Below are 56887 nucleotides of genomic sequence, written 5' to 3' on the forward strand. Positions count from 1 at the left end.
TGTTACCCATGTGTCCGGTACAATCTGTCACCCATGTCTCGAGCCGCTCAATATATCCGACATCCTGTGGCCAAATATCCTAATGCCTGCGGCAAAGTATTGCGCTGGGGCCATGTTGCCTGTGTAGTCGTCGCTCTGACGCGGGAGAGGTGAGAAGCGTGAGCGAACCGGATGGCATAATAATGACCGAACGGATGGACTGGGATAATATGCGTGTGTTCCGCATCGTTGCGGAACTTGGCAGCATGAATGCAGCAGCGCATCGCCTCCAGGAATCCGCGCCAACGATCGGCCGCAAAATCGACCAGCTGGAAAAGGACCTGAACACGGTCCTGCTCGTGCGCACGACGCGCGGGGTCGAACTGACAGATGCTGGCCGGATCGCGCTCAGCCATATTCACGCCATGGCGGAATCGGTCGGCGAGGTCTTCGAAAACGCAGGGAATCGCGACCGGGACGTGGAGGGCCGCATCGTGCTGGCCACAGGCGACGGCCTCGGGCCGTACTGGATTGCGCCGCGCCTGCCGGAGTTCCAGGCCGCCAATCCGCGTGTCCAGCTACGTCTGAGAGTCGTCGATACCGTGCCGGACCTTCTGGAAGGCGAAGCGGACATCGCAATCCAGTTTACAGAACCGAAATCTCCGGAAATCATCGGCCGGAAGCTGGGCGTTCTTCATTATATGAGTTTCGCGTCCGAGGCGTATCTGGCCGAGTATGATGAACTGCCCAACAGCCTGTTCGAATACTACCGCTACAAGACCATCCTTCATGAAGGCTATGTGCACCAGATCGAGCGCTGGGCGCCGCGCGTCGCTGAACTCAAAAAGATGATCGACTACTCGCTGGTCACCAATTCTGCCGCTGCCATGATTGAGGTTTGCGCGCATGGCGGGGGCATTGCGGTGCTGCCGTCCTATATCGGCGAGATCGACAAACGGGTGAAGCCGCTGAACCTGCCGGAAATCGCACCCATCCAGTTCTGGCTGACCTATACCGAACGGGTGCGCCGCCTGCCTCATGGCCAGGCTGTGCTCGATTGGCTGTGGACCATTTTCGATGAGCGGCGGGTCGCCTGGTTCCGGGATGCCTTCGTGCATCCGGATCAGGTGAAGTATGGCGCAGAATCGCAAATCGCCCGGACTTTCTAGGCGGACCTGAAAGCCGGACGACCGGATATTCGCGAGCGGGCAGGGATCAGTCTGCCGACAGGGCCTTCAGCACGCGGGCCATGGCGCCGAGCTTTTCGACGGAATTCGCCCGGTTGATCCAGGAGTGGCACTCGTTGCGGGCCTTCTCCAGCGGATCGGGCGCATTGCCCTTGTTGGCATTGGTATCTTCGAACAGGTCTGTGATCTCGACGCGCAGCACATCAGCGACGTTCGACAGCATGCCGGCGCTCAGGCGATTGGTGCCGGTTTCGTATTTCTGCAGCTGCTGATGAGAGATGCCGAGTTCGGATCCGAGTTCGGCAAGTGTCATGTTTCTGTCGAGGCGAAGTTTGCGGATTTTTTCGCCCACCATCTGGTCGATTGCGGTGGGGGCGCGGGATGTAGTCTGTCGGCGAGATGGCACGTCCAATATCCTCAGAAGTTTACGGATTATGGGTTAGCAAACTCTTCTCTCCTAGGGTGTAGAAGCAAATCGAGTGCTTATAACAAATTTGAAACACCACCCTGCCGACGCTATTCGATAGCGAATATTACATTCTTTTGGTTGGTATGCATAGGGACCCTAATCGCCTATAAATTCAGGGATTATTCCTAAGGATATCGATGCGCTACTTTCTGTAGCGATTCTTATAGAAGTTGCTGTCTTGCCGGGGCATTTGGAGGACAATCAATAGTCTCTTTTCCACCGGATAGAGACTTTGCTGTCGCCCGTCGCATTTGTCTCTGACGTAACGGAAATCTGGGGTCTGGGCTTCCACTCGACCTCGACTGAGCTACCTTCGGCCCCTGCAGATTTCAGCTCCAGATAAACGTCATCACTCAGATATTGGCCAACACCAATTTCCGCGCCGCCAGTTTCAGAGGTGCCGATAGAGAATCGGTCGATCCCGAGCGCCGCCTGGAATTCGCTTGCCGGGTCGAATCCGGTGGAGTTTCCCGACAGCCGCGCAATGGTGTTGGCAAGCTGGGCAGCCTCCAGCGCGGACAGGTCCATCGAGGAACGGCCGAACAGCAGCCGGGAGAGGATTTCATCCTGGGGAAGGTCAGGGGAGCTTGAGAGCTCGATCACAGGCTTCACTGGCGAGCCCGTCACATTCACCTGTACATCAAAGTCGTTCACCGACCGTTCGGCGGAGAGATTGATCTGGGCCCTGTTCACAGGGCCATCGAATGTGATGGTTCCAGTGTCGAAGACGAAGGGCCGGCCGGCGAGATCCAGATCGCCTCGGACCAGGGTCGTTGTGCCGTTAAGGCGAGGCGCGGCCGGTGTGCCGGTCAGCTTCAGGTCCGCCCGCCATTCGCTGTCGAGACCCCGGCCGGTGACATAGACCCGGCGGTCGGCATTGATGTCGATATCCAGCGACAGGGTCCGGCGCAGCCGGCTGGCGTCCGGCTCGGCCGGCGGGTCATCGGTCCAGCGCACATCGAGTGCGTGCGGGCGCGAGGAAGGCAGGTTGTCCAGCGAATAGCGGGCCTGTGTGATCGTTACTTCGCCCGTCAGGCTGCGCGTGACTGCGCTGTCGGCCAGCACAAGCTTGCCGCTGCCCCTTGCGTGATCGCCATCGCGATTGAACAGGAGCAGGTTGCGGAATTCGGCCTCAAGGTCTGTGCCCTCGCCGGCGAGACGGCCATCCAGAGAGAAAGTGCCGCCGCCCGGCGCACCTGCCTTGCCCGTGACGGTGAGCGCTTCGCCGTCATAAGCGGCATCAGCGGTAATGTCTGACAGCTGGAAGCCCATGCTACCCAGTTCATAGGTGCCGTTCCGGAGGCTGGCCTGCGCGTCATAGGCAGGGGCCTCCAGCGTACCGCTGAGGTTTGCGGAAGCGTCGATCTTGCCGCTGACGTCATGGCCATAGGCGAGGGCGGCGGTGCGCAGCACGGCGAGATCGCCGGTCAGGCTGGCCTGGCCTTTCAGGGGAGCCGTCCGGTCCGGCGCAACCAGTTTCCCGGCCTTGGCTGAAACTGGCACGATCGAGCTGCCGCTCAGGACCAGGCGGCCACCATAATCGCTCCTCAGGTCGATGGTGAGGCCGCTGCGGGTCAGCGTCCCGTCGAGGTTCATCATGAAGGAGGAATCGAGTCCCGGCACGTCGCTGGCCGCGACGACATGGATAGTGCCGGACGGGTCCGCGCCGAAGACGCGCAGGTCGCCATGGCCTTCCATGCGGGTGCGATTGGTCGTGGTCTCGAAGAGCGCGAGCACCGGGCTGAGGTCGATGCCGGTTGCGTCAAAGATGAGGCGGGTGTCGTCGCCGCCACCCGTCAGGCCGGCCTTGATGCGGCCGCTGAGCAGGGAAACGTCGGCATCGAGTTCCGGGGTATCGCCAAGCCGCCAATGCGCCGGAGCTGCCGTGTTTATGGGCTCTCCCAGTGCGGTGCCGGAAAGTTCGAACATGCCGGTCGCGGCAGGCGCGCCGAAACTGGCGGATGCGATGAAGGTCAGGTCGGTCGGGTAGGACGGCACGTCGGAGATGAACCGGGCGCGGATGTCATAGCCTTCCGGCGCATTGCGCAGGGTAGCGCTGGCCTTGTCGAAGACCAGTGCGCGGCCGGGGCCGAGGGCGAGGTCCGTGACATTCAGGTCCGCCATCAGCGCGAACGGGTCGGCGCCCTTGCGCTCGAAATGGATGGTGCCCTTGGCCTCGCGGGCGGCGCCGCTGCTCCAGGAAAGGGCCGTGCCGTCGACATTGATATCGCCCGTCAGGTCGCCGGAATCTGCAAGGGATACAGCGCCGGTGAACCTCCCGGGGCCAAGGCTGCCGGTGATGTCTGCGAGCTGCGTGACGCCCTCCGCCCGGAGGAGGTTTGCATTGGCGGACACCGGTTCCCCATCGGCAATGGCACTGAGTGTGAGCGGGCCGGAAATACGGCCACGGGCGCCCGCCAACTTTGCCGTCAGGGCCAGGTCGTCGACCTGCCGCCCGGCGCCATTTGCGGTGCCGCCGGAGGTGTCGATGTCATAACGAAGGGCGCCTGAGCGGCCACCAAGCCGGACTTGTGCATGACCAAGGGAGACTTCCCAGCCACCTGCGGTGACCGGTGCGGACTGTATCAGTTCGGCCCGCACGTCGCTGTTGCCAGACCATGCCCAATCGCCGGCCGCGGTGACCACGGCCCGCTGGCCGGAGAGCCGCGCAGACGAAATGCCGAGCGAGCCGGACTTCACCTGAAGTGAGACGTCCAGGGTCGGCGCCGTGCCGGTCAGCTGCAGGAGCGGGTCCGGCAGATCGGCAAGGTCCTTTGCGGCGAGACTGAATTCAATGGCCGGGCGGGCGAGGGCACCGCTCAGCGAGAAGGGACCGCTCAGCTGGCCGCTTGCGCCGCCGGGCAGCGGGTCAAGCGCGGTTGTGAGCGTGCCGGAGAGGTCCAGCCTGCTTTCCGCGAGATCGATCGTGCCAGTGGCGCCGACGCGGCCCTTCGAGAGGGCGGCATCGGTCTGCTCCAGCATGAAACGCTGGGTGGCGCGGTCGTAGCGGCCTTCGGCACGAAGGGCGGTGGTTTCGCCGAACAGCGGTGCTGCAGCACTGATGCGGCCGAGCAAATTTGTGATCTTCAGGTCACCGGTGAAGGCGATGTCCGGTCGGCCGATGGACACTTTCACCGGACCTTCGGCCTGTTCGAACGGGATGGCGTTCTCGCCGCTGACTTTCAGTCCGGCCTTGCCTTGCAGCAGCCAGTCTTTCCGGTCCTTTGCCGCTGTGCCGATGAAGGAGAACTTGCCCGGCTCGCCCAGAATGGGCTGCAGGTCTGTGACCTCGACATCGAGATCCGCCGCCCCGGTCAGCGCCCAGCTGCGTGTATCAACCTTGCCACGAACGGACAGGGTGCCTGCGCGCAAGGAGGTCTCTATGCCGAACGGCGCTTCCCGCAGCCCGGTCGTGCTTTCGAGACGGACGGTGGTGGCATCGCCGACAAGCGAAACGATCTGGCTGCCCAGCATGGGCAAGCGTGTCGCGTCGAGCGTGGCATCGGCGGTGAGGCGCTTGTCCTTGATCTTCAGCGTCGCGGTCGCGGCCGGCTGGTCGCCGATCGTCAGTGTTGCATCGCCTGTGGCGGTGTCAGGCGTGCCAGAGGCCGAAGCTTTCAGCGTCACGCCGGTGGCGTTCTCAAGGCCGATCAGGTTTGCAATCACGCCGCCGGGGGCGCCATTGATGTCTGCGTCCAGGCTGAACGGGCCGGTGGCCTCGCGGCGCAGGTCGATCAGGAACCGGTCTGTGCCTGCGTCGCGCGGGGACGCGTCGAGCTTTGCCGCCAGGGTCCGCCCGGCCTGGTCGTAGCGGCCACTCACGTCGAAGTGCGCCTCCGGCCCGGCGAAACCTTCCTGGAAGGCAAGGTCCGGAATAGTCAGGCTACGGAGCTTGATGCGGATGTCGCTGCCACCGCTACTCGATGGCGGCTGCTTCTCCGTCACCGGGCGGCGGATGAAGTTGAGTTTGCCTGCCGACAGCGCTTTCACATCGACGAGGCCGGAGACGAGCGCCATGGGCGCCCAGTCGACCGAAATGTTCTGCGCGACGACCCAGTCTCCGTTTGCATCGCGTACGGCCAGCCGCCGCAGGTACATCTTGCCGAGCGGGTCGCCCGACAGGCCTTCGGCGTCAATCGTGCCATAGGCGCCCGCCTTGCGGCCATCGATCTGTGAGAGCAGCCAGGCCCGCCCGCCATCGCTGGCGATCCACACGCGTGCCGAGATGACCACGATCACAATGGTCAACAGCAAGGCTGCAGCCGCTGAGAGCCATGGGTGTTTCCGGACCGGGTCGATGAGCGTCTTCAGGGCTGGCATCAGAATGCCTGCCCGATCGAAATGTAGATCTGTACCGGATCGTCGCCGTCGCGCGGACTGATCGGCGTCGCGATGTCGAGCCGGATCGGACCGAAGCCCGGATAGTAGCGCACGCCGACACCGAAGGCGCTGCGCAGGTCACCGAAGACTTCGCCGAAATCGGCTGCGGCAGCGCCGGAGTCGACAAAGGCGACATAACCCCAGCGTTTCGATTTGCGCCAGCGCAGCTCAAGGGACGCATCGAACAGTGCTTCGCCGCCGACATAGTCGCCGTCAGCGTTGGTCGGTGACAGCGACTGGTAGGCATAGCCGCGCACGGTGCCGCCGCCGCCCGCGAAGAACAGGCGGTCTGCCGGTACGTCCGTGTCGCCAAGGAAGCCGCCGGCTTCCACGCGTGCGGCAGCGATCAGGCTATCCGTGAACGAATGGTAGGTCGTCGCGTTGGTGAGGTAGCGGGTATAGACCGCATTCACCGTGCCGGTGGAGATACTGGGCTCAAGCGTCAGGAACAGGCGGTTGCCATCCTGCGGGTCCAGCGCGTTCCTGACGGTATTGTAGGTGCCGCTCAGCGGGGTGGAGAAGGTGACCTGGTCGATCGGGTCGGAGGGGCCAGACCGCGTCAGCTCGTATTCGACCGTGCGGGTTACATCGACATAGGCACCGGCCGAGATGGTGAAATTCTTGTTGAACGGCTGGGACAGGGTCGCGCCGGTTTTCAGGCCGGTCAGGTCGTAGGCGTCGGTTTCTTCCTGACGGGCGCCGATTTCCGCATCCAGCGTCCGGCCGTAGCGGCCGATGTTCGGCAGTTCGTAACTGGCGGTCAGGTGGCGGCTGATATTGGCGACGGCGCCTTCCACGCGCACCGTGTCACCCCGGGCGGTGATATTGCGCTTTTCCCAGAAGGCATCGACCCCGGCGCCCTCGGTCGTGGACAGGGATGCGCCGATACCGATGGAGCGCGGTTTCGCGTCTGCCAGCAAAAGCTCGACGGCGTGGGTGCCATCTGCGTCTGGCGTCTCGGATACTTCAATCCCGATCCCGTCATAGAGGCCGGACGAGCGGAGACGTGTCCTCAGCGTCCGGATTTTCTCCGGCGTGTAATAGTCGCCTGTCTTCCAGGTCTGCATCACGCGGACCGAGGGCGGCCGGGTCGTGATATCGTCCGGCAGGATGAGTTCGCCGAGCTTCACCCGAGGCCCGGGGATCAGCGTATAGGTGATCTCGACACTCGCATCGGTGCGGGAGGCAAGCACGTCGATATCTTCGCTCGCCGCGAAGGCATAGCCGGCCTCTTTCAGGTGGTTCACCAGAACCGTGTCCATCCGCTCGATGGAACTCGTGTGTGCGGGCCCGCCGATCAGCAGGCCCTTCTTCGCGCGTTCGATTTCCGCACCGGTGTCCGAGTCTATCTCGCCGTCGATGGAGACGGTGACCGAGGCGATGCGGAACCGTTTGCCAGGCGTGATCTCGACCTTTGGCGTTGTGGCAGCGGTGTCGATGGGCTGGGGCACCGCGCTGGCGGCAAGGTAGCCTTCGGAGGAGAGGAATTCCTCAATCGTTTCGGCGGCCCGGTCGGCGCGGCGGCGTGCTTCGAGAATGGAGGCGGGCGGCGCCTTGTAGGTTTGCAGAACCGAGTTCGCGCGAGAGGCGAGATTGTCAGGCACACCGTCAAGCGACGCGGGAGCGTAAACCGTGCCGGAGATGCCACCATCCGCGCCGTTTCCGCCCAGCAGCGTGCATGCCGAAAGGGTTCCGGCCAGCGCAAGGCTGGCGGCTCCACGGGCAAGGCCCGCACCCTTCTGACGCGGGCGGGAAGGCATATCACGGCCGGGCATCGATTTAACCATGCGAGTTCTGGACCAAATTCATCGGTATTTCATGAATATGGGAGCTCAGATTGCCTGAATCCTGCATGAACTGCGGTAACTTCCTGTTAGGCCGCTGATGAGTGATACGGAACCATTGTGCGGGACCGCCCGTAAACTATGTTTGTCCGGTTTTCCGAAAGGCCCTTTGATGGACTATCTTCTGGTGCTGGCGGGCCTCGGCCTCCTGATCTTTGGCGGTGAGGGACTTGTCCGCGGATCGGTCGCGGTCGCGCGCAAGCTCAACATCTCGGAACTGGTGATCGGGCTGACCCTGGTTGGCTGCGGCACCTCCATGCCGGAACTGGTGACCAGCCTTCGCGCCATCGATACCGGCGCGGTCGGTATCTCCATCGGCAATGTCATGGGGTCCAACGTCGCGAACATCCTGCTGGTGCTGGGTGCGGCGGCGCTGGTGAAGCCGATCATGACCAATCCCGGCGCGCTGAAGCGGGATGCGGCGGTGGTGATTGTTGCCACGGCGGCGCTGTGCGGGCTGATCTGGCTGGACGCGTTTACCCGGCTCAGCGGGTTCCTGCTGGTCACCGCACTCGTCCTCTACATCATCCTGTCGCTGGTGGCGGACCAGAAGGGCGACACGCCAGAGGCCGAGATGCATGCCGGCGAGGGTGAGATCGTCGAGGCACCCTACGGCATCGTGAAAGGCCTGCTGATCGCGCTGGCGGGGCTGGCGGGCATCGTGTTCGGCGCGCGCTTCATGGTCGACGGCGCTGTGGGCATTGCCCGTGATATTGGGGTCAGCGAAGCGGTGATCGGCATGTCCATCGTCGCCGTCGGCACCAGCCTGCCGGAACTCGCGACCTCGCTGGCGGCGGCCCGCAGCGGCAAGGCGGATGTCGCGCTCGGCAACATCATCGGCTCCAACATCTTCAACATCCTCGGCATCCTGGGCGTGACGGCGCTGATCCACCCGTTCAGCGTGATGCAGAACCATGCCGGGGACATCGCAGGCGAGGCCTTGCAGGCGGGCGGCCAGAGCATCGTCAGCTCCACCGATATCGGCGCGCTGGTCCTGTCGCTGTTCTTCCTGTTCCTTTTCGGGATAACCGGGAAGAAGATCGCGCGCTGGGAAGGGGGGCTTCTTCTGGCGGGCTATGCGCTTTACATGGGGCTCCTGTTCAACATCATTCCTGTCCCGGCGCTGCTTCCCAATGTCTGATAATCCGATCTACCAAAACCTCGGCCAGCTCGGCCAACAGACCGCCCAGCCGCAAAGCCCGGAAGAGGCGCAGTTGGAGCGTGTGCAGAACCCGCACACCGGCACACTGTACCTAACGCGCTTCGTGGCGCCGGAATTCACCTCCATCTGCCCGGTCACCGGCCAGCCGGACTTTGCCCATCTCGTGATCGACTATGCGCCAGGCGAGTGGCTGGTGGAGTCCAAGAGCCTGAAGCTCTACCTCACCAGCTTCCGCAATCATGGCGCCTTCCATGAGGACTGCACGGTCTCCATCGGCAAGCGCATCTTCGAGTTTACCGACGCCAAATGGCTGCGCATCAGCGGCTACTGGTATCCGCGCGGCGGTATCCCGATCGACGTGTTCTGGCAGTCGGGTGAAGTGCCGAAGGGGCTATACGTGCCCGACACCGGCGTCGCGCCATATCGCGGGCGGGGATAGCCCTCTGCTTCAGGAAATCGGGCAGCTCAGGTCGCTCTTCATTTCAAACGGCTGAACAACATTTTTCCGTCCCCGATGGGACGGATAGGACATTGTTCCGATCAGGCAGATCGCTTCGCGTTCATATTCGGCCTGGGCAGGGCCGGGCTGGCATGCTGCTGACAACCCTTCCGGGCGCCCATTGTCGTCGATGTCGAAGCGGACGTCGCACATAACGGCCTCACCACAGGGAATGGGGCCTGCTTTGCGGAGAATGTCCGGCGCATACTGGCCCATGCAGCGGGTCTGCTCGACAATCGCACCGCCTTCCCGGCAGCTGGCCAGCCGGGCGGCACGTTCGATCTCGTAAACATCGCCCGATGCGAAATAGCGTTCGCGATTTTCAGGGCTTTGGGACAGCCAGTCGTTCAGCTTGCTTTCCATGCATTTGTTCCGGCACGTCACAGTCAGTGGTTCGTGCGGATCAGCAGCTACGGCTTCACGAGACCGGCTGGGTTCGCAGTTCTCGATGAATTCATAGATCTCATCTTTCTGGGTCAGAACGCCCTGCGCTGTGGCTTCCAGTGAGATGGCGAAGGTGCCGATCAGAAGGAGCAGGATGCCACAACGCACCATTCTTCAGCCTTCCCAGCGGGTGATCTTTTCGGCCATGTCGGCGCGGGGGCGTTCCGGCGGGGCCATCGTGGCGGTGCCGAGATAGATGAAGCCGGCGACGCGTTCGCCGTCTTCGAGGCCCAGCAGCTTGCCGGCGTCCGCGTCGAAGGCTGGCCATTCCGACAACCAGTTGCCCGCCCAGCCGCTCGCATTGGCGGCCAACAGGAGATTGTAGCAAACCGCCCCGGCGGAGAGTTCCTGCTCCCAGACCGGCGTCCGTCCGTCATTCACCGGCGAAGATATCACGCACACCACGACCGGCGCGCGCAGCAGCAGTTTGCGGGAATTTTCGACTTCCGGCTCCGGATCGCCGCGGCCGGCGCGGATATCCGCCAGGCCTGCGCCAAAGCGGGCGCGGGCCTCGCCTTCGAACACAACAAAGCGCCACGGGGCGAGCTTGCGGTGGTCCGGCACGCGGGCTGCGATCTGCAACAATTCATCCAGATCTGCGGGCGAGGGGCCGGGCGCACCCATGAACTGCTTGTTGGCCGACCGGCGCAGCGCGAGCATCGCGCGAGCCTCGGCGCTGGGCCTGACAGAAAGCATCGGTTCACCGAGCGGCGGGGCGGGAGGAAACCTTTTCGTCATACGCCGTCCCTACAGTGAACCGATCCGGGCGAAAAGCGGGCTTTCAGACTCTGTGCTTGCCGGGAGGGCGATGGCAGTCTATTTTAGTGAACACTGTTCACTTTTCGAACGTTGATCGTGGCCGCGGCATGGATTCGGACTACACTCTCGAGCAGACCCCCGCGACGCGGCGGCGCAACAAGGTGCGCGAGGCAATCCTCGCCGCTGCCGAGCGCATGTTTGCGAAAGAGGGCGAGAGCGGCCTGTCCATCCGGCGGCTGGCCGAAGAGATCGATTACTCCCCCTCGGCCATCTACAAATATTTCGGTTCCAAGGAAGAGCTGCTGGAGGAGCTGAAGGACAGTTTCTTCGAGCGCCTGCTGGACCAGGTGGACCGCGTGTCTGCCGCCAACATGAATTTCCATGACCGCGCCCGCGCCTGCGTGACGACCTATGTCTCCACGGCGACGGCCCGCCCGCACCATTATGCCGCCGCCTTCTCGTCGATCCCGACGCGGGAGGAGCTGGCGGCGCGCCGGCAGCTCAGCTGGGACGATTTCATCGCCACGCCGAAGGGGCAGGCCTTCAAGATCCTGGTCGATCTGGTGGAAGAGGGGCAGGCGCTTGGCGTGTTTGATCCGGCGCTGGAACCGATCAAGTCAGCCAAGTCGATCTGGGCCTCGTCCCATGGCCTCGCGCTGCTGATGATCCACATGCCCATCCTGCCGGACGTCCAGCCCTGTCCGACCCAAACCGACGGCGACTTCGTCGCGTATCATGCAGACATCGTCATGCGCGGCCTGGCCGTGCCCGCTGACCCTCCGCACAAGAACGGAACACGCTGATGACTCACTCGCACCCTTATGAGGGCAATGAGATCAGGGAGAAAAAGCCAACTGCGCTGAAGGGGCTGGTCTTCCTGCTCCTGTTGATCGGGTTCGGCGCCGGCATGTTCTACGCCGCGACCCGCCTGCGCAGCGCCGAAGGGCCGAAAGTGGCGCATGAGGCCCCGGCACCGCTGACGGTGGCCGTGGTCACCGTGGAGCCGACCAGCGCGTTCGACCTGAAGGAAAGCTATACTGGTCTTGCCGAAGCGCGCCGCACCAGCATGCTGGGTTTTGCGTCCAGCGGGCGAATTGCCGAGATCCGTGCCGATGTCGGCGACAAGGTGAAGACAGGCGCTCTGCTGGCAAAGCTCGACACGCGCAGCCTACAGGCGCAGCTCGCCTCGGCGAATGCGCAGGTCGAGGAAGCCCGCGCGGCACATGACCTGGCGCTCAGCACCGTGCAACGCCAGCGCCAGTTGAAACTGCAGGGCCATATCTCGCAACAGAGTGTCGATGAGGCCGAAGCGCAGGCGAACACCGCGCTGGCCCGTGTCGAGGCCGCCAAGGCGCAGGCCGATACGCTCCGTGTCCAGATCGACCTTGCCGCCATCACGGCGCCATTCGATGGCGTCGTGACACAGCGCCTGACCGATGAAGGCGCTATCGCAGCAGCTGGCCAGCCAATCCTTGAGCTAGTCGAGAAGAGCCATCTCGAAGCCCGCCTCGGCCTGCCGGCCGCCAGCGCGGCACTGCTGGAGCCGGGCAAGGAATACACGCTGGTGGCCGACACCGGCGAAGTGACGGCCCGCCTGCGCAATGTGACCGGTGTGATCGATGCCAATCAGCGCACCGTGGGTGCCGTGTTCGATATCGAAAATCCGGACGCTATCGCTGCGGGCGCTGTCGTGCGCTTCGCGCTTGACCGGAGTGTCGGCGAAGCGGGCTTCTGGGTGCCGGTGAAGGCGCTCTCCGCCGCGTCCCGCGGACTATGGACGGTCTATGTGGCAGACCCGTCAGACTCTGGCTGGACGGCGGTGCCGCGCCCGGTCGAAATGGTACACAGCGATGGCGACCGCGCCTATGTGCGCGGGCCTATCCAGCCGGGCGCACGGGTGATCGTCGACGGCCTGCAACGCATCACGCCCGGCATGCCGGTGACACCCCGCGAGTCCCAGCGGGCCAATCTCGCAGACGACTGACGAGCCATGGTGAAGGCGCTCAGTCTCTTCTATCGCCTGCCGCGCCTGACGGCGCTGTCGATGCTGATCATGCTGATCGGCGGGCTCGGCGCGATGTTCACGCTGGGGCGGCAGGAAGACCCGACGCTGATCGAACGCTACGGGACTGTTGTGGCGTTCCTGCCCGGCGCAGATGCCGAGCGGATGGAAGCGCTCGTGACCGAGCCGCTGGAGTCGGCGCTGATGGAATTGCCGGAGTTGGAAGAGGTGAACTCTACCTCGCGCGCCGGTGTCTCCCAAATCACCCTGAATGTACGCGAGGATCTGAACGGCACGGAAGTGGACAATGCCTGGACACTGGTCCGCCAGAAGGTAAGCCAGGCGCAGGCACAATTTCCAGCCGGGGTCTCCCAGCCGGAAGTCACGCAGCAATATGTCGGCGCGGCGACGATGGTGATCGGCATAAGATGGGACAGCGAGGAAGACCCGCCCATCGCGGTGATGCGGCGTCTGGCGCTGGACCTGCAGGACCGGTTTGAACGTCTTCCGGGCACGGAACTAACGCAGACTTACGGCCTGCCGTCTGAAGAAGTGCGCGTAGTCATGGATCCCGACGCGCTGGCGGCGACAGGGCTGTCCTTCCGGCAGGCGGCTGCGGCGCTGGCAGCAGGGGACTCCAAGGCCCCGGCCGGGCGCTTGCGGGCGGAAGGCGGCAATGTAGGCTTCCAGATCAGCGGCGAGTTCGACTCGATTTCCCGGGTGCGGTCCGTGCCCATCATTCAAAGAGGCGACGGCACAGCGGTGCGCCTTGGCGACATTGCGGACGTGCGCAAGGGCCTCGCCGACCCGCCGGTGAATATGGCCTTCGAGAACGGGCACCGGGCCATCCTGATTGGCGTCTATATCTCGCCGGGCCAGCGTGTCGACCAGTGGGCGGATACGGCCCACGCGGTCGTTGAGGACTTCGCGCGGAACACGCCGCCGGGTATGACCATCGCCACGATATTCGACCAGAGCACCTACACAAATGCGCGCCTCACCGGCCTTGCGCAGAACCTGCTGATCTCAGCCGGGATCGTGTTTTGCGTCCTGTTCCTGACGATGGGCTGGCGGTCTGCTTTCGTGGTGGGCATGGCCCTGCCGTTGACCGTGGCGCTGGTACTGATCCTGTTCAAGGTGTTTGGGCATCCGCTGCACCAGATGTCGGTGACGGGCCTCGTGATTTCGCTCGGCCTGCTGATCGATAATGCCATCGTCGTGGTGGATGATTTCGACCAGTGGCGCGTGCGTGGCTTGAACCGGCTGGACGCCATCGAGCGCAGCCTGAAGCATCTGGTTGCGCCGCTTGGCGCCTCGACCCTGACGACGGCGCTGGCCTTTGCGCCGATCGCCATGCTGCCCGGCCCGGCAGGGGAATTCATCGGCATGATCGGTCTGTCGGTCGTCTTCGCCATATGCTCCTCCTTCCTCATTTCGATGACGGTGATCCCGGCCATGGCGGGCTGGTTCGACCGGACGCGCGGCTGGGAACGCGGCGAGGCAACCCGCCCGCGCCGCTGGTGGCGGGACGGCATCACGTTCGACTTCATCTCCGACGGTTACCGCGCGACGGTGGAGGCCGTGCTGCGCTTCCCGCCGCTCGGCATTGTGCTGGGCATCGCCCCGGCGATCCTCGGCTTCTGGCTGGCCGGCCAGTTGCCAAACCAGTTCTTCCCCCAGACCGAGCGCGACCAGTTCCAGCTGACCCTGGAGCTGCCGCCCGAAGCGAGCCTGGCCGATACCGAAGCGGCGACCCGTCGGGCGACCGAACTGATCCAGTCCATCGAAGGTGTGAAGGATGTGACCTGGGTGCTCGGGGAACCCGCGCCGCGGGTCTATTACAATGCCATCAACAATACGCGCGGGGTTGAGGGGCTGGCCTCCGGGTGGGTGCAGCTGGACAACAATCTCCGTACACGCCAGATCGTGGCCGATGTGCAGCAGCTGGTGCGCGCTGAATTCCCGTCCGCGCGTTTCCTGGCGCTGCCCTACGAGCAGGGCCCGCCTGCCGATGCGCCTGTGGAGTTCCGGATTCTCGGCGACGACTTCGAAACGCTGAACCGGCTTGGAAATGAGACGCGCGCTGTTCTCGCGCAGACACCGGGTGTGACCTACACGGTCGCCTCCCTGCAGCTTGGCGCGCCGACCATGAAGCTCGATGCGGACGAGACGGCTGCGGCTCTGACGGGTGAGCGTCTGACAGACCTCGCGGCAGACCTGAATGCCGAACTGGAAGGCGTGCGGGCGGGCTCCGTTCTGGAAGGTACGGAGGAGCTGCCCGTCGTGGTGATTGCGCCGGACAGCCGGCGGCGGGAATTGTCGAACCTGCGCTCGGCAACGGTCGGGTCGGGCTCCAGCGGTACGCCGCTGTCTGCCCTCGGGCAGTTGTCGCTCGATCCGGAGACGGCGGTCATCACCCGCTGGGATGGCCAGCGGATGAACCAGATCCTCGCTTATCTCGAACCCTACACGATCCCGGCGCCCGTGCTGGCCGACTACCAGGCGCGCCTTGAGGCGACTGGCTTCACTGTTCCGGCGGGCTACAGCGTCGTCATCGGCGGCGAGGCGGAGAATTCGGCCGAGGCCGTGACGGACCTTGCCAGCGTGGGCGTGCCGCTGATCCTGGTCATGGCCGGGGCGATCATGCTGGTGTTCAATTCCTTCCGGATGATGGTGTTGATCCTGTCGACGGGGTTCCTGTCCATCGGGCTCGCTTTCTTCGGCGTCTGGCTGTTCAACCTGCCTATGGGCTTCAACGCCATTGTCGGCAGCCTTGGCCTGCTCGGCATTTCCATCAACGCGTCGATCGTGGTGCTCAGCTTGCTGCGGGCCGATCCATGGGCGATGGCCGATGATGTCGTCCGCCAGCGGGAGATCGTCGTGGACGCCACCCGTCACATCGTGGCGACGACGCTGACGACAATGGGCGGTTTCATTCCGATCCTCTTGTCGGGGGACAATTTCTGGCTGCCGCTGGCGGCGGGAATCTCCGGCGGCGTGGCCGGATCGGCACTGCTGTCGCTTTATTTCACGCCGGCCATCTTCCGGATCATGACCTACAAGCCCGTGCGCCGCCTGTTTGGCTATCGTCCTGCCATTCCGGAGACATCCGGCGAATAACCCAATTGTGAGCGCGCCGGGGCTTGATGCCTGCGGCAAGCTGCCCCATGTGAGCTTCACACCCTGAGCAAGAGGGAACGAGAATGCCAGAAAATCCCGACATCGGCGCACCGCCGCCCGCATGGAAGCGCCTGCGCTTTGAAGCTGCTGCTGCCGCTGCAGATGAGCCGTCGCTGGCCGGCTATATCAATGCCGCGATCCTGGCCCACGATTCCCTCTGCGATGCGCTGGCCTATCACCTGGCTGAGAAGATCGGCGACTCGACCATCGGCACCCAACAGGTGCGGGATATCCTGTCGGATGCCTGCGAGTCCCACGACGAACTCGTCGAAAAGGCGGAGGCCGACATGATGGCCGTTCTGGAGCGCGACCCGGCCTGCCGCGGCCTGCTTCAGCCCTTCCTGTTTTTCAAAGGCTTCCAGGCCCTTCAGACCCACCGCATTGCCAATGTGCTGTGGCGCGAAGGCCGCGAGACGCTGGCCTTCCATTTCCAGTCCCGGGCGTCCGAACTGTTCGGCGTCGACATCCACCCGGCCGCACGGATCGGCAAGGGTGTCATGCTGGACCATGCGACAGATATCACCATCGGTGAAACGACCGTCGTCGGCGATGGCTGCTCGATCCTGCAGGGCGTGACCCTGGGCGGTACCGGTAAGGAAGTCGGCGACCGTCACCCGAAGATCGGGCGCGGCGTGCTGGTGTCCGTTGGCGCGAAAGTGCTGGGCAATATCCATGTTGGCGACGAGGCCAAGGTCGCCGCCGGTTCGGTCGTCCTGAAGGATGTGCCGGCGCACTGCACGGTTGCGGGTGTCCCGGCGAAGATCGTTTCCGGTCCTTCCTGCTGCCAGCCGGCCAAGACGATGGACCAGTCGCTGCCCGATTCTGCAGAGAACTAATCCGTTCTGACCGGACATCCGTTCCCGGAAGTCTGGTCGTGACTCTCCCTCGGCGGTCCGCTGATTCCGCCTCTGCGGCGGGACCATAACCAATTCGCAGGTCGGCCGTTGCTTTCACCGGTCATTTCCCGCCCGGCGAGACTGCCGGAGCGGGAATTCGTGCGCCGCACGAACCCGGCGCCCCTGAAGCCGCTTTTCTACACGGCTGACGCGTCCGCTATGGATGCACAATGTTGTTGCCCCGAAACGTTTCGACTAAACTTCGGCGGCTAATGCGTTCGCATTCCATGAGAATTTTCCGCGTCAGAAGGAGGCGGCCGGGTGAGCTTTGAGACCGTCGACGGGGAAGAGGGCGAGCGCGTTGTGCGCATGCGCCGGCTTGTCCGCCGGGAGGGTCACCTGCCGTTTGTACCGTTCGGGTTGATCCCGCTGGCCGGACTGGGCCTGTTGTTCCTGATCGCGCTGGTGCCGTTTGCCTTGGGCGTACAGGGCGCGACCAAGCGCGCCGTGACCGAGGCGCTGGCCGCGAATGGCGTGGACTGGGCGCAGACGTCCGTCAGCGGACAGTCTGTCACCATTACCGGAGCGGCGGCATCCGGCGCCGAAGCGCACAAGGCCCGGATGATCGCGAAGCGCGCCGTCTCGGCGACGCCGTTTGGCCTGGCCCGCCCGGCGACGCGCGTGACCGTTCCGCAGGGGCCCTACACCAACCAGCCAAGTGCAGAAGATGTTGAGGCGCCGCATCCCGCTGCACCGCTTCAGGATGTGACCGACGAAGCCATCGCGGCGCCTTCCTGGACCTTCACCCTGACCCACGGCGTCCTCACCCTGAACGGCACGATGCCGGACCAGGACACGAAGGACACGGTTGTCCGGCACGCCTTTGACAAGATTTACCCGCCCCGCATCACGGGCGTGAACGACTATCTCGACATTGCCGGCCTCGTGCCGCCGGAGGGCTATGTCGAAGTGGCGCTGCGCGGCGTGAACACAATCACCCAATGCGACACGGGCCAGGCCGGATTCGAACGCGGGCGATTCAACCTGCGCTGCGAACTGCCGGACACCGAAGCCGACGACGTGCGCAATGCCGCTGTTGCCTCCATGCCATTGGGCACGATTGGCAAGATCGATATCCTGCCGCACGAAGCGGTCGTCAGCTGTGAGGCGGAACTGACCGATTTACTGAAGGAGGCTCGGATCGAGTTCGACTCTTCCAGTGCCGTCATCGACGCCTCCAGCAATGACCTGCTGGATGCCGTCGCGGCGGCGGTAAAGAAATGCCCCGGCACACTCCGCATCGGAGGGCACACCGATTCCACCGGTCCGGACGACGAGAACGAAACCCTCAGCCGCAACCGGGCGCTCGCCGTGCGCAATGCGCTGGTCGCCCGCGGTGTCGACCATCAGCGCCTGATCGCAGAGGGGTATGGTGCGGCCCAGCCGGTTTCCTCAAACACAACGCCGGAGGGGCGCGCGCGCAACCGCCGGATCGAGATCCGCGTCGTGCGGGCGTCCGAATGAAGTTTAACCCAACAGGGGGCTGCGGCCCCTGATACGAGTAAAATCCATGCTGTTCCTGCTGCTCCAGATTTTCCTGCTGATGGTCCTCGCCGCCGCGTGCGGGGCGGGCCTTGCGTGGTGGTGGTTCCGCCGGAACTTCGAGGACGTCACCGTCTATCACGAGGAATTGCTGACCGGCGCTGAGCGCGCCAAGGACCAGCCACCGCCGGTAACGAAGGAAGAACTGAAGGAGAGCCTTGCCAGCCTGGCCCCGCCGGACCTGTCGCCCCTGCATGAACGCCTGGCAAAGATTGAAAGCGCGCTGTCGCTGACCGGTGGTGCCGGCCTTGGTGCGATCAATGACCGGTTCACCGAAACGCGCGGCCTGCTCAGCCGGATGGAAACCCTGATGCAACAGCCGGACGAAGCGCTGGAAGGCGTGCTGGGCCGCCTGTCTGATATCGAAAGCTCGCTCCTGTCTGTCTCCAATGAAGTGGCCAGCCTGCAGAATGCCGATCTCGATCCGCTTGAAATCCGCTTGGCTCAACTGGAAGAGCTTATCCGTGGCCAGACCATGCCGGAGGTCGATCTCGGCCCGGTGCATTCCGGTCTCACGCGGCTGGAGCTGGCCATCGAGAACATGGAGTTCCCGGATGTAGACTTCGAGCCGGTGCGTACGCACATGGCGGCCATGGAAGCGCGGCTCGCCGAGTTTGCCGACCGGATCGATACGGCCCGCAAGGCCGACATCGAAGAGCTGATGATCCGCATGTCGACGCTTTCCTCCTCGCTGGCGGGCTTGCGTGTGCCGGATCTCGACTCGGTGAAGGAGCGCATGTCGAAGATCGAGGATGCGGTCGCCAACATCGAGTTGCCGGAGACGGACTTCACGCCGCTGGTCAACGAGTTCCGCAATATCGAAGGCATGCTGCGGGCGCCGTCCGAAGACATGCGTGTCATGCACACCAAGCTCGCCGATATCGAAGGCGGCAGTGCGTCGCTGCACTCCAAACTGTCCGGCGTGGAGCATACCGTGGCGATGCTGGCCCGGTCGGGTGTGGACCTGACGCCGGTGCAGACGCGCCTGTCGAATGTCGAATCCGCGCTCGCCTCGTTGCGGGTCGAGCTGCAGTCGCTGCCGGACTTCGGCCCGATGGAGCGCCGTCTCGCAGCCTTGCAGGATTCCATGCTGGCGATGCGCGAGCCGGACCTGTCGCCGGTGCTTTCGTCCATGCGCAAGCTGGATGCCCGGCTCGACATGGGCGTGGTCGACAGCCGTCTGGCCAATATCGAGTATACGCTGGCCGCCCTGAACCACATCCTGCGTGCAAGGGATTTCAGTCATCTGCGCGGGGAGGGCGAGTATGTCTACCGCCAGCCTGTCGCATCGCCGCCGCGGCCGGAAACGTCCGCCTTCGCCAAGATCGACCAGGTGTTTCCCAAAGCCCCGCCGCCGCAACGCCCGGCCGAGCCGGAACCAGAGCCAGAGCCGGAGGTGAAGCCGGAAAGCACGGCCCACCCGCTGGAAATCGCGCTCCGGCCCGGTGACAAGGCCAATCTGCTGATCGAGCCTGCCTTCGGGAACGAGGACGATCTGGAAGTGATAAACGGCATTGGACCGATGCTGGGGGAACTGCTGAACGAGATCGGCGTCTATTATTTCTGGCAGATTGCCGAGTGGGGCCCGGCGGAGATCGAATGGGTCGACAACAAGCTGGAGCATTTCAAGGGCCGGATCGAGCGGGATGAATGGGTCAGCCAAGCCAAGGAGCTGGCCAAACTGCCGACGTCTGCGAAGCATCCGGCCAGCTGATCAACTCTGCCTGAGCGGTCCATATCTTCCCCTTTTCCCCTCCGCCGAATTGCGGTTAAGCTGAGTTCCAGTGCTGGGGATGACGGTGACGATCTCAAGGGAAGGGGACACGTGCCATGCTTCGCCTATTCCTGCTTGGAATTGCAGGTTTTTTTGTCGTGCTGGCCTCCGAGGCCCAAGCGGTCCAGCCTGCGCGCTATGCGCTGGTGATTGGGAATTCTGACTATCAGCAACGGGGATGGCAGCTGGCCAATCCCGCAAATGATGCCCGCCTGATGGCTGAATCCCTCGCCGACGTCGGCTTTGAGGTTGATCTCGTCCTGAATGCCGGGGAAGACCGGATGGAGGAGGCGTTCGCCGCCCATGGCGCGCGCCTGAAGGCCGGTGGCAACAAGGCCGTGGGCCTGATATATTATGCCGGGCACGGCGTGCAGTCTCAGGGCCTGAACTATCTCGTGCCGGTGGATGCCAATGCCCGGTCTGAACAGGACATCTGGCGCCAGGCGCCGCGCCTCGGCGATGCGCTGCGCTATGTCGAGGATGCGGGCAATGCGGTAAACTTCGTGATCCTGGATGCCTGCCGGGACAATCCGCTGCCAAGTGCAACGCGCAGTGCAGCGGGCGGACTGGCCGAGGTGAAACCCGCCCGCGGCCTGCTGATCTCCTATTCTACGGCGCCCGGTTACGTCGCCTATGACGGCGACGGTACGAATTCCGCCTTCGCGCTCGCTTTGGCGCAGACGCTGAAACAGCAGAACCTGATCGCCGAACAAGTGTTCAAGCGCGTCGCGGACAGCGTCAATGCGGCGACCGGCGGGCTGCAGACCCCGTTCTATAATTCCGGCCTGACCGGCGCAGACTTTTGCTTCGCAGGCTGCAGCGGTGCCCCCGCCTCTGCGCCCACGGAGATTTCGGATTCGGTGCTCTCGACGCGCCTTCCAGCCGGAACACGGTCGATGGCATCGACCAGCGAGGCGCCCGTGCCAGGTCCGGCGGCTTCGCCCGCGACGGGCGCGGTCTCTGGCCTTTTGCGACAAGGTGCTTTCGCGGCGGCGGCCAATGGCGGCCCGGTCGAGGCGCGCAAGTTCAGGGATTGCACGGACTGCCCGCAGATGGTTGCGATTCCGGCAGGCACATTCCTTATGGGCTCGCCTGAGAGCGAGCCGGAGCGCAAGGACACCGAAGGCCCGCAATGGGAACCGCAGGTCGGCCTCTTTGCAGCCTCCGAAAAGGAAATCAGCTGGGCTGATCTCGACGACTGCATCGCCGCAGGTGGCTGCGCCGGGAATGAGGCGAAAGCTGAAACCCGGTCTGACCGCTGGAAACGCGGCGCCATGCCCGCCATCAACATCACCTGGTGGGAAGCGATGGACTATGTCCGCTGGCTGAACGAAAAGGTGGAGGGCGAGCCCTATCGCCTGCTGAACGAGGCGGAGTGGGAATATGCCGCCCGCGCGGGTACGACGACAGCGTTCAGCACCGGCGACTATCTCACCGATAAGGATGCAAACTTCAATGCCGGCGGGCGCCAGTACAATGGCGGGCCGAAAGGGAAATGGCCGCGCCAGCCGATGCCGGTCGGGTCATATCCGCCGAATGCGTTTGGCCTGTATGACATGCATGGCAATGCCGCTGAATGGGTCGCCGATTGCTGGAGCCACGATTATATGGGCCGCATCGGCAAGGCGGAGGCTGAACCGGGCGCGGAGAAATGCTCGCGCTCGGTGCGGGGCGGTAGCTGGGAGAAGATTCCGTCCTATGTCCGCTCTGCCGTGCGGGACGCGTTCCCGCCGGGCGGGCGGGACGATGCCATAGGCTTCCGTGTGGCGAGGGATCCTGATCCGTCATGATCCAGTCCATCAGCCCCCTGATCAGCCATCACCGGGACCAGCTGAAAGCCGAGTCCCGGTTGAACCGGACACTCCTGATCGGGGCGATGCTGGCGGCACTGGCGGCGTTCAGCGTGTTCCTGCTGACCCTGTTCGGGCAATATCCGCTGCCAGTCGGCGAGCGCATCTTTTCCGGCAATCCGGAACGGATTCTCGGCGCATCGAACTTTTTTGTGGCCACCGCCATCGGTGCAGCCCTCAGGATGTGGCGGATGCGTCAGACGCGGATCAAGCTGCTGATCGCGGAGGCGTTCCTGCGGGAAAATGAAGACGAGACGGGCCTGCGCCTGCTGCTGGAGCCGATGTTCGGACCGGATGTCTGGCGCGGGACGAAGCTGAACGATTCAGGGGGAACGGAGTGGTGAGCACGGAAAACGAGACAAGCCGGTCGCCGGTCACATCGCTGGACCTGCTGATGGAGCTGCAGGGCGAGCAGCAGTCTTTCCGCTTCCTCGTGCGTGCCCTGGCGGCCTTGCTGGCAACGGCTGCGGTGATCGCAGTGGGCAGCGTGATCTATTTCTATTTCGAGCTTCAGGGCCTGCGCGCGGAATATGCCCGGCAGGCACAGCTGAATCAGGTAAACCTGCGCATTGTGGCAGGCGAAGCAAGCCGGCAGAGGGAGTCCACACAGGCGCAGCTGGTTGCCATTCGTGAAGAGAACGAGGCCGCCCGCCGGCAGGCCGAGCTGTCGCGGGAGCTGCAACAGGCCGGCTCACCAGGGCAGATCGCCTCCTACAAGGACCGCGCCGTGTCCATCGCGCGGGGGCACATTCTCGGCAAGACGATGAACGAGGTGACCTCGCAAGTCGTCGCCATGGTGCTGCGCGCGGATCAGGCAGGCAGCGTCAGCCTGCTGACAAATGGCGAGCGCGTCCTGATGCAGGCGGCGCTGGACGATTGGGGCGGGCAGGTCGAATCCGCCACAGTGCGAAGCGAGTTCCAGACCCTGCTGGATGACAGTTCAAGTCTGACCGATCAGGGCGTCGGCGCAGCGGGTCTTGCCATGCTGGAATACCGCAAGGCGAACGGGAACTCCCTTGGCTGGAACCGGGGCTGTTCCACGGTCGTCGACTATGTGAACCAGGCCGCTGCGCGGGGCCTGAACGAGCCGATGCTGCTGCTCTGGAAGGGGCAATGCCTGCGCAAGCGCGGCGATGCCTTGCTGGCCTATGAAGCCTTCAGCCAGGCAGCGAAGCTGATGGAATCCGACCCTGAGGATATCACGCTGGAACAATCCCAGATGGCGCATCATGGCGTGGGCACTACGCTGATCGCCTTGGCCGCGCAGTCGCAATTGCCGGAAGGCCAGGACAAGAATGTCGCCCTTCAGGAGGCCCTGTCGGAACTGCGCACAGCGGCCAAGATAAGGGCCGATCGCGGCTCCACCCGCGTTGGCGTGGCGTATACGGAAGAAAACATGGGTTTCATCTATATCCTTGAGGAAGACTGGCCAGCCGCGCTGTCCCATACCGAGAGCATCGACAACATCCTGCCACTGGCCTGGAACCTGACGGTGCGTAACATCGCGGCGCGCGAAAACGAACAGGCGCTGAAGCGGGGCGGTGCCAGCCGCGAGGCTGTTCAGGAAATGCGGCGTATCCAGAATGATACGGCCATGGTTCTGTCCCTGATGGACTGCGGCCAGATCGACAAGGCAGAGCTGATGCGCCTGCTGCCGCAGACCTATTCTGACGAAGTCGATGAGCTTGCGGCGCATTGCCTTGTGGAATCGGGCGGAATTTGATGCAGCCTTGCTGTTGAACCCATAGAGAAACCAACTAGGTTGCGCCTCGCGAAGAAAAGGACACTTATAATGACCCGCGAAGAAACGCTCCGCCTCGAAGCCTATCTCAAAGAAAAGCTGAATCCCGGCCTGCGCCTGCTGCCGCGCGACAAGACGGACGATTCTGTCGAAGTCTATCTCGGCGCCGAGTTCCTGGCCGTCGTCTATAAGGACGTCGACGAGGGCGAGACCTCCTACCAGTTCCAGATGACCGTGCTGGAAGAAGACATCAACGGCTAAGCCGTCGCGGGATCGTCCCGTCGGTGGAACGGTCCCGTTTCAGGCTGGTTTGACCGGCCAGTGTGCGGCCTGCCTAATAAGGCAGGGCGCGTATGTCCGGCTCGACCCATTCGCGCCGGGCTTTCACGCTGAACAGCGTGTCCCGCCGCCAATACTCGAAAACCCAGTCCGGCTTTCCGCACGGGCCGGCCAGCAGGCCGGTCAGGACGGTGTGCAGCGGCGAACCTTCGGGCGCAGCGCGATAGGCGTGTTCGGCCGCTTTCAGCGAGGCGATGGTGATCGTTTCGTGATAGCCTTCGGTATCGGTATTCCGGCCACCCACGGATTCATTGTAGCTGCGGATCATGCCGGGCATGCCGCGATATGCGGCGGCGGCGTCTTCCGCGATCAGGCCAAGGGCGGCGGCCCAATGCGCGGCATGGGTCCATTTTTCCTTCGGCAGTGTCCGGTTGCGGAAGCCATCTAGCAAGTCGGCTATATCGGTATCGGTTTCAAAACTCATCTTGTCGTTCCTTCAGTCATGGCGGGACCAAAACAAAAGCCCCGCCGGGTGGCGGGGCTTGTTTGGTCGAATGCTGTCGTGACGCGCGGTCAGTCAGGCAGTCGCCAGGCACAAGCACGCGCCGGCTGGATGAACCGGGTCTGTTGCTGAACGGTGATCGCGTGTTTGTGCATACAGGCCGGGTAGCCATTCCCTCGCAGGATGGCAAGTCCGTATTTGTCCGTAGGCAGACGCGGCCTAGAAAAGCGAGCCTTGCTGGCCTTTTGGTTTTGCCTTGGTCGGTTTCGAGGCAGGGGCCGGAGGTGATCCGGAAGACCCGGTTGGCACTGCGGTCACGTCCCCATCTGCAAAACTGATCTTCAGGCTGGCGGCGCTCGCGGCCGGGCCGGCGGAGCGGACGAGCTTTCCGGCATCGTCTCGCACCAGCGCATAGCCGCGCTTCAGCGTCGACTGGTAGGACAGCGTCTCCAGCAGCTTGCCCTGCGTGGCGAGTGCGGTTTCGCGCTGTTGCATCAGGCGGGTCAGCGCAGGCCAGGCGCGCACGGCAACATCGCGCAAGCGCTGTTTGGAGGTGCGGATTTCGCTGCGCAGGCTGGCCGGGCTGATGGTCAGGCGCGAGAGGCGGACGCGGGCCTTCTGCGTCAGGGCGAGGGCGGCGCGAGGCAAGGTGGCGGCGGCATAGTCCAGCCGCTGGCGTTTGGTCTGCAGCAGGCTCTCCGGGCGCGGCAGGCGCGCGGCGGTCAGCTTGTCCTTCGCCTGTCCGGTGCGGCGGGCGAGGGCGCGTTTCAGGCGCTCGCCGGCCTCGCTGGTCTGCAGCAGCAGCTCCTGGCGCACCGGCACGGCGATTTCGGCCGCGCCGGTCGGCGTCGGTGCGCGGGCGTCGGAGACATAGTCGATCAGCGTCGTGTCGGTCTCGTGGCCCACGGCGGAGATCAGCGGGATTTCGCTCTCGAAGGCGGCGCGGACGACGATTTCCTCGTTGAACGGCCAGAGGTCCTCGATCGAGCCGCCGCCGCGGGCGACGATCAGTACATCCGGGCGGTCGGCGCCGGTCATGGCGTTGAAGCCCTTGATGCCGGCGGTGATCTGAGCCGCGGCGCTGTCGCCTTGCACGAGGGCCGGCCAGACGATCACGCGGACCGGGAAACGGTCACGGATGCGGTGCAGGATATCGCGGATGACGGCGCCGGTCGGGCTGGTCACCACGCCGATGGTGCGCGGCAGGAAGGGCAGCTGTTTCTTGTGCTCCGCCGCGAACAGGCCTTCGGCGGCGAGCTTTTTCTTCCGTTCTTCCAGGAGGGCCATCAGCGCTCCGGCGCCGGCCGGGCGCATGGAGGCGGCGATCATCTGATAGTTCGACCGGCCCGCATAGATCGACAGCTTGCCCGTCGCGATGACTTCCAGGCCTTCTTCCGGCCGGAAGGGCAGGCGGTCGACCTGGCCTTTCCACATCACCGTGTTCAGCACGGCCTTGTCGTCCTTCAGGTCGCAATACATGTGGCCGGAGCGGGCGATGGTGACCCGGCCCAGCTCGCCGCGCACGACGACATGGTCGTAATTCGTTTCGATCGTCCGCTTCAGGCTGGCGGCGAGGTCGGAGACGCTGAGAGCGGGATCGTTGGAAACGGGGGCATCTGACATGCTCCTTTTCTGAACGCGGTTGCGGGCCGGGGCAAGGCCCAGAACAAGCAGAGGCTGCAAGGCTTGACCTCTGTCGCCGACTCCCTAAGCAGCTTGGGGCTGTTTCCTTCTCCTGCCAGCCGGACCTGCCTCATGACCCAACAGACTTCCAGGCCGTGGTATCGAGCGGCGGCAGGCGTGCTGCCGCGTTCGGTGCGGCGCCGATTGCTGTGCCTGGGCCGGGACCTGGCGAGCATTCGGGCCCGCCTGAAACCGGGCGCGAAACCGGCACCATGGTCCAGTTTGCACGATGTCGGCGGCGGCGAATTTCACACGGTTGGCCGCGTGATCCTCAGCCATTTGATCAATGAAGCGGGCCTGACGCGGGACGATCATGTGCTGGACATTGGCTGCGGCACAGGCCGCGTTGCCTTTGCCTTGGCGGACTATCTGTCGCCCAAGGGCTGCTATACCGGATTTGACGTGGCCCCCAGCGGACTTGCCTGGATGATCCGGCACCTCCCGCCAGCTGCGGCGCCGTTCCGCATCGTCCGGGCAGACGTGTTCAACACCGAATACCGCCAGAAGACAGCCAGCCGGGCCGAAGCCTATCGCTTCCCCGTCAGTGACGGCAGCGTCGATGTGGCCTTCGCCACCTCCGTCTTCACGCACCTGTTGCCAGCAGACGCCGAGAACTACATCGCCGAAATCGGGCGCAGCCTGCGGCCCGGCGGGCGGGCCTATGTGACCGCCTTTCTGATGACGGAGGCGCGCCGAGCCCCGGCGACAAGCGGGCAGGCTTTCGTGAAATTCCATCGTTTCGGCGACGTCGCGCATGTCGGCGATACGAAAGTGCCGGAAGCGATGATCGCGTTCGACGAGACGGTCTTCATGGGCTGGGTCGCCAGGGCGGGGCTGGATCTCGTCCCGCCGGTGAAATACGGCCACTGGAGTGGTGAAGCCCCCGTGCCGGGACAGGATTTCCAGGACGTCCTTGTACTGAGGAAGCCGGCCTAGGCGTTTCCGCCAGCGCGTTCGCCTCCCGTCACAGCGCGTGAGGGAGCGGGCAGGCCTGATTTTGCGCAAAGCGTCAGGACGAGTCGTGGCTCTGCGCGTCCAGCGCGACTCCGTGCAGGTATTGCATGTTGTCGGCCTTTTCCGGGTCCAGCGTCGGATCGAGGAAGGCTTTCGGCTGGGGCGCCAGTAGCGGCTTCGGCGGCGCAAGGAGACGCGCGCTCATGGCCTGCAGGTAAAGCTCGCCGTGCTCGAACACATGGATCAGCGCCGCGATCCGTTTCCGCAAAGGCGCAGACGACATCAGTCCATCCACCATCCTGTATGCGGGCATGGGAACCCCGGCCGCCGGGGCCTTCAGGCAATAGTCCGGATCGCCCGCACGGGGCGCGCGGATCACGGGCACGGGCAGGCATTCATCGAGGCAGAAGAGGAGGCGCCCGCCCTCCGGTGGCGGGACCATCGGGCCATACTCTGCGCACATGATAACCAGCATACGCCGGACCAGCGCCTCGAAAATGCTGAGGGTCAGCGAGATGGCGCCCGCCTCGATGCGCGGCAGGCGCGGAGCCGCCATATCGCTCCCGGTATTGTGCGCGGTGCCTTCAGCAGGATTGCAGCGCCGCCACAAGTTCTGTACCGCGTCCTGCACGGTGTACCACCAGCGGCTGATCAGATCATGGGTGCGGGCAGGGACGGGAAAGCTCATCCCGCAAGAGTGCCTGCGGCGGGTATCCCGTTGGATCGGCATAGCCGGATCAGTTGCAAGCAAAGGCAACAGGGCGCGGAAACCGCCGCGTCTGTCCTACATCAGGCCCCGGCGGCGAGCTGGACCGCTAGCGAGGCGCCCGTGCGGGTGGAGACGCGGCTGAGTGTGAAAGTGCCGGAGATCCGCGCATCTTCGGAGAAGGACCAGCGCCCTGTAAACCGGGTAAAGGACGCATCCACCGCCCCGCAATAGATCAGGTCCGGCTGGATGATGCCGGTGTCGGGCGTATAGCGTTTCGAGAGCAGAACGTGCTGGCCGCAGCGGTCCCCCCGGACAGTCGCATCATATTCAGGTTCGTAGCCAAGCAGCGGGCCGAACGTCACCGGTTCCAGTGTCGTGCCGCACAGTTTGCCGTCGATTTCGGTGAGCATGGCCGTGAAGTTTACGCACTCGCCATTGGCGTCGTACCGGAACTCTCCACTCCACAGGCCGCTCATGTCTTTTTGTCCGCTCATATCTACTTGATCTCAGACGCAGAGCCGAGCATCAAGCGCTTCATGAATATTCTTCTCATCGGATCGGGTGGCCGCGAGCATGCGCTGGCTTGGAAAATGGCCCAGTCGCCGCTGGTTGACGTGGTGCATTCGACGCCGGGAAATCCCGGTATGGACGAGGTCGGCCCGTGCTTCGATGTCGGCGCGACAGATATCGAGAACCTTGTAAAACTTACACTTCAGGTGGAACCGGACCTGGTTGTCGTGGGGCCTGAGGCGCCGCTGGCCGAGGGGCTAGCAGATGTGCTGAGGGCGCGCGGATTCGACGTCTTTGGACCGAGCCAGGAAGCGGCACAACTCGAAGCATCAAAAACTTTTTCCAAGGGCCGGATGACAGCCTATGGCGTGCCGACGGCCGCTTATGGCGAATTCACGGAAGCTGGGCTGGCAAAAGCCTTTTTGCGCAAAATGCAGGCACCTTACGTGCTGAAGGCCGACGGACTGGCAGGCGGCAAGGGCGTCGTGATCGCCGAAACGCTGGACGATGCGGATGCCGCCGTGGACGAAATGCTGGGCGGACGCTTCGGCGACGCCTCCGCCACGCTGGTGATCGAGGAGTTCATGCATGGCGAGGAAGCCAGCATCTTCGTGATCACCGATGGCGAGGGCGCGATCTACCTGCCTGCCGCGCAGGACCACAAGCGCGTCGGCGATGGTGACACGGGTGAGAATACCGGCGGCATGGGCGCCTATGCCCCGGCGCCGGTCGTGACCGACGAGATCATGGCCCGCGTGAAGCGCGAGATTGCCGAGCCGATGCTGAAAGGCATGGCGAAGGACGGCATGCCGTATCAGGGCGTGCTCTATATCGGCGTCATGGTGACGGCCGAGGGCCCGAAGGTTGTGGAGTTCAACGCCCGCTTCGGCGATCCGGAATGCCAGGTCTTGATGAAGGGCCTGAAGGGCGACATCGTCCCGGTGCTGCTCGCCTCGGCGACCGGCGGACTGAAGGGCAATGAAGAGGCCTTTGAGGCGCTGCTGGAACTGGACCAGTTCGAGCCGACCGCAACCGTGGTGATGGCCATGACGGGGTATCCCGGTGCCGTCGAGAAGGGCTCGGTCATCAAGCATGTCGGCAAGGCGAACGAATTGCCGGGCGTGCATGTCTTTCATGCCGGGACCGACCGCAACCAGCTGGGCATGCTGACCGCCAATGGCGGGCGCGTGCTGAACGTCACGGCCAGCGGAAGCACGCTGCGCGAGGCGATCGACCGGGCCTATGCCGGGGTCGACGCGATCGATTGGCCGGAAGGCTTCTGCCGCGGCGACATTGGCTGGCGCGCGCTGGAACGGGGATAAGGATCCCGGCCGCGCTGCGGCAGTCAGGAGAAAAAGATGGCGCATACCCTCAAAAGATCAGGGGCCGCACTGGCCATGGCGGCCCTCGCGGCCTGCGCGACCGGGCCTGAACCCGAACCGCTATCCGGGGACCTGCTGATCCGCGATGTGCGCACGATCGGGTTCGATGGCGAGACGCCGGCGATCCGTGAGAACGCCTATGTGCTGGTGAAGGACGGGAAGATCCTCGCCGTGCGTGACACGGTTGACGGCCTGTCGGCGCCGGAAACGGTGGACGGTGCCGGGCAGACCATGGTGCCGGGCCTGACTGACATGCATGTCCATATCTGGGATCAGGCGGAGCTGGGCGCTTACCTTTCCTGGGGCGTGACGCGGGTGCGCAATATGTCCGGCCTGTCGTTCCACCTGCCTCTGGCGGAACAGATCGAAGCGGGGGAGGTGATGGGGCCGCATCTCGTTACAACCGGACCGATCCTGAACAGCCAGGGTGCAAATGCGCAGATCAATCACCAGATCGTCGAAACGGCAGACGAAGCCCGCGCCGCGGTTCGCTGGCAGGCCGAGGCCGGTTTTGACAGGATCAAGGTCTACTCCAACCTGACCCGGCCGGCTTATGAAGCCATCATCGAAGAGGCCGCCGCGCGCAGCATGCCGGTCTCGGGCCACACGCCGGAGAGCGTGCGGGAAGACGGCATGCCGGACGAAAAGCCTTTCGACATTTCATTCGAGGAAGTCCTGGCCAATCATTTCGAGACCATCGAACACATCGAATCCGTTGTCTGGCATGGCCTGCGCAACCGGCATGATGAAGACGCCGCCCGGGAACTTGGCCGGAAGATCGCCGCAGAAGGCGTGCCGGTGACGTCCACACTTCTGGCGCACCGCAATCTGGTGCTGGTGGCCGAGACTGATGGTGCTGCCGTCAGCCGTCCGGGTACAGAGTTCCTGAATGCGGTCGAGCAGCAGACCGAGGTGGAGCACCAGACTTTCTGGGCAGGGCAGGATCCGGCACCGGCGGCAGAGGATGCCGCCTTCTATGCCCGTGTGGCAAAGATCTTCCAGGAAGAAGGCGTGACCCTGCTGGCCGGCACGGATGCGGGCATCTTCACCAATATTCCCGGCAAGTCTCTGGGCGAGGAACTTGTCCTGCTGGCCGATGCAGGCCTGACGCCTTATGACGTGCTTCGGTCAGCGACCCACACGCCCTCCATGGTGCTGGGCACGGCGGGGCAGGATGGCTGTGTCGAGGCCGGGTGCGCGGCGGATCTGGTCCTGCTGCCCTGCGACCCCCTGGCGGACATCGCCTGCGCCACAGAACCGGCCGGGCTCGTTTATCGCGGGGCCTGGCTGGACCGCGCGGCGCTGGATGGGCTGCGCCAGTCTTCGGCGCAGCAGAATCCCGAACGGACGATGACGAACGTGTTTGGCGGGCTCGCCGAATATGGTGTCGATCTGAGCGCGCTGACGGGCGAATAGGCAAACCGGCAGGTGCGCCATGCCTTGGATGTGCGGTCCAGAAATGGCGGTTTGCCCGCCGCTAGGCGATTTGGGGGGAGTGCGGCGGGCAAAACGCGGGACGCTGTGAGGCGTCCTGAATTTCAAACGCATGAGCGCCGGAAATCCGTCGCGGAAATTTGCCCGGCGGACGACTTTTTTTCCGAGCGCATGGCCCTCAGGCGTGGGGGGCGATCAGGATCTTGATTTCATGAGGATCCTTGGCGAGCGCATCGAAGGCGGCTTCGGTGCTGGCCAGCGGCTGGCGGCTGGTAATCAGCCGGGCAGCCTGATCGGCATGGGCTTCGATCAGGTGAAGCGCCGTGCTGAACTCCTCCGGCCGGTACGCGAAGCTGAACTCCAGCGTCAGTTCGCGCGTGATCCCCTCCAGCGGCGTGATCTTCTCTTCATGCGGGCAGACGCCGACCACGATGATGTGGGCATGCGCCGGGGCCGACTGGATGATCTGGCCCATGACGCCGGGTGCACCGGTGCATTCGAAAATGTTCTGCCCGTGCGGCTGTCCGCGGAAGTCCCGCGCCAGCAGCGGTGACATCTGGGCCGGTTCGTGGCCGAGATCGCTCCAGCGCTCGTAGGGGCTGTCACTGGCCGGGTCGAACACGATGTCGGCGCCGAGGCTGGCAGCGACGGCGCGGCGCTCGGCCGAGAAATCCGCCGCAAGGATGGGCCCCCGCCCGGCGATCTTCAGCGCCAGGATGACGGCAAGCCCCACCGGGCCGCAACCGATCACCATGTTCGGCCCGTCATTGCGGCTCGCGAGATTCACGGCGTGCAGGCCGACCGAGAATGGCTCGGTCAGCGCCGCGAGGTCGTCCGGAATGCCGTCCGGCACGCGGAAGGTGCGCTCAGCATCGATGCAGGAGAGCGTGGCGAGCCCGCCGCTGTGGAAAGGCGAAAGGCCGATACAGGCCGGGCCGTCATGGCTGTGCGTGAAGGGCAGGCCGGTCACCCGGTCGCCGATCTTGAGTTCTGTCTCCGTGCCCGGAGCGATGCCAACGATTTTTGCCGAGAACTCATGGCCGGGGACGATGATGGGCAACTGGTGCTGCGCTTCCGGCGGCGTGGCGTCGGCCAGCTCCGCCATCTGCTTGCGCAGGCTAAGATCGCTGCCGCAAATGCCGTTGAAGAGGGGCTGGACCAAAAACTGGCCGGCAGCAGGTGACGGATCGGGAAGGTCCGAGATGCGAAAGGATTTTCCCTGCAGGGTGAGCGCGCGCATCGAGCCCTCCTATATGCCGGCAAAGAGGGCGACTTCCGGCTGGCCGGTATGCGCCGTTGTGCCACCATCTGCCACGACGATGGAGCCGGTCATGTAGGACGCGTCATCCGACGCGAGGAAAGCGACAACTTTCGCCATCTCTGCCGGCTGGGCGCCGCGGCCCATCGGAATGCGCTTGTGCCATTCCTGCGGCAGGCCGGGCATCTCGTTCATGCCCGCAGTGATGGGCGTTTCGACAAGGCCCGGGCAGAGGGCATTCACGCGAATGCCGTCACGGGCATGGTCTATGGCGAGCGCCCGCGTATAGTTGATTACCGCGCCCTTGGCGGCGTTGTAGGCGGCAAACCTGTAGTCCCCACCCAGGCCTGAAATGGATGCCGTATTCACGATGGCACTGCCGCGCGGCATGTGCGGAATGGCATGGTGGCAGGCATAGTAGACGCTGTGCAGGTCTACCGCGATCACCTGTTCCCACTGGTCGGGCGGCAATTCCACCGAATTGGCGAAACTGCCGATACCGGCATTATTGAAGAGTATGTCGATCCGTCCGTGCGCGTCGGTGGCGGCCTTGATGAGGGCGCCGACGTCCGCCTCTTTCGAGACATCGCAGGTCACCGCCATGGCATCCGGACCAAGCGACGCGGCAAGGGCATTTGCCGCGTCTTCGGAGATGTCGGCGAGCACGACTCTGGCACCTTCACCCGCCATCAATCGTGCGGTTGCCGCACCGATGCCAGAGGCAGCACCAGTGATGACGGCGACCTTGTCTTCAAATCTTTTTGTCATCCGATGGCCACTCCGTCAGGACAGGACAGAGCTGGGAGGAGACTCGTCTGCCCATGCGGAGCGGCGCTCGGAGATAACCCCCGAAATCTTCTGCCAGGCTGGCAGCGTCTTCGCGAGGAACTTGATGTCGAAGTCTTCCTGGGTACGGAATTCAAGCACTTCCACGCCGTCGGGGCCGGGCGTGTAGCGATAGGCCTTGCCCGCACCCAGGAAGAAACCGTCGCCTGGACCCAGCATGTCTGTGCCCAGTTGGAGGCTGCCAGCGACGATATAATAGAGACAATCGGAATTATGCGTATGAAGAGGAAGCGGGAAGCCGCTCTTGAACCAGGCATAGGTGAGGCTGAAGCCCGGCTGGGAGAAGAGGGTCTTGACCACATTGCCTTCGGCAAAGCCGGCTTCGAGCGCGGCGCCGATGCCGGCTTCGAGGTCTGGCGTCATGTCGGCCACTTCCATATGCGCGGTCTCGTCCAGCGAGGGCGCCTCCGACGTGCGGAAAATCTGGTAGCCGGTTGCGGCCGGTTTTTCGGTGACGGGTGCGTCGCTCATCTTCAAATTCCTCCCAGAGGCCGCGATGGGGTTCGGGCCATCATCGCAGGTGCCGGGCTTGGGCCCGTGTCTCTCTGCCTGAACTAGGCTAGCGGGAAATTTCAAATAGTCAACACTGACTAATATTGGGCGAGCGCGGTTGACGCGGGCGGGCCGCTGACCATTATCGGCGCCGGGCAGGGTAGGAAGCGGCGAACGGAATGACCGACACGAAAGAGCGTTCAGGACGCCGGCGAACCCGCCGCGGCGAGGAAACCCGCCGGCAGCTGATCGAAGCCTGTATCGATTGCCTGAACGAGCGCGGATATGCCGGCACATCAATCGAGGCCGTCATGTCGAAAGCCGGGATCAGCCGCGGATCCGTCCTGAACCAGTTCCCGACCCGGCTGGACCTGATGACCGCGACCATTGAGGCCGCGATGCGCGGCATGATGGCCGACACCAGCGCCCGGTTCGCCCGGATTTCAGATCCGGTCGAGCGCCTTCGTCGTCTGTGCGACCTCTACTGGGAAACGCAACGCCTGCCGGTGTCAGCGGCGGTGACGGAAGTGCTGCTGGCGGCGCGCTGGGACACCGATCTGGCGGCCATGCTGGGCCGGGTCACCAAGGAAATCGAGATCGAGCTGGACGCCGAAACGCGGCGGCGCGGCGAAGAAGCGGGCGTCAACGACATCGAGGCGCTGGTCGTGCATGCGCGTATGCTGATCCTGTCGCTGCGCGGGATGACGCTGGAACTCATGTTCGACCCGGACCGGCAGATCATCCACCATGCGCTGGAGGAAATCCGCACATCGCACCAGGTTTTCTGCGACCGGGTGCTGGCAGGCTAGGTCGGAAGCTTGTCCGGATTGCGCATGATATAGAGCCAGGCAATGCGGCCGTCTGCGCCGGGGGCGAGCGTGATGACGAAATCGACCTGCCCGTTCACGCGGCGCATGATGGCCGGGGTGCCATTTGCATGGCCGAGTTCCAGCGTCCATGGCGTCGTCTCTGCCATCTTCGCGGACTTTTCCGTCACCGCAAAAAGCACTTGCACGATTTCGGCCGCGCCGTTCAGTGGCCGGAGGGCCGCGCGCGCTTTCTTTCCTCCGTCGGAATAAGCGATGGCACCGGGTGAGAACAGGGAGAGGGCGGTCTCGTGGTCCTGCGCCGCGGCGGCGCTCATGAAGCGTTGCAGCAGCGAAGACACTTCGTCCGGCGAGGCGTCAAAGCGCGGGCCGCTTTCCTGCAAACGTGTGTGCGCCCGGCTGACGAGCTGGCGGCAGGCCGCCTCCGACTTGCCGGTCGCCGCTGAGATCTCGTCATAGCCGGCATCGAAGGCTTCGCGCAGGATGAAGGCGGCCCGCTCCGTTTCCGACAGGCGTTCCATCGCCCAGAGCAGGGCGAGCTCGCACTCCTGCGCTAGCGCAAAGCGTTCCTCGATACCCAGGCTTTCGCTCTCCACCAGCGGCTCCGGCAGCCACGGGCCGGGGTAGGTTTCCCGCCGTGCCCGGGCGGAGCGCAGCGCATCGATGGCGATGCGTGTGGCCGTGCGGCGTAGCCAGGCGCGGGGGTTTTCGATGGCGTCGTGATCGGCCCGCTCCCAGCGCAACCAGGTGTCCTGCACCGCATCCTCTGCACCGGCGCGCTCGCCCAGCATGCGGTAACACAGGGCCGTCAGGGCCGGGCGTTCGGCTTCGAACAGGGCAGTGTCGGCGGTGCTCATGCGGCGAGCTTCACGACCTTGCCACCAAAGTCCAGCCTGTGGCAGGCCTGACCGTGGCCGAGGCCGCGTTTCAGCACCGGATAGATACGGCCAGATGCCGCCGCAAAGGCGCAGGAGAGCGCGGTTTTCTTGCCGAACTCGCTTTCGATTTCGCGGCGCAGATCGTCGGCGCCAATGTCTCCGGCGATGGCGGCGCAGGCAAAGCGGAAGCCGAGCCCCATGGCGCCGGCATCTTTCGGGCGGCCTTCCACGCAGGCCTGCAAGGCGTCTGCATCGGCGCCGTTCGCCAGTGCCATGTCGACGACAAGCTGGGCACACGGGCCGCAATCGCCTTCCAGCGTGGATGCCAATAGCGCGCCGGTCCAGACCGGGTGGCCGCTCGCAGGGCCGCGATACTTGTAAAAGTTCGGCAGGCGAGACAGCGAGATTGCCGCGCCGGGCGAAACATCCGCGATTTCGTGCATATAGGTCACGTCATAGCGGAAGGCGCGGCCGAATTTGCGGATCTGGGAATGAAGGATCTTGCGGATCATGTTCTGATCTCCTTGCGGGTAAAATTGAGGGCGGCGGCGAGGGCCAGCCAGGCGGGGATCTGGATGCCGGTGAGGTTCACGAAGGCGATCTGGTCGAGCGGCACACCGCGCGCGAACCAGATCCAGATGTGAAAGAGCGCATGCAGGGCGGGCCACGCTGCGCCGCAGACGGCAGCGGTCCGGTCAAACTTCAGGATGCCATAGGCCAGCGCGCCGGAACTCATCCCGAAGGCAAGGGCGATGTCCCGCACGAAGTGCAGATTGAACGGGCCCATCATCGCAACGCCGGGCACGGTCTCGTACCAAGTGTGCGGCGCGAACCACATGATCAGCGCGTTGGCGAAATGGGCTGCCGCAATGAGCAGAAGGATCGGTCTCCACATGTCATGTCTCCTGTTTCAGGGACATGACGAGACAGCGCCCGGTTTTGTGACAGGTCTTAGGCTTCGGCTTCCAGCGCTTCGGCGGCTTCGAGCCAGGCGTGTTCGGCTTCTTCGGCCGTTTCGGCGTGGGTGGCGCGGGTTTTCAGGAGCTTTTCAAGCTCTTCCGGCGGAGGGGTGCCTTCGGCAAGTTTCGCGTCAATCTTCGCGATGGCGGCGTTCGCCTTTTCCATCCGCTCCTCGGCTTCGCGGGCTTTTTTCTTCAGGGCGGTGAGGCGTTTCTTGTCCTCCGGCGAGGCGGCCGGTTTCGGGGCGGATGATTTCGGCTTCGCGTCTTTTGACTTGGCCTCTTTCGCCTCGGCGCGGTCAGCCTTCATGACGAGGGCGCGGTAGTCTTCGAGGTCGCCGTCATAGGTCGTCGCGCGGCCGTCTTTCACCAGCCACAGACGGTCAGCGGTCGCTTCGGCGAGGTACACGTCGTGCGTGATCAGGAGGACGGCGCCGGGGAAGTCGTTCAGCGCGTAGATAAGTGCCTCGCGGCTGTCGATGTCGAGGTGAGAGGTCGGTTCGTCGAGGATCAGGATGTGCGGCGCCGAATGGGACATGAGGCCTAGTAGCAGGCGCACTTTTTCGCCGCCCGACAGTTTCTCGACCTTTGTTTCCACTTTCTCCGCCGAGAAGCCCATGGCGGCCGCGGCGGCGCGCACTTTCGCGGGTGGCGTGTCCGGCGGCAGCAGGCGGCGCACATGGTCCAGCACGCTATCGCCCTCAGACAGCTCGTCCAGCTGGTCCTGCGAGAAATAGCCAATGCGGACAGCCTTCGGCGTGACGCGCTGGCCCGCCATGAGCGGGAGGCGTTCGGCGATGGATTTGACCAGCGTGGTCTTACCCTGTCCGTTTGCGCCGACGATGGCGATCCGGTCGTCCGGATCCAGACGAAGGTTGACCTTCGACAGGATACGCGCGCCTTCGCCATAGCCGAGATCGGCATCCTTCAGTTCCAACATCGGCGGGGCCAGCTTGTCGGCGGGCGGCGGGAAGTGGAACGGCGTGGTGCGGTCGGCGACGGGGATGGAGATGTCCTGCATCTTCTCCAGCATCTTGATGCGCGACTGGGCCTGCCGGGCCTTCGAGGCCTTGGCGCGGAACCGGTCGACGAAGCTCTGCAGGTGCGCGCGCTCCTTGGCCTGTTTGGCCTGCTGGGATTCCAGCTGTGCCAGCTTGGCGGCGCGAAGCTTCAGCCAGTCATCATAGCCGCCAGGCGTGATTGACAGCTTCCTGTGTTCCAGCGCCATCGTGTGGGTCACGCAGCGGTTCAGCATTTCCCGGTCGTGGCTGACGATCAGTACCGTATACGGATATTTTCGGATATAGGTTTCCAGCCAGGCGGCGCCTTCGAGGTCAAGATAGTTGGTCGGCTCGTCCAGCAGCAGGAAGTCCGGCTGGGAGAAGAGCACGCCGGCAATGGCCGCGCGCATACGCCAGCCGCCGGAGAATTCCTTGGTCGCACGGGTGAGGTCTTCATCCGAAAAGCCGAGGCCGTGGAGCACTTCGGCGGCGCGGGCTTCTGCCGACCAGGCGTCGATGTCCATCAGGCGTTCGTGGATCTCGCCGATCCGGTTCGGATCCGTCGCGGTCTCGGCTTCCTGCATCAGGGCGTGGCGCTCGGTGTCGGCGGCGAGGACAACCTCCAGCACGGTCTCGTCGGTCGGGGCGACTTCCTGTGCCACCCAGCCAAGCCGGGCGCCGGTGTTCAGCCGGATCGCGGCGTCATTGGTCGGATGTTCCACATCCTCCCGGATCAGGCGCAGCAGGGTCGACTTGCCGGTGCCATTGCGGCCGACAAGCCCGACTTTCCAGCCGGCCGAGATCTGCGCGGAAGCAGACTCGAACAGGGGCCGGGCTTCGACCTGAAAATCGAGGTTCGTGATGGTGAGCATGCGTGGGTGTGTAACCGCGCCTGTGGTGAAAGCAAGGCCGGGAATGATACTGAAGAAAATCTGTGCAGTGGCGGAAAAAGGGGCCCGCCATGCCTATCAATCCGGGGGGGCAGGACCAGGCATGGCGGGCTGTTCGCTGTCCCCGAGTGCGGTGGGAGAATGGGGATATGGTATCCACAGCGAAGAAGGCCCAAAGTGCGGGCTTCACAGACACGACGTTTCGGTCCGGCGCTTTATCCAGAATTTTTTCGCTGACCTGAGAATAAAGTGGAGCCCGCCGTCCCGGTTGGGATTTCCGGCCCGGCGGGCAGTCCGCGTCTGGCAGTTTCAGGGCTGTCATAGCGAACGGGACTTTTGAACATGACGACCGGCCCGCGCGAATTATCCATATCGGCCGAAAAGCGAGACAAAACCCGCCATGTCGTCTATCGCGGGGGGTGAGGACGGGACGACATGGCGGGCGGTTCGCCGTTCGGTTTCCAGGGGGGAAAGAAACGTTTCGAACGGGACCTCTCTCGTCCTTTCCATATGGGAGAAGCAGGCGCCGTTTCCATGGTATTCACGCGTTCGTGAGAGGTGAAATTCCGGTAAGGAATCGGGGCCTGAAAATGGAGGTGCCCGCCATGCAGTCTGTTGGGGCTCAGGGGGTAAGGCAGACAGCATGGCGGGCGGTTCGCTGTGTCATTTCAGGGAGGATACAACAGCGAACGGGACCGGTTGCGGCGAACCGCTTAAAAGTCAAACGCAGCGCGCTGCAGTTCCCGTCGCAGGAATCTCGATTGTGGCGGAAGTTTAATCCGAAGGACGCAGCGAAGCTGCCGCCTATTTGATTGCTTGCAGATCGTCCCAGTATTCGATGGGCGGAACGTCGCGGATCATCTCTTCGACCATGGCCGTGAAGCCGGCATTGAAATAACCGGACGTCAGGGCCCAAAGTGCGCGGCCGCGTTCGGTGCCCAGCACGAAGTAGATCACGCCGCGATAGGTTTCCCACGACTCCTTGTCCATGGCGCCGGACTTGTATTGCAGCCACTCATATTCCCGCGCACGCATCTGGCCGATCATCCAGAAGATCACCTTGGTCTTCTCTTCGAAACTCGGCGTTTCGACTTGCGACAATATCCGGCCGAGTTCCGGAAACTCGACGAATTTGTAGACGCCGGTCTGGTCATTCGCGAGCTGTGTCTGCCGCGACTCCGAGCGCAGCAGCACGGTGCCCTGACGGACCTGTATGGTCAGGAAAATCAGGGTGGCGGCAACCACGACGACGCCTGCGATCTGGGCGATATAGGCAATCTGCTCAAGGCTCATTTGGATTTTCCAGTCGAACTAGGCGCTGCAGGATCATCGAGTTGTCTCCAGATCAGCCACCAGTGATGCCGCCTGTCGAGCAAGGTATTCAAGCAATGACTGAAGCCCCGAAAGATTGCTTAGACGCGCGTTCAGATGGGAACGGAGCGCTGCCGATTCCCGGAGGTTTGCGGCTGAGCGCATAACGAGCCTAAAATCTTCTGGCGGCGGACAGTCTTTGTAGAATGAAGTGGGGTTTGTACCTGGCAGGCTGGGCTCGAAACTGGCCGCTGACAGACAGTCAGCGATGTGCATGCCGACGCGGCCTTCGATCAATTGGCGCGCCAGGTCGGTATAGGCGGATCTGAATGTCAGTGATATTTTAATCTCGTTGGCAGAGTCTTCATAATAGTCGCGCAGTCGGCGTTGCATCGATCCGCTGGCGATGAGGTCCAGATCGCCAGCATTCTGAAGTTCTTTATAGATCTGCGCCGACGGTGCGAACGGCCATTCGCCACCGGCAATCCAGCTGTCGAGGACAAACCACCACGTCTCATCTTCCGTTTCGGGCGGATCGGACCGCAGGGCGTCATCAACGCGCAGGGCGGCTGCCACGACTTCCTCGTACCACTGCCGGCGAACCGCAAAGGCATCAAGATCAGCGTGCAAATCGGCAATCAGTCGCTCACGCGAGGACTCTGCCTCGATCCGGTGCTGCCGCGCCTCATTCCAGTTGTTGACCTGCAGACCGATGAACACACCGAAGACCACGATCATCGTCTCGATGAAAACGGTGAACCAGTCCTGCTTGCGGATCGAAGTGGCGAGGCGCTGGAGGATCATCAAGAATCCTCTGGCGTGGATGGAATGAGCCGCATTCTGATTGTCCCCCAAGCTCAATGGCTTGAGGTCATCCTAAGCGGTTTTGGCGGACTGACAACAAAATGTCAGGTTGCGTGTCACTTGCCGACGTAGATTAGCGTGCGGCGGGGCACGTCTTTCAGGAAGGTCGCCAGGTCTTTCTTTGAGAACACGATGCAGCCATTCGAGCGGCCGAGTTTGCCCCATTTCTGCAGGAAGGTCGGCTCGGCGTAATCGGCAGCGTGGATGACGATGGCCCGGGCGCGGGCATTGGCATTGGTCGGGTCGAGGCCGTCGAGACGGAGCGACTTGCCATGCTTGCCGACATATTGCTCGGCCAGCAGGTAGGCGCCTTCAGGGCTCGCCGAGGAGCCGGGCACGTCGGAGAACTGGTCGAGGAAGCCGTCATGGTCCGGGTCGGAGCCGGATCCATGGGCTGCGCGGAAAGCGGCTTCGACAAGGCCGGTCTCCAGATTGACCAGATAGGCCCGCTTCTCGTCAGAGCGGCGGGCATAGTCCACGACGACGAGGTGGGTCTGGTCTGCTGTGTCGCTATGCGCTTTCAGGGAAGCCAGCGCCTGGCCGAGCAGTTCCGGCCGGATGAGGCCCTGCGGATCCACGGGAATCGCCGCCGCGGGCAGGGCAGAAAGGCAAAGGGCGGCGAGACTCACACTGGTGAAGGTCAGAAAACGTCTCATGGTGCCTTTTTACTCCTCACAGGTGCAGCAAGTTGTGCTGTCTTTGCCGTTAGGGAAGCTGCCTTTCCATGATGCAGCATACGGCCAGCTTCTCGCCAGATCATGAACGTGACAAGCCCCGCCACGCATACGCTGGCGATGCAAATGATAGTGATCGCTGTGATCAGGGTTTTGATCTGGAGCATGTCGCGTGCCTTTCCTTGCCGGGCAGGTCACGCGGACGTCGCGGAAGGCCTTGGCGCAGCGTGGCCCGTGAGTATGGTATCCTTTGAAAAATTGCGGAAATGAGGGCAGGAAAATGGCCGACGCGCCAACAGCAAACGATCTGTTCAGCGGCACCAAAGAGGTAGCTGAGACGCACAAGTTCGACGAGGCGGCCCTGGCCGCCTGGATGGAAGAAAATGTCGAGGGCTATGAAGGCCCGCTGGAAGTGCGCCAGTTCAAGGGCGGCCAATCGAATCCGACCTACCAGCTGGTGACCCCGAAAAAGAAGTATGTGCTGCGCCGCAAGCCGCCGGGCAAGCTGCTGCCCAGCGCCCATGCCGTGGACCGGGAATTCCGCGTGATTTCCGCGCTTTACCCGCTCGGATATCCGGTGGCCCGTCCCTATGGCCTCTGCACAGACGACTCGGTCATCGGCACGATGTTCTACGTCATGGACATGGTCGAAGGCCGGATCCTGTGGGACGGCACGCTGCCAGACTATGAGCCCGCCGAGCGCCGAGCCATCTATGAGGCCAAGGTGAAGACCTTCGCCGACCTGCACAATGTCGACTGGCGCGCCGCCGGCCTCGAAGGCTTCGGCAAGGAAGGCGACTATGTTGCCCGCCAGATCCACCGCTGGACGAAGCAGTACAAGGCGTCCGAAACCCAGCATATTCCGGAAATGGAACAGCTGATCGAATGGCTGCCGAAAAACATCCCGCCGGGTGACAGGACGACCATCGTCCATGGTGACTACCGCCTCGACAATATGGTGCTGCACCCGACAGAGCCGAAAGTCATTGCCGTGCTCGACTGGGAGCTTTGCACGCTGGGAGATCCGCTGGCGGACTTTTCCTACCACCTGATGAACTGGGTGATGCCGCCGGGTGATTCCACGCGCGGCTCGATCATGGCGATCAAGGACCTCAAGGCCTGGGGTATCCCGACCATGGAAGAATATGTCGAACTCTACTGCAAGCATACGGGCCGCGACGGCCTGCCGGAGCTCGACTACTACTTCGCCTATAACGGCTTCCGCCTGGCAGGCATCCTGCAGGGCATTATCGGCCGTGTGCGCGACGGCACGGCAAACAGCGCGAATGCGGAAAGCAATGCCGCCCGGGTCGTGCCGCTGGCACAATTTGCCGCCAGCTATGCCCGCCGTGCCGGGATGCCGGGGTGACGCCCGACCCATCCGGTGACGGGGACCACCCGGCTCAACACACACAGCGCCTGGGGCGGCGGGATCTGATCCTGCTGACCCTGGCGGGTGCTGTTGTCACGGCCAACGCTTATTACATTCATCCGATCATCGCCCTGGTGGCGAAGGATTTTGGCGTGTCGCCCTCCGAGATCGGACTGGTGCCGGCCCTGAACCAGATTGCGCTGGCGCTGGGCATCCTGCTGTTGCTGCCGCTGGGCGACCGGGTCTCGAACCGCAAGCTGGCGACCATCTTCGCCACCGGCCAGCTGGCAGGACTGATCGTCATGGCTGTGGCGACCGACTTCCGGGTCTTCGTGGCGGGCTCCACCTTTCTCGGCTTCTCCACCATCACCCCCTATTTGTTGCCGGCCTATGCCTCCAAGCGCGTGGCGCCGGAGCGGCTCGGCCAGGTAACCGCGACACTAACCACCGGCGTGATCGGCGGCATTCTGCTGGCCCGTGTCGGGGCCGGCTGGGTGGGGGAACATCTGGGCTGGCGCACGGTCTACTTCATCGCGGCGGCGGTAATGGCGACGGTGACCTTCATGCTGCCACGGATCATGGATGAGCGGGAAAAGTCCGACAAGGATGCGCCGAAGCATAATTATGTCGGCCTTGTCCTGTCTGTCTTTCCGATCATCCGGAAGCATCCGGAAGTGTTGTTGTCGGGCACCATCCAGGGGCTGGGCTTCGGCATTTTCCTGTCGGTCTGGCTGGGCCTCGGCCTGTACCTGACCAGTCCGGCCATGGGCTATGGCGCCGACACGGTTGGCTATCTGGCGGCGGTGTCGCTGCTGAACCTGATGACCACACCGCCCATGGGGGCCTGGGCCGACCGGATCGGGCCACGCAAGGCGCGGGTCTACATTGCCGTGCTGCAGTTCAGCGCTGTCTGCCTTCTGGGCCTGTTCGGGCACAGCCTTTGGTTGCTGCTGATTCCGATCATGATGATGAATGTCGTGGGCCCGCTGATCGACATCACCGGCCGGATGACGTTCCTCAGCCTGCCGCCCGGCGTCCGGACGCGCCTGATGACGGCCTATATCGTGCTGATGTTCGTCGGAGGAGGCATGGCCAGCTGGGGCGCTACCTATGCTTACGAACATGCCGGCTGGTATGGCACGACCACGCTGACGCTTTGCCTGTCCGGCCTGTTGCTGACTTTGTCTTTCCTGGGATGGCGGTTTGGTCCGGAGCGTGGTGGAAAGGTGTGAGGAGGAAGCGGACATGGTCATTCTGAAACGCATGAGCCTGGTGTTCGCCGCGCTGATCGTCGCGGCGGGGATAGGCTGGATCCTGATCGGGCCGGAATGGCGCGCGCTGCTGGCGCACCAGCCCTATGGTCGGGACGTCTTGTTCTGGAACCAGGCGCAGCGCGATGCGGGCTTCCGCATGATCGACCGTATTCCTTTCGTCATCGAGTCTCATGCCATTGCCCATGGCGATACGGCGCGCGACCTGCCCGAAGGCGAGCCGCTGGACCTGGGCCTTGATCTGGATGCCTATCTTGCTGCGAACCGGACAGCAGGCCTGGTTATTTTGCAGGACGGTAAAGTCCGGCTGGAACGCTATGAGATGGGCTTCCGTCCGGATGGCCGCTGGACCAGTTTTTCCGTCGCCAAATCCCTGACCTCCACGTTGGTCGGCGCTGCCGTGAAGGACGGAGCTATCCGCAGCCTGGATGATCCGGTGTCGGACTATATCGATGAATTGAAGGGCTCGGCGTATGATGGCGTGACGGTCCGTCAGGTGCTGACCATGACGTCTGGGATCGACTGGAACGAGGATTACAGCGACCCCCAGTCCGATGTTGCCCGGTTTGACCAGCAGGAGGCAGAGCCAGGGCGCAGCGCGCTGGCGACCTATATGGCAGGCCTCGGGCGCGCGCATCCGGCTGGGGAGGTGTGGAACTATTCCACGGGCGAGACCAACCTGATCGGTGTGCTGGTGAGCCGCGCCACGGGCCGGAACCTCGGCGGGTATCTCTCCGAAAAGATATGGGCGCCCTATGGCATGGCGCAGGACGCGACCTGGCTGCTCGGCAATGACGGGCATGAAATCAGCGGCTGTTGCATCCAGGCCTCGGTGCGGGACTTTGCGCGCTTCGGCCAGTTCATGCTTGAGGGCGGCAAAGCCGGCGGACAGAATGTGCTGCCTGAGGGCTGGATTGAAGCCGCCACCGTGACGCAAGCCGACATTGGCTCACCCGGCGAAGGCTATGGCTATCAATGGTGGACGTGGGATGACGGATCGTACCAGGCTGATGGCATTTTTGGCCAGGGCATCTTTATCGATCCAAACCGCAACCTCGTTATCGCCTCGAATGCCAGCTGGACGTCTGCATTGGGCGACACAGGCGGCGAATGGGAAGCCCGCAAGGCATTCTACAAGGCAGTTCAACACGCCATCGATATGGAGGCCGCGTCACCGCTGGGTGACGCCGTGCCATGATGGTGGCAGACTTCAGAAAAAGGGAAACGCCATGACCGAGACAATCAAGGGGCCGCTGCGAGCGCCCGTGCAGATGCTGCAGGAACAATCCTATGACGGGCACAAGAGCCTGCATGATGACAGCGAAGCCGAACGCCTCGGCATCAAGGCAGGCCCCATCGAAGGGCCGACGCATTTTTCCCAGTTTGTGCCTTATCTGGCTGACATCTGGGGCAATGACTGGTTCGAGCGCGGCTGCTTCTCCAGCCACTTCCTGAACATGGTGTTCGAAGGCGAGAAAGTGCGCGTTGAGGTCGACCGTCCGGCGCCCGGCGAAACCCGCACCCTGTGCCGCGCCTTCAAGGAAGACGGCACACCCGTGCTGGAGGCGAGCGCCTCCATCGGGCCGGATCATGGCGAGACCCTTCTGGAAGGCCGGATGAAGAAGTTGCGCCCGCCGGGCGATCTCGTCATTCTGGAAGACATGAAGGTCGGCATGACCGGCATCGCCGACGAGACCGTGACCATGGGCATGCACCAGCATATGGGAAGCCTCTACCCGTTCTCACTCGCCGACAAACTGAAAGTCATCACCGAGCCGATGGCGGTTTACAGCGATGCCTCCGCCGGACCATGGGGCAAGCCGATTGTGCCGCTGGAAATGGTCAGTGTGCTGGGCAATTACTCCAGCCGCACAGCAAAGTTCCCGGTCAAGCAGCCGGCGATCGGCCTGTTCGCGGACCTCGAAGTACGTATGGTCAATGGCCCGCTTCTGGTGGGGGAGACTTACATCCTGCGCCGCGAAGTGGTCGCCCTGTCGGAAAGCCGCCGGGTGGAGAATTACTGGATCCGCACGAAATTCTTCGACAAGACCGGAGACAAGCAAATCGCGGAAATGCTGCTCAATCACGGTGTGATGAAAGCCAGCTATCCCGCTTATCCAGCAGACAAGCTGCCTGCCTGAGGAGACCACTATGGCACTTTCCCCCGAACTGCAGGCCGTGGCCGACAATGTTGACCGTGACGGCTGGACAAAGGTCTATGTCCAGAAAAACCCGGCGGATCCGAATTCGCGCCTCCTGTTTACCGTGACCGTGGGCATGCAGGAAAAGTTCGGCCTGCCGGAACTGGTGGTCTTCGGCCTGAACCGTGAGACGGCCGATGGCATGATGCACAATGTCGCCGCCAAACTGGTGAAAGAAAAGAAATGGACCGGTGAACCGCTCCGCATGGATGGTGTGCTGAATGAAGCCGATGTCGAGCTGCGCCCGGTACATCCGGAACATCTTGGCGAAGTCGGTGCGATCAACATCATGGTCCGCCGCGAAACGGACCGTCCGCCGCTCGGGGGGATGATCCAGATTTTCTGGCCGGGGGATGATGGCCTGTTCCCGTGGGAGCCCGACAGTACGGACGAATTCCGCGATCAGCCGCGTCTGGATGTGTCCTGGAAGAAGGCCAGCCCATGAATGGATTCGACACAATTCTCTATTCCACGCAGGACGGTCATGCACGGATCACGCTGAACCGGCCCGACAAGCTCAACGCGCTCTCCTATGTCATGCAGTCCGAACTGTCCGCGGCCCTGTGGGAAGCGGACAATGACCGGTCCGTACACTGTGTGATCCTCGAGGGTGCCGGCCGGGCTTTCTGCGCCGGCTATGACCTTTCCGGCGCCGACGGAGACGTGCCCGTGTCCCCGGTGGAGGACAAGGAAACCAAGTCCTATCGCGGGGGTCGAAGCATCGATGACGACGCCTGGCAACTGGAGCGCCAGCAGCGCTGGCGGATGGCGCTGTTCGACATGCACAAGCCGGTGATTGCTAAAGTGCATGGTTATTGCCTGGCGGGCGGATGTGACCTTGCCCTGCTGGCCGACATGGTGATTGCCGCAGATGATGCGACCTTCGGCTTTCCGCCTGCACGGGATCTAGGCGCGCTGCCCAACAATTTCTGGGTCTACAATTGCGGCCCGCAATGGGCGAAGCGCTTGCTTCTCACCGGCGACACCGTGACTGGCACGGAGGCGCAGGCCATTGGCCTGGTCATGAAGGCCGTCCCGGGCGAAGACCTCGAAAACGAGGTCGTCGGCCTTGCCAGCCGCATGGCGAAAATCGACCCGGACCTCCTGTCCGCTAACAAGCGGATCGTGAACCTCGCCATGGAGCTTATGGGGGCGCGCACCCTCCAGCGGCTCGCGGTCGAGAACGATGTACGCGGGCACAATACGCGCGCGGCGGATGGCTTCAGGGCGAGTGTCGCTGAAAAGGGATTGAAAGCCACGTTGAGGGCCCGCGATGCCGCGTTTGGCGATGGACGCGCCCGGGTGCATGGACCGGAAAAAAGAGATTCGGACGGTCGTCTGATAGAAGAGTAGTGCACCGATTGCGGTGTTGTGGGGACGGGGCTAGGCTCCTCCCAACTGGAGGGATTATCTCATGAAACGCTTTGGACTGGTCGCGGCGGCGGCATTGGCATTTGCAGGCATGGCAAACGCACAGGAAGCGGTGATCCATGCGGGTTACCTGCTGGCCACGCCGGGGGATGGCTATCTGCGCAAGCAGACAATCATCGTCGAAGATGGACGGATTGTTTCTGTCGAAGCAGGTTACAAGCCCGGACCGAAAGGTGTGCCGGTGATCAATTTGCGCAATGCCTATGTGCTGCCGGGTCTGATCGACAGCCATGTGCATATCACCAGCGAGAACGGACCGGGCGAACGGATCAAGACGTTCGAGGACACGACGGTCGACCAGGCCTTCGACGGCGCAGGCTACGCGCACAAGACGCTGCTGGCCGGCTTCACAACCGTGCAGGACGTGGGCGGTTCAAACGATGCCGTGTTCGGCCTGCGCGATGCCATCGCGAAAGGGCTGGTGCCCGGGCCGCGCATGCGGGCCGCCGGACAGGCCGTGTCCGTGACCGGTGGACATGGCGACATCAACGGCTATTCGCCGGAAGTCATGGCGCTGTTCACCGGCAAGAATATCTGCAACGGCGCGGACGATTGCCGCCGGGCAGTCCGCCAGCAGGTGAAGGAAGGGGCTGACGTTATCAAGATCACGGCGACGGGCGGTGTCCTGTCCAACACCAAGGCCGGTCTTGAGCAGCAATTCACCGCTGCTGAACTGGAAGCCATCGTCGAGACGGCGCACTCCATGGGTCGCAAGGTGACGGCCCACGCGCACGGAAAGGTCGGCATCGAATCCGCCCTGCGTGCCGGCATCGATTCCATCGAGCACGGGACTTACACCGACGACGAAACCATCGCCTTGTTCAAGGAACACAACGCCACGCTGGTGCCGACCGTTTTGGCCGGGGCAACCGTGACAGGCTGGGTGAACGAGCCATGGCTGCCGGAAGCCAGCCGCGCGAAGGCAGCCATCGTCGGCCCGCTGATGCAAGACATGTTGCGCCGGGCACATGAGGGCGGTGTGAACGTGGCCTTCGGCACGGATACGGGCGTCTCGAAGCATGGCGATAATGCGCAGGAATTTGCCCTGATGGTGGGCGCGGGCTTCACGCCGGAAGAGGCCATCCGGTCCGCGACGGTGATCGCGTCCGAACATGTCGAAATGGATGCCGACATCGGCACCATCACGGTGGGCAAGTATGCCGACATCATCGCGGTCACGGCCGACCCGCTGAAGGACATCACGGAACTCGAAGATGTCGACTTCGTGATGAAAGGCGGCGTGGTCTACAAGAACGAAGACTGACCGCGTTTACCGGCGGCACCTCGCCCGGCCCGCGAAGGGTTTTGACAAGGCGGGGTGAACGCCGGATGCTGTTCGGGGATCCGGACGCAACCGGCCCGGATCATGCATGGGCTCCGTGAGAAACACGGATCCTGAAGGCATAAGGAAAGACAAGATGGCTCTGGCGACACGAATGGTTACCGGCGCTGCGGCAGTCCTGGCGCTGGCCGCCTGTTCGGGGCAGGACAGCGCTCCAACCGCACAGAAGGCGGCCTCGGTCGCCAAAGCGGACTGTATTCCGATCTCCGACGGCACCTACCAGATCCGCAATGGCAAGATCCTGGTCATGCGGGCGGACGCATCGTCCCGTCCTGAACCAGCCCCGATCACCGACATGTCGGGAGAACCGGTCGGCTGGGCGGCGAAACTGGAGCAGACTTTCGAAACCACCGGCTATCCCTGGCTTGGGCTGCAGGTCCGTGACGGCGTTGCTGCCGTCGTTGGGACAGCGCCGGGACTGGCCGCCCGGGACGTCAGCTTCCTTACGGCAAAAGCGGCGATCCAGAATGATCCGGAAGGCGCTGAAAAAGTCAGCCTGATCGTCAATGCGATGGCGGTCGAAGGGCGGGAGGACACGCTGGGGGCAGGCCTTACGCGTCTCATGAACAGCGACCTGTCGCTGGACGATTGCCAGGATGCTTTTGATCAGACCCTACGGGTCGACGACATCGATTTCCCGGTGAATATGGCCGCGCTGAATGCGGCTGAGCTGCCGGTGGTGGATACAGCGACCGGCATCGCCCGACTTTGTTCCGCCTACAATATCGAGATTGCCGAGCACACGGACTCGCGTGGATCCGACAGCTACAATCTCCAGCTGTCGCGTCAGCGCGCCGATGCAATCCGCGACTACATGATTGAACATGGTGTGGATGAAGCTGTCCTGACGGCCGAAGGCTATGGCGAATCCCGGCCGATCGACAGCGGCAATTCCGCAGCGGCCCGCGACCGGAATGAGCGGACAGAGTTCATCGTCACGGCGCGCTGACCGGGGAGACGCCGGCGGGTTTTCTCATCCGCTTCATTGACTGTTCATACAAACAGGGCCATGTGGCCCATGTCGACGCGCCGGAACCGGTGCATGGGGCAGGCAGCGTGAAACGTGCAGCGGGCATTCCCGCCGCGACCGGCCAGCCCCTTCAGGCATTCAATCAATGCCGTTGCCCCTGATCGCGCGGGGCTTCCACAAAATTAAACCCTCCAGGGCTGGCAGCGCGCAGGCATGCCGCGCGCCCGCTCGAATGAAAGACACTACATGACCAAGTTTTCAGACCTCGGCCTGAATCCGCTGCTGATGCGGGCAATTACGGAAGAAGGCTATGAAACGCCGACCCCGATCCAGGCACAGGCCATTCCGCTGCTTCTGGAAGACAAGGATCTTCTCGGCATCGCGCAGACCGGCACCGGCAAGACGGCAGCCTTCGCGCTGCCGACGCTCGACTTCATGCTTGAGTTTCCGCAGAAGCGCCGGGCACGGAGTGCCCGTGTCCTTGTGCTGGCGCCGACACGCGAGCTTGCCGGACAGATCGCAGAGAGCTTCCGTACCTATTCCCGCCACATGGACTGCAACGTGCAGACCGTATTTGGCGGCGTGAACATCAATGCTCAGCGCCGCGCCCTTCAGGGCGGTGCCGACATTCTGGTGGCAACACCGGGCCGCTTGCTGGACCTTGTCGGACAGAAGGCAGTCAGCCTTCAGGAAATCGAAGTCCTGATCCTCGACGAAGCCGACCAGATGCTCGATATGGGCTTTATCCACGACCTGAAGAAGATCGTGGCGCAGGTGCCGAAAGACCGGCAGACGCTGCTGTTTTCGGCCACCATGCCGAAGCTGATCTCCGATCTTGCCCAGCAATTTCTGGATAAGCCGGTACGCGTCTCGGTGACGCCGCCTTCCACCACGGCAGAGCGTGTGGACCAGGGCGTGTATCACGTGTCCAACAATGACAAGCTCGAACTTCTGTTTGATGTCCTGAACAATCCGGAAATCGACCGGGCCCTCGTCTTTACCCGGACGAAACACGGTGCCGACAAGGTTGTCCGAAAGCTTCTGGCCAAGGGCCTGGATGCGCGCGCAATTCACGGCAACAAATCCCAGCCCCAACGCATGAAGGCGCTGGATGCTTTCAAAAACGGCACCTGCAAGGTGCTGGTGGCAACCGACATTGCCGCCCGCGGCATCGACATCGACGGCATCAGCCATGTCGTGAACTTCGAAGTCCCGAACGTGCCTGAGCAATATGTGCACCGTATCGGAAGGACGGCTCGCGCCGGCCGGACAGGTCTTGCCGTCTCCTTCGTCGCGGAAGACGAGCGCTATTTCCTGCGCGACATCGAGAAGACGATCGATATGCAAATCGATGTGCTGAAGGCGCCGGAAGGCACCAAAGTCGATCTGTTGCCGACGCCTGACCCGAACGAGCGTCTCTACAAGCCAAAAGGCCCGGCGCGCGGTACTGGTGGACGTGGTGGCCAGCGCCGTCCGCCGAATTCTTCCCGCCCGCAGGGCAAGGGAAAGACTCAAGGCACAGGCAAGGCCGGTGGTAAGCCGGGCAGCCGTAGCCGCGGTGGCAAGAAGCGGAAACTGGAAGGTGCGCGCGGCTAGAGGCTGGCGCGCAGCTTGGCCCATTGGTTGGCGAGCTCGTCCCGGAAGTCAGGCGCGGAAATGGCGATCAGCCGTTCCGCGCGCTGGTCGATGTCGGCCGTGGTAAGGTCCGCAACTCCGTATTCGGTGACGACATAGCCGGCTTCTGCCCGGCTGAGCGTCACTGTGGGTGAGGCAAGCTGCACGACAATCCGGGACAGGCTGCCGCCACGGGCGGTGGCCGGCAGGGCAATGATGCTGCGCCCGCCTTCGGACAATTGCGCCCCGCGCACGAAGTTGCCGAGCCCGCCGGTGGAGGCAACCTGACGTCCCTTGACCCATTCGGAGTTCAGCTGTCCGAACAAGTCGACTTCCACGCCGCCATTAATGGCGGCAAGGCGGGGGATGGCGGCCAGCACAGGCACGGAATGGGTGACACTCACAGGCTGAAAATTGAAGCGCGCATCCTTTCCGGCTGTCGTGTAGAGCGGCGGTGTACCAATGGCCGTACCCGTCAGGATCGTGCCGGGCTCTGGTGCGATCGACCCGGCATTCAGCGCTTCCATCGTCGCGTCAGTGATCATGCCTGTATGAATACGGATATTTCGATGGTGCGCTGCCGCAGTCATCGCGATCTGCTGCACGCTGCCGATGCCGGACTGGATGGTGAACCCTTCATCCAGCAAAGTTGCGACATGTGCCGCGATCGCTTTTGATTCATCCGAGAGAGGCGGATCGGTGAGCGTGATGAGCGGCGCGGTGTCTTCCAGAACATCCGTAAAGTCCGAAAGAGGCAGGCGGGGGGCACTTGCCGGGAACGGCATGTCCGGCCGGACTACAGCAATCCGGCGGATATATCTGCGATCCGCGAGTGCCGGCGACATATCAGTGCCGAGGCTGAGTGAGACGTCTCCCTGCTCGTTCGGGGCAGAGACAGGAATGAAAGCGGCATCCAACGGAACCGACTTCAGCCATTCATAGGCTTCCGAATAATGGATGGGGCACAGCCTGTAACGACCTTCCTCGAATGCGGTGCGGTATTCCGAATAGAGGAATGTCCCTTCAGCAGACGCGTTCGGGTGAAAATCGGTCCAGGCTGTCCGGTTGATACCTGGCAGCCAGTGACCCACCAAGGTGGTGCCGTCCGCCAGGTCGGGTGTTTCGCGCAGGGCGTCCGCTACGCAGGCAGGTTCCGCCGGGCCGCCGGGCACATAAATACGCGGCGCGCCGTTTGCGGCGTCCCTCAACTCGGCAAGCAGTTGCTTTGCGCTTTTCATGCCGGCCTCACGGCGTGAGGATAAGACCGGAGGAGGGGCTCACATCCGCATCCAGCGTTTTCTGCCAGGCGGCAGAGATGGCTTCGTGTCCCTTGGCTTGTTTCGGTTTCACGAACTTGCGTGACGCCTTGTAGAAACTCAGGAGCGACTGGCCGAGCTTCGCATTGAGCGTGTTGGCCCCGAGTTGCTTGGTACGCTCCGCCGCATAGGTCGGTACGAAGAAGAACTCCGGCTGCGGATCGGGCAGCTGGATCGGGGTGCGATTGCCTTCCCAGTCCGTTACACCAATGACAAGGCTGCGCACGAGCCGGTCTTTCAGCGCATTGTGCACGTCTGCCGTCAGGGTGGGGCGGCCGAGAAAGTCGACAAAGGCGGTCAGTCCGCGTGCATGCAGACGGTCTACATCGCCATAGGTTCTCACCCGGCCATACAGCCCGGTAGATTCCACGAAGGATTTGTTGCCTTTGGAGGTCAGCCCCACGGTGTCCACATTGCCACGCTGTTTCAGGCAATGCGCGAGGGCGAGAGCGGTCTTAGAAGAGGCCGAAGATATCACAACCGTTTCCGGGATCGGATCACCGGTTTCCATCAGCGAGTCGTCGATCATCCATCCGGTGGTGAACAGCGGCCGGAACAGCATCTGTTGTGCCTCGGACTCAGCGTCGTAGGAAGGGTCCGCGGCTGTGAAGATATAGGTGTTGTAGATGGCGGCCATGGGCTGGCGGTGCGCAGCGCCGTCCACGAAGCTGGCTTTGCTCACTTTCGAGGGCTCGACATCGAAGCGATCCGAGATCGGAAGGTATCCGTAGACCCGCTGGCCAGCCGTCACGCCTTCGGCCTTGGACTCTTCAACCGTCGCAAAGCCCCAGACCGGGACGCGCCCGTAAGCCGGGTCAGCCGCCGGGAAGAAGTCCCAGTATTTCATCGCATCGCCAAAGGTGGCGTATGTGACATTGTTGGCGGTCAGGGCGAAGGCTTCGATCTTGAGCCGCGCGCAACCATCGGCCAGCGGTGTTGCGAGCCGGTCGGTCCATTTGACGTCGCGCAGGTCGTCGCGCCGGATGAGAAAATCGCTCATGTCTTTGCTTTCGGTGACTTTCCTGTAAAGGCCCCGATTCGAGCCTGCATGTCAGGCCCCACGCCCTCATTGTTAAGTATCTCCCATTGCAGGCCGCTGTCCATATCGCGTGCATCGGTGGCTTCCAGAAGCCGCTTGTTGGCCGCATGAGAAAAGGCAGAGTTTTCCGTGATCTGTCCGGCCAGTTTTTCAATTGCCGCGTCGAACTCGGCGTCCGGTACGACCATTTCGGCGAGTCCGATGCGGAAGGCTTCGTCTGCGCGGATCATTTCGGCGGTAAACATCAGGCGCTTTGCGGTCGCGATGCCGACGCGGCGGGGCAGGCGCTGGCTCATGCCCCAGATCGGCGTCAGGGCCCATTTGGCGTGTGTGTCGCCAAAACGCGCACTCTCGGCGGCGATGATGAAGTCCGCCGCCAGCGCGACTTCCAGCGCGCCGGTGTAACAGTGCCCGTGCACGGCAGCGATCACAGGCTTCGGCAGGCGCTCCATCAGGCGTAGCGTTTCCGAATGCCAGCCGCGGGACGGCACGGCTTCGCCCTCGGCAATGTCTGCCAGATCGTGCCCGGCGGAGAAGCACTTGCCGGCACCGCGCAGGACGACACAGCCAATGGAGTCGTCCTTGTAGAGATCGGACACGTGCGAGCGGAGCTCCCGGAACATGCCGACCGTCAGCGCATTCAGCTTGTCCGGGCGGTTCAGGGTCAGGATGGCGCAGCCATCATTGTCCTGCCGGGTAACGAGTGTATCTGTCATGATCCGAGATCCACCATGAGGCTGGAGATGGCGTGAACGAAATTGTTCGGCGCGATGGTCTGCTCGCCGGTCCATTTCACATCCGGGAAGCGCGTCAGAATTTGCCGGTAAGCCGCTTCAAGCTGCATGTTGGCGACGCGCTGGCCCAGGCAGACATGAGGCCCATGCCCGAAGGCGAGATGCTCCTTCGCGTTCTCCCGAGTGATGTCGAACCGGTTCGGGTCCGGGAATTTCGCCGGGTCGCGGTTCGCCGCAGCATAGTACATGACCACCTTGTCGCCCTCGGCGATGGGCTGGCCGCCGAGTTCGGTGTCTGCCGTTGCCGTGCGGCGCATATAGGTGACCGGCGAGACCATGCGGATCGCCTCGTGGACGAAGTTGGGAAACAGGTCGGGATTGGCCTGCAGCTTCGCCTTCTGGTCCGGGAATTCCGTCAGCAGACGCATCGTTCCGGAAAGAGAGTTCCGGGTCGTGTCGTTTCCGGCAAAGACAATCAGCAGCCAGGATCCGTCCAGGAATTCCGGGCTGAGCGGTTGGCCGTCGATCTCGACGTTGGCGATGGCTGACAGCAGGTCTTCTTTCGGCTCCTTGCGGCGTTCGGCCAGCAGGTGACGGCCGAAGTCGAACATCGCCTGAATCTCGTTGACGAACTCCATGATGTCTTCCGGCGTCACATTGCCGAGGCCTTCCTGCTGGGCCCGGTATTGCGATGTCTCCAGGAAGTGCATCCAGTGGACGAGCTTCGGCCGGTCGGCCGCCGGAACGCCGAGGATTTCGCATAGGGTGAACAGCGGCAGTTCGGCGGAGAACATCTCCACCATGTCCACGACGGGGCCTTGCTTCTCCATCGCGTCGAGCAGCTCGGTCACATAGGCATCCACGCGCTTGCGAAGTTCGGCGACGAAGCCGGGGCGGAAGAAGTGCATGTGCTCCATCCGCAGCGGCGTGTGATAGGGTCGGTCAAGATTGATCAGGCTGTTCAAGCTGGAGGAATGCAGCAGCGGATGGCGCGGCTGATCCGGCAGGCCATAGGTCATCAAGATGCCGCCGCGCTGGGACGAGAACGTCGCCGGGTCCAGTTCGACCTTCTTCACCAGTTCATACGGCGTGACGGCCCAGAAGCCGGCGGCGGCCTTTTCCGGATGCCACATGACCGGCGCTTTCTGGCGCATCATGGCGAAGGCTTCGTGCGTGTAGCCGCCATGACTGGAAAACACTTCCGGATCGGTCAGATCGACCGGCGGGGCGAGGTCGTAGACCGGTTCGTTGGCTGGCGCGTGGGGCGGCACCTCTTGCTGGTAGGTGTCGGTCACGTTCTGAAGCGTCATGCAATGCCTCCCTTATGGCGATGACCACGGGCGGCATTTTATGCGCCGTCTCAGCGTGGCTTGCTGCGTTTTCTGCTGCCTGACAGATTACCGGAAGGCGGCTTGGTGCCAAGGCGTGACTTGGGGGAAGTACGATCGGGGCTGGTTGACCATTCTTCCTCTGGCTTCCGGCCTTTTTTGCCGCGTGTTTTCGCCGCCGGTTTCGAGACAGGCTTCGGGCCGGGTTTGCTGTTCCTGACGGCCGGTTTCGACTGCGGAGGTGCGCCGCCGGTCCAGGCAGGCGCCGAGTGCTTGACGCCCTCGTACAAGTCGCCAACCGCTTGGACGAGCAGGTCAGGCGGGACTTCGTCCACCTGTCCCGGTTTCAGTTCCGCCAGTTCGAACGGGCCATAGGAGACGCGGATCAGCCGGTTGACCATCAGATCCAGCGACTCTAGCGCGCGGCGTACCTCCCGCTTCTTGCCTTCGGCCAGCGTCACCGTCAGCCAGTTGTTGGCGCCGGTCTCACGATCCAGCACCGCCCGGATCGGCTGGTATTTCACCCCCTCGACCGTGATGCCCTGGGCGAGCTTTTCGATCTTTTCCGGCGTCACGGTGCCATGGGCACGGACGCGATAGGTCCGTTCCAACCCGCTGGAAGGCAGTTCCAGAGCCCGGGCGAGGGCGCCGTCATTGGTGAGCAGCAGCAAGCCTTCAGTGGTGAGGTCGAGACGGCCGACCGTGACGACGCGGGGCAGCGTGCGGGGCAGTTCGTCAAAGATGGTCCGGCGGCCTTCCGGGTCCACATTGGTTGTGATCAGGCCGGAGGGCTTGTGATAGCGCCAGACGCGCGTTGCTTCCGGGGCGGAGATGGTGCGCCGGCCGACGCGGATCAGTTCCTTGCCGGTGACCTTGAAGGCCGGTGACGCCAGCTTCTTGCCGTCGACCGTGACCTTGCCTTCCTCGATAAGGCGCTCGACTTCGCGACGGGAGGCAACGCCAGCCCGTGCGAGATACTTCGCGATCCGCTCGCCTTCGCTCCAGTCGGTTTCTTCAGCCGGACCGCGTGGTGCGCTGGATTTACCCCGAGGGCCAGATTTGTAGTTGGGCTTGTCGCCCGGTTTGCCTCTCGCGCTAGCAGGCTTGC

The 56887-nt window shown here is 63.3% G+C and carries 51 protein-coding genes (1 of these 51 cut by a window edge); 26 read left to right on the plus strand and 25 right to left on the minus strand.

Annotation, left to right across the window (positions count from 1 at the left end; all coding sequences use genetic code 11):
- Positions 1-182 precede the first annotated feature (182 nt).
- Entirely contained in the window at positions 183-1148 is a 966-nt protein-coding gene (locus tag HY17_RS14985) for a LysR family transcriptional regulator (protein ID WP_034768129.1), read from the plus strand.
- A 46-nt stretch (positions 1149-1194) separates the two neighbouring features.
- Here the strand turns inward: HY17_RS14985 and HY17_RS19625 are convergent, their stop codons facing one another.
- From HY17_RS19625 to HY17_RS15000, 3 genes are all read right to left on the minus strand, one after another.
- Positions 1195-1572 (minus strand): helix-turn-helix domain-containing protein, encoded by a 378-nt coding sequence (locus tag HY17_RS19625; RefSeq protein ID WP_139068786.1) that lies wholly within the window; start codon positions 1570-1572, stop codon positions 1195-1197.
- A gap of 264 nt (positions 1573-1836) precedes the next feature.
- Positions 1837-5955 carry a translocation/assembly module TamB domain-containing protein gene (locus HY17_RS14995; protein ID WP_034768131.1) on the minus strand — a complete coding sequence of 1373 codons (4119 nt, stop codon included), beginning with the start codon at positions 5953-5955 and terminating at the stop codon, positions 1837-1839.
- Positions 5955-7790 carry an autotransporter assembly complex family protein gene (locus HY17_RS15000; protein ID WP_175354417.1) on the minus strand — a complete coding sequence of 612 codons (1836 nt, stop codon included), beginning with the start codon at positions 7788-7790 and terminating at the stop codon, positions 5955-5957. Before HY17_RS15000 ends, HY17_RS14995 begins: the two co-directional genes overlap by 1 nt.
- A gap of 181 nt (positions 7791-7971) precedes the next feature.
- Here HY17_RS15000 and HY17_RS15005 point away from each other — a divergent pair, with 181 nt between their 5' ends.
- Together HY17_RS15005 and queF are read left to right on the plus strand one after the other, a co-directional pair.
- Positions 7972-9000, plus strand: a complete 1029-nt coding sequence (locus HY17_RS15005) for a calcium/sodium antiporter (protein ID WP_034768136.1) — start codon at positions 7972-7974, stop codon at positions 8998-9000.
- Positions 8993-9460 (plus strand): preQ(1) synthase, encoded by a 468-nt coding sequence (queF, locus tag HY17_RS15010; protein ID WP_034768138.1) that lies wholly within the window; start codon positions 8993-8995, stop codon positions 9458-9460. The genes HY17_RS15005 and queF overlap by 8 nt, the downstream gene beginning before the upstream one ends.
- Before the next feature lie 9 nt (positions 9461-9469).
- Here the strand turns inward: queF and HY17_RS15015 are convergent, their stop codons facing one another.
- Positions 9470-10075, minus strand: coding sequence for a hypothetical protein (locus tag HY17_RS15015; RefSeq protein WP_034768140.1), 606 nt, complete (start codon positions 10073-10075; stop codon positions 9470-9472).
- A gap of 3 nt (positions 10076-10078) precedes the next feature.
- Positions 10079-10660 carry a nitroreductase gene (locus HY17_RS15020; RefSeq protein WP_065382767.1) on the minus strand — a complete coding sequence of 194 codons (582 nt, stop codon included), beginning with the start codon at positions 10658-10660 and terminating at the stop codon, positions 10079-10081.
- A gap of 128 nt (positions 10661-10788) precedes the next feature.
- Between HY17_RS15020 and HY17_RS15025 the strand changes: the two genes are divergently transcribed.
- The 10 genes from HY17_RS15025 (at position 10789) to HY17_RS15075 (ending at position 23969) form a co-directional block, all read left to right on the plus strand.
- Entirely contained in the window at positions 10789-11526 is a 738-nt protein-coding gene (locus HY17_RS15025; RefSeq protein WP_233348833.1) for a TetR/AcrR family transcriptional regulator, read from the plus strand.
- Complete coding sequence (locus HY17_RS15030) at positions 11526-12707, plus strand: efflux RND transporter periplasmic adaptor subunit (protein ID WP_034768142.1); 1182 nt, start codon at positions 11526-11528, stop codon at positions 12705-12707. Before HY17_RS15025 ends, HY17_RS15030 begins: the two co-directional genes overlap by 1 nt.
- Before the next feature lie 6 nt (positions 12708-12713).
- Positions 12714-15845: an efflux RND transporter permease subunit gene (locus HY17_RS15035; RefSeq protein ID WP_034768144.1), complete on the plus strand. Its 3132-nt coding sequence runs from the start codon at positions 12714-12716 to the stop codon at positions 15843-15845.
- Between the two features lie 83 nt (positions 15846-15928).
- Positions 15929-16741, plus strand: coding sequence for a serine O-acetyltransferase (gene cysE, locus HY17_RS15040; protein WP_034768146.1), 813 nt, complete (start codon positions 15929-15931; stop codon positions 16739-16741).
- 321 nt (positions 16742-17062) lie between these two features.
- Positions 17063-18265 carry an OmpA family protein gene (locus tag HY17_RS15045; protein WP_034768148.1) on the plus strand — a complete coding sequence of 401 codons (1203 nt, stop codon included), beginning with the start codon at positions 17063-17065 and terminating at the stop codon, positions 18263-18265.
- Between the two features lie 46 nt (positions 18266-18311).
- Positions 18312-20057, plus strand: a complete 1746-nt coding sequence (locus HY17_RS19630) for a hypothetical protein (protein WP_051600167.1) — start codon at positions 18312-18314, stop codon at positions 20055-20057.
- Positions 20058-20173: 116 nt separating this feature from the next.
- Positions 20174-21907, plus strand: coding sequence for an SUMF1/EgtB/PvdO family nonheme iron enzyme (locus HY17_RS19635; RefSeq protein WP_051600168.1), 1734 nt, complete (start codon positions 20174-20176; stop codon positions 21905-21907).
- Positions 21904-22311: a hypothetical protein gene (locus HY17_RS15065; protein WP_034768150.1), complete on the plus strand. Its 408-nt coding sequence runs from the start codon at positions 21904-21906 to the stop codon at positions 22309-22311. Before HY17_RS19635 ends, HY17_RS15065 begins: the two co-directional genes overlap by 4 nt.
- Positions 22308-23690, plus strand: coding sequence for a hypothetical protein (locus tag HY17_RS15070; RefSeq protein WP_065382768.1), 1383 nt, complete (start codon positions 22308-22310; stop codon positions 23688-23690). Before HY17_RS15065 ends, HY17_RS15070 begins: the two co-directional genes overlap by 4 nt.
- A 69-nt stretch (positions 23691-23759) precedes the next feature.
- A complete protein-coding gene (locus HY17_RS15075; protein ID WP_034768154.1) occupies positions 23760-23969 on the plus strand; it encodes a DUF3126 family protein in 210 nt (69 codons plus the stop codon).
- Positions 23970-24042: 73 nt separating this feature from the next.
- On the opposite strand, the gene HY17_RS15080 is transcribed toward HY17_RS15075, so the two are convergent.
- Both HY17_RS15080 and xseA read right to left on the minus strand, forming a co-directional pair.
- The gene (locus HY17_RS15080; RefSeq protein ID WP_034768156.1) at positions 24043-24471 is read right to left on the minus strand and encodes a hypothetical protein; all 429 of its coding nucleotides are present in this window, start codon (positions 24469-24471) and stop codon (positions 24043-24045) included.
- Positions 24472-24708: 237 nt separating this feature from the next.
- Positions 24709-26112 carry an exodeoxyribonuclease VII large subunit gene (gene xseA, locus HY17_RS15085; RefSeq protein ID WP_034768162.1) on the minus strand — a complete coding sequence of 468 codons (1404 nt, stop codon included), beginning with the start codon at positions 26110-26112 and terminating at the stop codon, positions 24709-24711.
- 132 nt (positions 26113-26244) lie between these two features.
- Here xseA and HY17_RS19640 point away from each other — a divergent pair, with 132 nt between their 5' ends.
- The gene (locus HY17_RS19640) at positions 26245-27108 is read left to right on the plus strand and encodes a class I SAM-dependent methyltransferase (RefSeq protein WP_081813186.1); all 864 of its coding nucleotides are present in this window, start codon (positions 26245-26247) and stop codon (positions 27106-27108) included.
- Between the two features lie 73 nt (positions 27109-27181).
- Here the strand turns inward: HY17_RS19640 and HY17_RS15095 are convergent, their stop codons facing one another.
- A complete protein-coding gene (locus tag HY17_RS15095) occupies positions 27182-27814 on the minus strand; it encodes a hypothetical protein (RefSeq protein WP_034768164.1) in 633 nt (210 codons plus the stop codon).
- Between the two features lie 101 nt (positions 27815-27915).
- Positions 27916-28329, minus strand: a complete 414-nt coding sequence (locus tag HY17_RS15100; RefSeq protein ID WP_034768166.1) for a hypothetical protein — start codon at positions 28327-28329, stop codon at positions 27916-27918.
- Positions 28330-28371: 42 nt separating this feature from the next.
- On the opposite strand from HY17_RS15100, the gene purD reads away from it, so the two are divergent.
- Together purD and HY17_RS15110 are read left to right on the plus strand one after the other, a co-directional pair.
- Positions 28372-29667 carry a phosphoribosylamine--glycine ligase gene (purD, locus tag HY17_RS15105; protein WP_034768168.1) on the plus strand — a complete coding sequence of 432 codons (1296 nt, stop codon included), beginning with the start codon at positions 28372-28374 and terminating at the stop codon, positions 29665-29667.
- Between the two features lie 36 nt (positions 29668-29703).
- The gene (locus HY17_RS15110; protein ID WP_034768170.1) at positions 29704-31143 is read left to right on the plus strand and encodes an amidohydrolase family protein; all 1440 of its coding nucleotides are present in this window, start codon (positions 29704-29706) and stop codon (positions 31141-31143) included.
- A gap of 196 nt (positions 31144-31339) precedes the next feature.
- Here the strand turns inward: HY17_RS15110 and HY17_RS15115 are convergent, their stop codons facing one another.
- From HY17_RS15115 to HY17_RS15125, 3 genes are read right to left on the minus strand one after another with little or no spacing between them, the layout of a single operon-like run.
- Positions 31340-32401, minus strand: a complete 1062-nt coding sequence (locus tag HY17_RS15115) for a zinc-binding dehydrogenase (RefSeq protein ID WP_051600170.1) — start codon at positions 32399-32401, stop codon at positions 31340-31342.
- A gap of 9 nt (positions 32402-32410) precedes the next feature.
- Entirely contained in the window at positions 32411-33187 is a 777-nt protein-coding gene (locus HY17_RS15120; RefSeq protein WP_034768172.1) for an SDR family NAD(P)-dependent oxidoreductase, read from the minus strand.
- A gap of 15 nt (positions 33188-33202) precedes the next feature.
- The gene (locus HY17_RS15125; RefSeq protein WP_034768174.1) at positions 33203-33736 is read right to left on the minus strand and encodes a cupin domain-containing protein; all 534 of its coding nucleotides are present in this window, start codon (positions 33734-33736) and stop codon (positions 33203-33205) included.
- 200 nt (positions 33737-33936) lie between these two features.
- Between HY17_RS15125 and HY17_RS15130 the strand changes: the two genes are divergently transcribed.
- Positions 33937-34566, plus strand: coding sequence for a TetR/AcrR family transcriptional regulator (locus HY17_RS15130; RefSeq protein ID WP_034768175.1), 630 nt, complete (start codon positions 33937-33939; stop codon positions 34564-34566).
- On the opposite strand, the gene sigJ is transcribed toward HY17_RS15130, so the two are convergent.
- The 8 genes from sigJ to HY17_RS15170 all read right to left on the minus strand — a co-directional run bounded on the left by sigJ (position 34563) and on the right by HY17_RS15170 (position 41328).
- Positions 34563-35441: an RNA polymerase sigma factor SigJ gene (gene sigJ, locus HY17_RS15135; RefSeq protein ID WP_034768176.1), complete on the minus strand. Its 879-nt coding sequence runs from the start codon at positions 35439-35441 to the stop codon at positions 34563-34565. The genes HY17_RS15130 and sigJ overlap by 4 nt on opposite strands.
- Positions 35438-35974, minus strand: a complete 537-nt coding sequence (locus HY17_RS15140) for a hypothetical protein (protein WP_034768177.1) — start codon at positions 35972-35974, stop codon at positions 35438-35440. The genes sigJ and HY17_RS15140 overlap by 4 nt, the downstream gene beginning before the upstream one ends.
- Complete coding sequence (locus HY17_RS15145; RefSeq protein WP_034768179.1) at positions 35971-36357, minus strand: hypothetical protein; 387 nt, start codon at positions 36355-36357, stop codon at positions 35971-35973. Before HY17_RS15145 ends, HY17_RS15140 begins: the two co-directional genes overlap by 4 nt.
- Before the next feature lie 56 nt (positions 36358-36413).
- Complete coding sequence (locus HY17_RS15150) at positions 36414-38294, minus strand: ABC-F family ATP-binding cassette domain-containing protein (protein ID WP_034768182.1); 1881 nt, start codon at positions 38292-38294, stop codon at positions 36414-36416.
- An 822-nt stretch (positions 38295-39116) separates the two neighbouring features.
- A complete protein-coding gene (locus tag HY17_RS15155; RefSeq protein ID WP_034768183.1) occupies positions 39117-39605 on the minus strand; it encodes a hypothetical protein in 489 nt (162 codons plus the stop codon).
- A 33-nt stretch (positions 39606-39638) separates the two neighbouring features.
- Entirely contained in the window at positions 39639-40427 is a 789-nt protein-coding gene (locus HY17_RS15160; protein WP_034768184.1) for a hypothetical protein, read from the minus strand.
- A gap of 116 nt (positions 40428-40543) precedes the next feature.
- The gene (locus tag HY17_RS15165) at positions 40544-41143 is read right to left on the minus strand and encodes a murein L,D-transpeptidase catalytic domain-containing protein (RefSeq protein WP_034768185.1); all 600 of its coding nucleotides are present in this window, start codon (positions 41141-41143) and stop codon (positions 40544-40546) included.
- Entirely contained in the window at positions 41140-41328 is a 189-nt protein-coding gene (locus HY17_RS15170) for a hypothetical protein (RefSeq protein ID WP_034768186.1), read from the minus strand. Before HY17_RS15170 ends, HY17_RS15165 begins: the two co-directional genes overlap by 4 nt.
- Before the next feature lie 113 nt (positions 41329-41441).
- Here HY17_RS15170 and HY17_RS15175 point away from each other — a divergent pair, with 113 nt between their 5' ends.
- The 9 genes from HY17_RS15175 to HY17_RS15215 all read left to right on the plus strand — a co-directional run bounded on the left by HY17_RS15175 (position 41442) and on the right by HY17_RS15215 (position 51344).
- Positions 41442-42530: a phosphotransferase family protein gene (locus tag HY17_RS15175; RefSeq protein ID WP_034768188.1), complete on the plus strand. Its 1089-nt coding sequence runs from the start codon at positions 41442-41444 to the stop codon at positions 42528-42530.
- Positions 42527-43765, plus strand: coding sequence for an MFS transporter (locus HY17_RS15180; RefSeq protein ID WP_233348835.1), 1239 nt, complete (start codon positions 42527-42529; stop codon positions 43763-43765). Before HY17_RS15175 ends, HY17_RS15180 begins: the two co-directional genes overlap by 4 nt.
- Positions 43766-43778: 13 nt before the next feature.
- Positions 43779-45002, plus strand: coding sequence for a serine hydrolase (locus tag HY17_RS15185; protein WP_034768190.1), 1224 nt, complete (start codon positions 43779-43781; stop codon positions 45000-45002).
- Between the two features lie 31 nt (positions 45003-45033).
- Positions 45034-45945 (plus strand): hypothetical protein, encoded by a 912-nt coding sequence (locus tag HY17_RS15190; protein WP_034768192.1) that lies wholly within the window; start codon positions 45034-45036, stop codon positions 45943-45945.
- Positions 45946-45955: 10 nt separating this feature from the next.
- Complete coding sequence (locus HY17_RS15195) at positions 45956-46450, plus strand: DUF4262 domain-containing protein (RefSeq protein ID WP_034768194.1); 495 nt, start codon at positions 45956-45958, stop codon at positions 46448-46450.
- The gene (locus HY17_RS15200) at positions 46447-47358 is read left to right on the plus strand and encodes a crotonase/enoyl-CoA hydratase family protein (RefSeq protein ID WP_034768196.1); all 912 of its coding nucleotides are present in this window, start codon (positions 46447-46449) and stop codon (positions 47356-47358) included. The genes HY17_RS15195 and HY17_RS15200 overlap by 4 nt, the downstream gene beginning before the upstream one ends.
- A gap of 61 nt (positions 47359-47419) precedes the next feature.
- Positions 47420-48700: an amidohydrolase family protein gene (locus tag HY17_RS15205; protein ID WP_034768198.1), complete on the plus strand. Its 1281-nt coding sequence runs from the start codon at positions 47420-47422 to the stop codon at positions 48698-48700.
- A gap of 154 nt (positions 48701-48854) precedes the next feature.
- Complete coding sequence (locus HY17_RS19645; protein WP_065383177.1) at positions 48855-49727, plus strand: OmpA family protein; 873 nt, start codon at positions 48855-48857, stop codon at positions 49725-49727.
- Positions 49728-49994: 267 nt separating this feature from the next.
- The gene (locus tag HY17_RS15215) at positions 49995-51344 is read left to right on the plus strand and encodes a DEAD/DEAH box helicase (RefSeq protein WP_034768429.1); all 1350 of its coding nucleotides are present in this window, start codon (positions 49995-49997) and stop codon (positions 51342-51344) included.
- On the opposite strand, the gene HY17_RS15220 is transcribed toward HY17_RS15215, so the two are convergent.
- The 5 genes in view from HY17_RS15220 to HY17_RS15240 are tightly spaced (at most 50 nt apart) and all read right to left on the minus strand, a layout consistent with a single transcriptional unit that may run on beyond the window.
- Positions 51341-52600 carry an acetyl-CoA hydrolase/transferase family protein gene (locus HY17_RS15220; protein ID WP_051600172.1) on the minus strand — a complete coding sequence of 420 codons (1260 nt, stop codon included), beginning with the start codon at positions 52598-52600 and terminating at the stop codon, positions 51341-51343. The genes HY17_RS15215 and HY17_RS15220 overlap by 4 nt on opposite strands.
- A 7-nt stretch (positions 52601-52607) precedes the next feature.
- Positions 52608-53678 carry a DUF2855 family protein gene (locus HY17_RS15225; protein WP_034768200.1) on the minus strand — a complete coding sequence of 357 codons (1071 nt, stop codon included), beginning with the start codon at positions 53676-53678 and terminating at the stop codon, positions 52608-52610.
- Complete coding sequence (locus HY17_RS15230; protein WP_034768202.1) at positions 53675-54433, minus strand: enoyl-CoA hydratase/isomerase family protein; 759 nt, start codon at positions 54431-54433, stop codon at positions 53675-53677. Before HY17_RS15230 ends, HY17_RS15225 begins: the two co-directional genes overlap by 4 nt.
- On the minus strand, positions 54430-55761 hold the full coding sequence (locus tag HY17_RS15235; protein WP_034768204.1) for a cytochrome P450: 1332 nt from the start codon (positions 55759-55761) through the stop codon (positions 54430-54432). Before HY17_RS15235 ends, HY17_RS15230 begins: the two co-directional genes overlap by 4 nt.
- A 50-nt stretch (positions 55762-55811) precedes the next feature.
- A protein-coding gene (locus HY17_RS15240) for a pseudouridine synthase (RefSeq protein ID WP_065383191.1) crosses the window boundary here: on the minus strand, positions 55812-56887 show its 3' portion. Its footprint extends 34 nt past the window's final position; the window shows 1076 of its 1110 coding nt (coding positions 35-1110); the start codon falls outside the window, past its right edge; the stop codon is at positions 55812-55814.

The sequence above is a fragment of the Hyphomonas sp. CY54-11-8 genome (genome assembly GCF_000682735.1).
GTDB lineage: Bacteria > Pseudomonadota > Alphaproteobacteria > Caulobacterales > Hyphomonadaceae > Hyphomonas.

Excerpts from the sequence above, each read along its gene's own strand:
- HY17_RS15190 (WP_034768192.1), top strand. The coding sequence starts at position 45,034 with ATGACCGAGACAATCAAGGGGCCGCTGCGAGCGCCCGTGCAGATGCTG.
- HY17_RS15165 (WP_034768185.1), bottom strand. The coding sequence starts at position 41,143 with ATGAGACGTTTTCTGACCTTCACCAGTGTGAGTCTCGCCGCCCTTTGC.
- HY17_RS15220 (WP_051600172.1), bottom strand. The coding sequence starts at position 52,600 with ATGAAAAGCGCAAAGCAACTGCTTGCCGAGTTGAGGGACGCCGCAAAC.
- purD (WP_034768168.1), top strand. The coding sequence starts at position 28,372 with ATGAATATTCTTCTCATCGGATCGGGTGGCCGCGAGCATGCGCTGGCT.
- HY17_RS15030 (WP_034768142.1), top strand. The coding sequence starts at position 11,526 with ATGACTCACTCGCACCCTTATGAGGGCAATGAGATCAGGGAGAAAAAG.
- HY17_RS15150 (WP_034768182.1), bottom strand. The coding sequence starts at position 38,294 with ATGCTCACCATCACGAACCTCGATTTTCAGGTCGAAGCCCGGCCCCTG.
- xseA (WP_034768162.1), bottom strand. The coding sequence starts at position 26,112 with ATGTCAGATGCCCCCGTTTCCAACGATCCCGCTCTCAGCGTCTCCGAC.
- HY17_RS15015 (WP_034768140.1), bottom strand. The coding sequence starts at position 10,075 with ATGGTGCGTTGTGGCATCCTGCTCCTTCTGATCGGCACCTTCGCCATC.
- HY17_RS15065 (WP_034768150.1), top strand. The coding sequence starts at position 21,904 with ATGATCCAGTCCATCAGCCCCCTGATCAGCCATCACCGGGACCAGCTG.
- HY17_RS15080 (WP_034768156.1), bottom strand. The coding sequence starts at position 24,471 with ATGAGTTTTGAAACCGATACCGATATAGCCGACTTGCTAGATGGCTTC.
- HY17_RS19635 (WP_051600168.1), top strand. The coding sequence starts at position 20,174 with ATGCTTCGCCTATTCCTGCTTGGAATTGCAGGTTTTTTTGTCGTGCTG.
- HY17_RS15145 (WP_034768179.1), bottom strand. The coding sequence starts at position 36,357 with ATGTGGAGACCGATCCTTCTGCTCATTGCGGCAGCCCATTTCGCCAAC.
- HY17_RS15020 (WP_065382767.1), bottom strand. The coding sequence starts at position 10,660 with ATGCTTTCTGTCAGGCCCAGCGCCGAGGCTCGCGCGATGCTCGCGCTG.
- HY17_RS14985 (WP_034768129.1), top strand. The coding sequence starts at position 183 with ATGACCGAACGGATGGACTGGGATAATATGCGTGTGTTCCGCATCGTT.
- HY17_RS15175 (WP_034768188.1), top strand. The coding sequence starts at position 41,442 with ATGGCCGACGCGCCAACAGCAAACGATCTGTTCAGCGGCACCAAAGAG.
- HY17_RS15000 (WP_175354417.1), bottom strand. The coding sequence starts at position 7,790 with ATGCCCGGCCGTGATATGCCTTCCCGCCCGCGTCAGAAGGGTGCGGGC.
- HY17_RS15125 (WP_034768174.1), bottom strand. The coding sequence starts at position 33,736 with ATGAGCGACGCACCCGTCACCGAAAAACCGGCCGCAACCGGCTACCAG.
- HY17_RS15095 (WP_034768164.1), bottom strand. The coding sequence starts at position 27,814 with ATGAGCTTTCCCGTCCCTGCCCGCACCCATGATCTGATCAGCCGCTGG.
- HY17_RS15075 (WP_034768154.1), top strand. The coding sequence starts at position 23,760 with ATGACCCGCGAAGAAACGCTCCGCCTCGAAGCCTATCTCAAAGAAAAG.
- HY17_RS15115 (WP_051600170.1), bottom strand. The coding sequence starts at position 32,401 with ATGCGCGCGCTCACCCTGCAGGGAAAATCCTTTCGCATCTCGGACCTT.
- HY17_RS15160 (WP_034768184.1), bottom strand. The coding sequence starts at position 40,427 with ATGATCCTCCAGCGCCTCGCCACTTCGATCCGCAAGCAGGACTGGTTC.
- HY17_RS19640 (WP_081813186.1), top strand. The coding sequence starts at position 26,245 with ATGACCCAACAGACTTCCAGGCCGTGGTATCGAGCGGCGGCAGGCGTG.
- HY17_RS15035 (WP_034768144.1), top strand. The coding sequence starts at position 12,714 with ATGGTGAAGGCGCTCAGTCTCTTCTATCGCCTGCCGCGCCTGACGGCG.
- HY17_RS15230 (WP_034768202.1), bottom strand. The coding sequence starts at position 54,433 with ATGACAGATACACTCGTTACCCGGCAGGACAATGATGGCTGCGCCATC.
- HY17_RS14995 (WP_034768131.1), bottom strand. The coding sequence starts at position 5,955 with ATGCCAGCCCTGAAGACGCTCATCGACCCGGTCCGGAAACACCCATGG.
- HY17_RS15215 (WP_034768429.1), top strand. The coding sequence starts at position 49,995 with ATGACCAAGTTTTCAGACCTCGGCCTGAATCCGCTGCTGATGCGGGCA.
- HY17_RS15205 (WP_034768198.1), top strand. The coding sequence starts at position 47,420 with ATGAAACGCTTTGGACTGGTCGCGGCGGCGGCATTGGCATTTGCAGGC.
- HY17_RS19630 (WP_051600167.1), top strand. The coding sequence starts at position 18,312 with ATGCTGTTCCTGCTGCTCCAGATTTTCCTGCTGATGGTCCTCGCCGCC.
- queF (WP_034768138.1), top strand. The coding sequence starts at position 8,993 with ATGTCTGATAATCCGATCTACCAAAACCTCGGCCAGCTCGGCCAACAG.
- sigJ (WP_034768176.1), bottom strand. The coding sequence starts at position 35,441 with ATGAGCACCGCCGACACTGCCCTGTTCGAAGCCGAACGCCCGGCCCTG.
- HY17_RS15235 (WP_034768204.1), bottom strand. The coding sequence starts at position 55,761 with ATGACGCTTCAGAACGTGACCGACACCTACCAGCAAGAGGTGCCGCCC.
- HY17_RS15185 (WP_034768190.1), top strand. The coding sequence starts at position 43,779 with ATGGTCATTCTGAAACGCATGAGCCTGGTGTTCGCCGCGCTGATCGTC.
- HY17_RS15225 (WP_034768200.1), bottom strand. The coding sequence starts at position 53,678 with ATGAGCGATTTTCTCATCCGGCGCGACGACCTGCGCGACGTCAAATGG.
- HY17_RS15155 (WP_034768183.1), bottom strand. The coding sequence starts at position 39,605 with ATGAGCCTTGAGCAGATTGCCTATATCGCCCAGATCGCAGGCGTCGTC.
- HY17_RS15140 (WP_034768177.1), bottom strand. The coding sequence starts at position 35,974 with ATGATCCGCAAGATCCTTCATTCCCAGATCCGCAAATTCGGCCGCGCC.
- HY17_RS15170 (WP_034768186.1), bottom strand. The coding sequence starts at position 41,328 with ATGCTCCAGATCAAAACCCTGATCACAGCGATCACTATCATTTGCATC.
- HY17_RS15200 (WP_034768196.1), top strand. The coding sequence starts at position 46,447 with ATGAATGGATTCGACACAATTCTCTATTCCACGCAGGACGGTCATGCA.
- HY17_RS15005 (WP_034768136.1), top strand. The coding sequence starts at position 7,972 with ATGGACTATCTTCTGGTGCTGGCGGGCCTCGGCCTCCTGATCTTTGGC.
- HY17_RS15120 (WP_034768172.1), bottom strand. The coding sequence starts at position 33,187 with ATGACAAAAAGATTTGAAGACAAGGTCGCCGTCATCACTGGTGCTGCC.
- HY17_RS19645 (WP_065383177.1), top strand. The coding sequence starts at position 48,855 with ATGGCTCTGGCGACACGAATGGTTACCGGCGCTGCGGCAGTCCTGGCG.
- HY17_RS15110 (WP_034768170.1), top strand. The coding sequence starts at position 29,704 with ATGGCGCATACCCTCAAAAGATCAGGGGCCGCACTGGCCATGGCGGCC.
- HY17_RS15195 (WP_034768194.1), top strand. The coding sequence starts at position 45,956 with ATGGCACTTTCCCCCGAACTGCAGGCCGTGGCCGACAATGTTGACCGT.
- cysE (WP_034768146.1), top strand. The coding sequence starts at position 15,929 with ATGCCAGAAAATCCCGACATCGGCGCACCGCCGCCCGCATGGAAGCGC.
- HY17_RS15100 (WP_034768166.1), bottom strand. The coding sequence starts at position 28,329 with ATGAGCGGACAAAAAGACATGAGCGGCCTGTGGAGTGGAGAGTTCCGG.
- HY17_RS15130 (WP_034768175.1), top strand. The coding sequence starts at position 33,937 with ATGACCGACACGAAAGAGCGTTCAGGACGCCGGCGAACCCGCCGCGGC.